The sequence below is a fragment of the Brevibacterium sp. OS20 genome, assembly GCF_056837565.1.
In genome coordinates, this window is record NZ_CM166367.1 from 57,533 (window position 1) to 114,317 (window position 56,785).

The 56,785-nt window shown below is 66.0% G+C and carries 52 protein-coding genes and 1 tRNA gene (2 of these 53 cut by a window edge); 21 read left to right on the forward strand and 32 right to left on the reverse strand.

Translation table 11 applies throughout. The features are described from left to right. The 7 genes from pknB to ACVZTU_RS00295 form a co-directional block, all read right to left on the reverse strand. A protein-coding gene (pknB, locus tag ACVZTU_RS00265) for a Stk1 family PASTA domain-containing Ser/Thr kinase (protein WP_482401076.1) crosses the window boundary here: on the reverse strand, positions 1-1,587 show its 5' portion. Its footprint begins 303 nt before the window's first position; only the first 1,587 of its 1,890 coding nucleotides appear in the window; it begins with the start codon at positions 1,585-1,587; the stop codon falls past the left edge of the window. A 117-nt stretch (positions 1,588-1,704) separates the two neighbouring features. Then, a complete protein-coding gene (locus tag ACVZTU_RS00270) occupies positions 1,705-3,525 on the reverse strand; it encodes a protein kinase domain-containing protein (protein ID WP_259358052.1) in 1,821 nt (606 codons plus the stop codon). Continuing rightward, the gene (locus tag ACVZTU_RS00275) at positions 3,522-4,991 is read right to left on the reverse strand and encodes a peptidoglycan D,D-transpeptidase FtsI family protein (RefSeq protein ID WP_139909578.1); all 1,470 of its coding nucleotides are present in this window, start codon (positions 4,989-4,991) and stop codon (positions 3,522-3,524) included. The genes ACVZTU_RS00270 and ACVZTU_RS00275 overlap by 4 nt, the downstream gene beginning before the upstream one ends. Next, a complete protein-coding gene (locus tag ACVZTU_RS00280; protein WP_482401077.1) occupies positions 4,988-6,583 on the reverse strand; it encodes an FtsW/RodA/SpoVE family cell cycle protein in 1,596 nt (531 codons plus the stop codon). Before ACVZTU_RS00280 ends, ACVZTU_RS00275 begins: the two co-directional genes overlap by 4 nt. Continuing rightward, positions 6,583-8,007 carry a PP2C family protein-serine/threonine phosphatase gene (locus ACVZTU_RS00285; RefSeq protein ID WP_181271197.1) on the reverse strand — a complete coding sequence of 475 codons (1,425 nt, stop codon included), beginning with the start codon at positions 8,005-8,007 and terminating at the stop codon, positions 6,583-6,585. Before ACVZTU_RS00285 ends, ACVZTU_RS00280 begins: the two co-directional genes overlap by 1 nt. After that, the gene (locus ACVZTU_RS00290; protein WP_482401078.1) at positions 8,004-8,513 is read right to left on the reverse strand and encodes an FHA domain-containing protein FhaB/FipA; all 510 of its coding nucleotides are present in this window, start codon (positions 8,511-8,513) and stop codon (positions 8,004-8,006) included. Before ACVZTU_RS00290 ends, ACVZTU_RS00285 begins: the two co-directional genes overlap by 4 nt. Continuing rightward, complete coding sequence (locus tag ACVZTU_RS00295; RefSeq protein WP_376905173.1) at positions 8,510-9,376, reverse strand: DUF3662 and FHA domain-containing protein; 867 nt, start codon at positions 9,374-9,376, stop codon at positions 8,510-8,512. Before ACVZTU_RS00295 ends, ACVZTU_RS00290 begins: the two co-directional genes overlap by 4 nt. A gap of 514 nt (positions 9,377-9,890) precedes the next feature. Between ACVZTU_RS00295 and ACVZTU_RS00300 the strand changes: the two genes are divergently transcribed. Beyond that, a tRNA-Leu gene (locus ACVZTU_RS00300) sits at positions 9,891-9,974 on the forward strand. A 179-nt stretch (positions 9,975-10,153) separates the two neighbouring features. Here the strand turns inward: ACVZTU_RS00300 and ACVZTU_RS00305 are convergent. The 9 genes from ACVZTU_RS00305 to ACVZTU_RS00345 form a co-directional block, all read right to left on the reverse strand. Then, positions 10,154-11,464, reverse strand: coding sequence for a hydroxymethylglutaryl-CoA synthase family protein (locus ACVZTU_RS00305; RefSeq protein ID WP_482401079.1), 1,311 nt, complete (start codon positions 11,462-11,464; stop codon positions 10,154-10,156). Then, positions 11,461-12,564: a hydroxymethylglutaryl-CoA reductase gene (locus ACVZTU_RS00310; protein ID WP_139467652.1), complete on the reverse strand. Its 1,104-nt coding sequence runs from the start codon at positions 12,562-12,564 to the stop codon at positions 11,461-11,463. The genes ACVZTU_RS00305 and ACVZTU_RS00310 overlap by 4 nt, the downstream gene beginning before the upstream one ends. Next, positions 12,561-13,721: a type 2 isopentenyl-diphosphate Delta-isomerase gene (gene fni, locus ACVZTU_RS00315; protein WP_139467653.1), complete on the reverse strand. Its 1,161-nt coding sequence runs from the start codon at positions 13,719-13,721 to the stop codon at positions 12,561-12,563. Before fni ends, ACVZTU_RS00310 begins: the two co-directional genes overlap by 4 nt. After that, positions 13,711-14,841: a phosphomevalonate kinase gene (locus ACVZTU_RS00320; RefSeq protein ID WP_482401080.1), complete on the reverse strand. Its 1,131-nt coding sequence runs from the start codon at positions 14,839-14,841 to the stop codon at positions 13,711-13,713. Before ACVZTU_RS00320 ends, fni begins: the two co-directional genes overlap by 11 nt. Continuing rightward, the gene (mvaD, locus tag ACVZTU_RS00325) at positions 14,838-15,854 is read right to left on the reverse strand and encodes a diphosphomevalonate decarboxylase (RefSeq protein WP_139909586.1); all 1,017 of its coding nucleotides are present in this window, start codon (positions 15,852-15,854) and stop codon (positions 14,838-14,840) included. Before mvaD ends, ACVZTU_RS00320 begins: the two co-directional genes overlap by 4 nt. Beyond that, entirely contained in the window at positions 15,851-16,813 is a 963-nt protein-coding gene (mvk, locus tag ACVZTU_RS00330; protein ID WP_482401081.1) for a mevalonate kinase, read from the reverse strand. Before mvk ends, mvaD begins: the two co-directional genes overlap by 4 nt. Before the next feature lie 84 nt (positions 16,814-16,897). Further along, on the reverse strand, positions 16,898-18,151 hold the full coding sequence (locus ACVZTU_RS00335) for an RNA polymerase sigma factor (protein ID WP_482401082.1): 1,254 nt from the start codon (positions 18,149-18,151) through the stop codon (positions 16,898-16,900). Between the two features lie 10 nt (positions 18,152-18,161). Further along, a complete protein-coding gene (locus ACVZTU_RS00340) occupies positions 18,162-18,596 on the reverse strand; it encodes a YciI family protein (protein ID WP_482401083.1) in 435 nt (144 codons plus the stop codon). Positions 18,597-18,734: 138 nt separating this feature from the next. Then, complete coding sequence (locus ACVZTU_RS00345; protein ID WP_259358063.1) at positions 18,735-20,108, reverse strand: FAD-binding oxidoreductase; 1,374 nt, start codon at positions 20,106-20,108, stop codon at positions 18,735-18,737. A gap of 161 nt (positions 20,109-20,269) precedes the next feature. On the opposite strand from ACVZTU_RS00345, the gene ACVZTU_RS00350 reads away from it, so the two are divergent. The 4 genes from ACVZTU_RS00350 (at position 20,270) to ACVZTU_RS00365 (ending at position 24,465) form a co-directional block, all read left to right on the forward strand. Next, positions 20,270-22,060 (forward strand): bifunctional 3'-5' exonuclease/DNA polymerase, encoded by a 1,791-nt coding sequence (locus tag ACVZTU_RS00350; RefSeq protein ID WP_482401084.1) that lies wholly within the window; start codon positions 20,270-20,272, stop codon positions 22,058-22,060. A gap of 162 nt (positions 22,061-22,222) precedes the next feature. Beyond that, positions 22,223-23,302 carry an NAD(P)-dependent alcohol dehydrogenase gene (locus tag ACVZTU_RS00355; RefSeq protein ID WP_482401085.1) on the forward strand — a complete coding sequence of 360 codons (1,080 nt, stop codon included), beginning with the start codon at positions 22,223-22,225 and terminating at the stop codon, positions 23,300-23,302. A 141-nt stretch (positions 23,303-23,443) separates the two neighbouring features. Further along, positions 23,444-23,911: a VanZ family protein gene (locus ACVZTU_RS00360; RefSeq protein WP_482401086.1), complete on the forward strand. Its 468-nt coding sequence runs from the start codon at positions 23,444-23,446 to the stop codon at positions 23,909-23,911. A gap of 80 nt (positions 23,912-23,991) precedes the next feature. Then, positions 23,992-24,465, forward strand: a complete 474-nt coding sequence (locus ACVZTU_RS00365; protein WP_139467661.1) for a VanZ family protein — start codon at positions 23,992-23,994, stop codon at positions 24,463-24,465. An 81-nt stretch (positions 24,466-24,546) separates the two neighbouring features. Here the strand turns inward: ACVZTU_RS00365 and ACVZTU_RS00370 are convergent, their stop codons facing one another. After that, positions 24,547-25,029: a MarR family winged helix-turn-helix transcriptional regulator gene (locus tag ACVZTU_RS00370; protein WP_139467662.1), complete on the reverse strand. Its 483-nt coding sequence runs from the start codon at positions 25,027-25,029 to the stop codon at positions 24,547-24,549. Between the two features lie 98 nt (positions 25,030-25,127). Here ACVZTU_RS00370 and ACVZTU_RS00375 point away from each other — a divergent pair, with 98 nt between their 5' ends. Next, positions 25,128-25,553: a VOC family protein gene (locus tag ACVZTU_RS00375; RefSeq protein ID WP_482401087.1), complete on the forward strand. Its 426-nt coding sequence runs from the start codon at positions 25,128-25,130 to the stop codon at positions 25,551-25,553. Here ACVZTU_RS00375 and ACVZTU_RS00380 read toward each other — a convergent pair whose 3' ends face one another. The 3 genes from ACVZTU_RS00380 to ACVZTU_RS00390 are packed head-to-tail and all read right to left on the reverse strand — an operon-like array spanning position 25,554 to position 27,895. Beyond that, a complete protein-coding gene (locus ACVZTU_RS00380; RefSeq protein ID WP_482401088.1) occupies positions 25,554-25,985 on the reverse strand; it encodes a YdeI/OmpD-associated family protein in 432 nt (143 codons plus the stop codon). Between the two features lie 45 nt (positions 25,986-26,030). Continuing rightward, the gene (locus ACVZTU_RS00385; protein ID WP_482401089.1) at positions 26,031-27,002 is read right to left on the reverse strand and encodes a methyltransferase family protein; all 972 of its coding nucleotides are present in this window, start codon (positions 27,000-27,002) and stop codon (positions 26,031-26,033) included. Further along, a complete protein-coding gene (locus tag ACVZTU_RS00390) occupies positions 26,999-27,895 on the reverse strand; it encodes a PhzF family phenazine biosynthesis protein (protein WP_482401090.1) in 897 nt (298 codons plus the stop codon). The genes ACVZTU_RS00385 and ACVZTU_RS00390 overlap by 4 nt, the downstream gene beginning before the upstream one ends. A gap of 203 nt (positions 27,896-28,098) precedes the next feature. Between ACVZTU_RS00390 and ACVZTU_RS00395 the strand changes: the two genes are divergently transcribed. From ACVZTU_RS00395 to ACVZTU_RS00415, 5 genes are all read left to right on the forward strand, one after another. Further along, positions 28,099-29,205 carry a Gfo/Idh/MocA family protein gene (locus ACVZTU_RS00395; protein WP_482401091.1) on the forward strand — a complete coding sequence of 369 codons (1,107 nt, stop codon included), beginning with the start codon at positions 28,099-28,101 and terminating at the stop codon, positions 29,203-29,205. A 121-nt stretch (positions 29,206-29,326) separates the two neighbouring features. Next, positions 29,327-30,076, forward strand: coding sequence for a M50 family metallopeptidase (locus ACVZTU_RS00400; RefSeq protein WP_172173048.1), 750 nt, complete (start codon positions 29,327-29,329; stop codon positions 30,074-30,076). Positions 30,077-30,227: 151 nt separating this feature from the next. Then, positions 30,228-30,905 carry an HAD family hydrolase gene (locus tag ACVZTU_RS00405; protein ID WP_139467674.1) on the forward strand — a complete coding sequence of 226 codons (678 nt, stop codon included), beginning with the start codon at positions 30,228-30,230 and terminating at the stop codon, positions 30,903-30,905. A gap of 172 nt (positions 30,906-31,077) precedes the next feature. Next, entirely contained in the window at positions 31,078-32,091 is a 1,014-nt protein-coding gene (locus ACVZTU_RS00410) for a hypothetical protein (RefSeq protein WP_482401092.1), read from the forward strand. An 87-nt stretch (positions 32,092-32,178) separates the two neighbouring features. Then, the gene (locus ACVZTU_RS00415) at positions 32,179-33,291 is read left to right on the forward strand and encodes an HNH endonuclease signature motif containing protein (protein ID WP_482401093.1); all 1,113 of its coding nucleotides are present in this window, start codon (positions 32,179-32,181) and stop codon (positions 33,289-33,291) included. A gap of 165 nt (positions 33,292-33,456) precedes the next feature. Here the strand turns inward: ACVZTU_RS00415 and ACVZTU_RS00420 are convergent, their stop codons facing one another. Further along, positions 33,457-35,067 carry a nucleobase:cation symporter-2 family protein gene (locus tag ACVZTU_RS00420; RefSeq protein ID WP_482401094.1) on the reverse strand — a complete coding sequence of 537 codons (1,611 nt, stop codon included), beginning with the start codon at positions 35,065-35,067 and terminating at the stop codon, positions 33,457-33,459. Between the two features lie 450 nt (positions 35,068-35,517). Here ACVZTU_RS00420 and ACVZTU_RS00425 point away from each other — a divergent pair, with 450 nt between their 5' ends. Beyond that, positions 35,518-37,062 (forward strand): 8-oxoguanine deaminase, encoded by a 1,545-nt coding sequence (locus tag ACVZTU_RS00425; protein WP_482401095.1) that lies wholly within the window; start codon positions 35,518-35,520, stop codon positions 37,060-37,062. A gap of 115 nt (positions 37,063-37,177) precedes the next feature. On the opposite strand, the gene ACVZTU_RS00430 is transcribed toward ACVZTU_RS00425, so the two are convergent. Continuing rightward, positions 37,178-37,663: a hypothetical protein gene (locus tag ACVZTU_RS00430; RefSeq protein ID WP_482401096.1), complete on the reverse strand. Its 486-nt coding sequence runs from the start codon at positions 37,661-37,663 to the stop codon at positions 37,178-37,180. Positions 37,664-37,808: 145 nt separating this feature from the next. Here ACVZTU_RS00430 and ACVZTU_RS00435 point away from each other — a divergent pair, with 145 nt between their 5' ends. Further along, positions 37,809-38,276, forward strand: coding sequence for a DUF2871 domain-containing protein (locus ACVZTU_RS00435; RefSeq protein WP_482401097.1), 468 nt, complete (start codon positions 37,809-37,811; stop codon positions 38,274-38,276). Between the two features lie 70 nt (positions 38,277-38,346). On the opposite strand, the gene ACVZTU_RS00440 is transcribed toward ACVZTU_RS00435, so the two are convergent. After that, a complete protein-coding gene (locus ACVZTU_RS00440) occupies positions 38,347-39,156 on the reverse strand; it encodes a MerR family transcriptional regulator (protein ID WP_482401098.1) in 810 nt (269 codons plus the stop codon). A gap of 72 nt (positions 39,157-39,228) precedes the next feature. Further along, the gene (locus ACVZTU_RS00445) at positions 39,229-39,975 is read right to left on the reverse strand and encodes a FadR/GntR family transcriptional regulator (protein ID WP_219922266.1); all 747 of its coding nucleotides are present in this window, start codon (positions 39,973-39,975) and stop codon (positions 39,229-39,231) included. Positions 39,976-40,163: 188 nt separating this feature from the next. Here ACVZTU_RS00445 and eat point away from each other — a divergent pair, with 188 nt between their 5' ends. Genes eat through ACVZTU_RS00475 form a run of 6 tightly spaced genes read left to right on the forward strand, consistent with a single transcriptional unit; the run spans position 40,164 to position 46,834 of the window. Continuing rightward, positions 40,164-41,600, forward strand: a complete 1,437-nt coding sequence (gene eat, locus ACVZTU_RS00450) for an ethanolamine permease (RefSeq protein ID WP_139467681.1) — start codon at positions 40,164-40,166, stop codon at positions 41,598-41,600. Between the two features lie 47 nt (positions 41,601-41,647). Beyond that, positions 41,648-43,066, forward strand: coding sequence for a glutamine synthetase family protein (locus tag ACVZTU_RS00455; RefSeq protein ID WP_172173034.1), 1,419 nt, complete (start codon positions 41,648-41,650; stop codon positions 43,064-43,066). After that, a complete protein-coding gene (locus ACVZTU_RS00460) occupies positions 43,047-43,817 on the forward strand; it encodes a gamma-glutamyl-gamma-aminobutyrate hydrolase family protein (RefSeq protein ID WP_172173032.1) in 771 nt (256 codons plus the stop codon). Before ACVZTU_RS00455 ends, ACVZTU_RS00460 begins: the two co-directional genes overlap by 20 nt. After that, positions 43,814-45,181, forward strand: a complete 1,368-nt coding sequence (locus tag ACVZTU_RS00465; protein WP_259358081.1) for an aldehyde dehydrogenase family protein — start codon at positions 43,814-43,816, stop codon at positions 45,179-45,181. Before ACVZTU_RS00460 ends, ACVZTU_RS00465 begins: the two co-directional genes overlap by 4 nt. 43 nt (positions 45,182-45,224) lie before the next feature. Continuing rightward, positions 45,225-46,001 (forward strand): 3-oxoacyl-ACP reductase, encoded by a 777-nt coding sequence (locus ACVZTU_RS00470; RefSeq protein WP_139467685.1) that lies wholly within the window; start codon positions 45,225-45,227, stop codon positions 45,999-46,001. A 29-nt stretch (positions 46,002-46,030) separates the two neighbouring features. Next, entirely contained in the window at positions 46,031-46,834 is an 804-nt protein-coding gene (locus ACVZTU_RS00475) for a type 1 glutamine amidotransferase (protein WP_482401099.1), read from the forward strand. A gap of 96 nt (positions 46,835-46,930) precedes the next feature. On the opposite strand, the gene ACVZTU_RS00480 is transcribed toward ACVZTU_RS00475, so the two are convergent. The 8 genes from ACVZTU_RS00480 to ACVZTU_RS00515 form a co-directional block, all read right to left on the reverse strand. Next, positions 46,931-47,773, reverse strand: coding sequence for a hypothetical protein (locus ACVZTU_RS00480; protein ID WP_172173026.1), 843 nt, complete (start codon positions 47,771-47,773; stop codon positions 46,931-46,933). After that, positions 47,770-48,387, reverse strand: coding sequence for a DUF6114 domain-containing protein (locus tag ACVZTU_RS00485; protein ID WP_181271167.1), 618 nt, complete (start codon positions 48,385-48,387; stop codon positions 47,770-47,772). Before ACVZTU_RS00485 ends, ACVZTU_RS00480 begins: the two co-directional genes overlap by 4 nt. Beyond that, the gene (locus tag ACVZTU_RS00490) at positions 48,387-49,001 is read right to left on the reverse strand and encodes a DUF6230 family protein (protein WP_139467688.1); all 615 of its coding nucleotides are present in this window, start codon (positions 48,999-49,001) and stop codon (positions 48,387-48,389) included. Before ACVZTU_RS00490 ends, ACVZTU_RS00485 begins: the two co-directional genes overlap by 1 nt. A gap of 339 nt (positions 49,002-49,340) precedes the next feature. Then, positions 49,341-50,885, reverse strand: coding sequence for an AbgT family transporter (locus ACVZTU_RS00495; protein ID WP_482401100.1), 1,545 nt, complete (start codon positions 50,883-50,885; stop codon positions 49,341-49,343). Positions 50,886-51,012: 127 nt separating this feature from the next. Continuing rightward, complete coding sequence (locus ACVZTU_RS00500; protein ID WP_482401101.1) at positions 51,013-51,825, reverse strand: creatininase family protein; 813 nt, start codon at positions 51,823-51,825, stop codon at positions 51,013-51,015. Further along, the gene (locus tag ACVZTU_RS00505) at positions 51,822-52,535 is read right to left on the reverse strand and encodes a FadR/GntR family transcriptional regulator (RefSeq protein WP_139909616.1); all 714 of its coding nucleotides are present in this window, start codon (positions 52,533-52,535) and stop codon (positions 51,822-51,824) included. Before ACVZTU_RS00505 ends, ACVZTU_RS00500 begins: the two co-directional genes overlap by 4 nt. Positions 52,536-52,593: 58 nt before the next feature. Continuing rightward, positions 52,594-53,619: a CE1 family esterase gene (locus tag ACVZTU_RS00510; RefSeq protein ID WP_139467692.1), complete on the reverse strand. Its 1,026-nt coding sequence runs from the start codon at positions 53,617-53,619 to the stop codon at positions 52,594-52,596. Between the two features lie 143 nt (positions 53,620-53,762). Further along, positions 53,763-54,422 carry a GntR family transcriptional regulator gene (locus ACVZTU_RS00515; RefSeq protein ID WP_139467693.1) on the reverse strand — a complete coding sequence of 220 codons (660 nt, stop codon included), beginning with the start codon at positions 54,420-54,422 and terminating at the stop codon, positions 53,763-53,765. 185 nt (positions 54,423-54,607) lie between these two features. On the opposite strand from ACVZTU_RS00515, the gene ACVZTU_RS00520 reads away from it, so the two are divergent. Both ACVZTU_RS00520 and ACVZTU_RS00525 read left to right on the forward strand, forming a co-directional pair. Continuing rightward, the gene (locus tag ACVZTU_RS00520) at positions 54,608-55,624 is read left to right on the forward strand and encodes a 1-aminocyclopropane-1-carboxylate deaminase (RefSeq protein WP_139467694.1); all 1,017 of its coding nucleotides are present in this window, start codon (positions 54,608-54,610) and stop codon (positions 55,622-55,624) included. Positions 55,625-55,626: 2 nt separating this feature from the next. After that, positions 55,627-56,785, forward strand: partial view of a transketolase-like TK C-terminal-containing protein gene (locus ACVZTU_RS00525; protein ID WP_482401102.1) — the beginning only. The gene runs 1,295 nt beyond the window's last position; 1,159 of the gene's 2,454 nt are visible here — the first part of the coding sequence; the start codon lies at positions 55,627-55,629; its stop codon lies off the right edge, out of view.

Genomic DNA, 56,785 nt, shown 5'->3' on the forward strand with positions numbered 1-56,785 from the left:
GTACTCATCGCCCTCGAGGGTCTTGCAGGCCTCCTCGGCGCTCTGGCCGGTGACATCGGGGACCTCGACCATGCCAGAGGATACGACGAGATCGACATTCGAATCGACGTCGACTTCCTGACCGTCGCCGGGTTTGGTCTCGATGACGACGCCCTTCTCAACGTCCGGGGAATTCTGGGGGATATGGGTGCCGGCCTGCAGCTTCGCGTCGTTGATGATCTTCCGCGCCTCCTCCTCGGTCTTGCCGGTGACATCAGGGACCTTCACGGACTCGGGGCCCGAGGAGATGATCAGCTTGACGACGCTGTCCTTCTCCACGGTCTGACCGCCCGGCGGGTCGGTTTCGATCGCCTTGCCCTCATCGACCTCTGCGCTGTATTTCTCGTCGCGGTCGACTCGCAGGCCCTGTTGGATGAGCGCGGATTCGGCCTCATCGGCGTCCATGTTCGCCACATCCGTGACCTGAACCTCGATGACCTCCGGCGGCTTGTTGATCTCGTACACCCACAGGGCCACGGCGGCCAGGGCGAGGAGGACGAAGATGCTGCCGATCCAGACCCAGGCGCGCGACCGCTTCTGCGGCGGACGTTCCTCCTGATTGGTCATGATCGCCGATACCGGCCCGGTTTCGGGAGTGGGCTCGGCCTCGTTGGCATGAGCCATCGGAGCGGTCATGGGCGGGGCCATCATCGGATACGCCTGCGTGGCCTCGACATCGTCCTCGAAGCTCATGGGACGGCCGTCGCGGGCAGCGAGCACGTCCTCGCGGAAGGTGTAGGCGTCCTGGTAGCGGGCGTCGCGGTCCTTGAGCAGAGCGTGGAGGAGGAGCCGGTCGACGGCCGGTGGGATGTTCGAGTTATAGAAGCTCGGCGGCTGCGGAGTCTCTCCCACGTGCTGGTAGGCCACGGCCAACTGAGAATCGCCGACGAACGGGGGACGACCGACCAGCAGCTCGTAGAGCAGGCAGGCGGTCGAGTACAGGTCGGAACGGGCGTCGACGACTTCGCCGCGGGCCTGCTCGGGGGAGAGGTACTGGGCGGTGCCCACCACCGACTGGGTCTGCGTCAGTCCCGAATTGTCCTTGAGCGCCCGGGCGATGCCGAAGTCCATGACCTTGATGTCACCCTCAGGGGTGAGCATGACGTTCGCGGGTTTGATGTCGCGGTGGACGATGCCGTTGCGGTGGGAGTATTCGAGCGGAGCCAGGACCCCGGCGATGACGTTGAGTGCCTCGTCGACGGTGAGTGTGCCGTGCTCATTGAGGACTTCGCGCAGGGTCTGGCCCTCGACGTATTCCATGACGATGAACGGAACGGACACCGACGAGCCACCGGATTCGACGAATTCCTCTTCGCCCGAATCGTAGACGGAGACGATTCCGGGATGGTTGAGACCGGCCGCGGATTGGGCCTCGCGCTTGAGTCGGGTGTGGAACGACGGATCGCGGGCGAGATCGGAGCGCAGAAGTTTGATGGCCACGCGACGGCCGAGACGGTTGTCGACGCCCTCATGCACTTCTGCCATGCCCCCACGGCCGAGGAGCGCACGAACTTCGTAACGCCCCGACAGCACCTTGGGTTCACTCATGTATGTCCTCCGCTTGTCTCACCCGAGCTTCAGGCTTCATTCTCACCTGAACCGGGTCGAGTTTCAGTATCTCAAACTCTTCGCTTCTCGTAATCGCTGCTCTGTATCGATCACTGTCTAGTCATTGCCGTTGTTTCCGTTCTGGTTGCCGCCGGCCTCCGAGCTGCTCGCCGAGCCGGAATTGCTGCCCGCTCCGTTATTGCCGCTGTTCGGGTTGGAGCCGCCGGAGGTGTCGGCCGAATCGCCGGAGCTCGAGGTATCCGACTCGCCTGACGTGTCCGTCGACGATGAGGAGTCCGATTCGCTCGAGGTCTCGGAGTCCGACGACGAACTCGACGAGCTCGAGGAGTCCTGATCGGAGGACGAGCCGTTGTCACCGGAGTTCGAACCCTGATCCTGCGAATCGGATGAGGAACCGGAATCCGAGCTCGACTCCGAGTCATTGCCCAGACCCGAATCGGATCCGGAGTCCGAGGCCGGCTCTTCGGGCTGCTCGGCGGGGCCGGCGGAGATGTAGAGGGTCACGGTGTCACCCTCTTCGAAGGTGTAACCGTTGTCGCCCTCGCCGACGTCCGCAACGGTTCCGGCTGCCCGGTCCGAGTTGATGTCGGTCGTCTCGACCTCGAGTCCCTTGTTCTCGAGGTTCTGCGTCGCCGAGGATTCCGTGAGTCCGATGTAATCGTTCTTATCGATCTCGATCGTCTTCGCCGCCTCCGAGGTGGGCGCCGAGGTCGATGGCTCCGGTTCGGGTTCGGCATTGCCTCCGCCGAGGAAGAACCACAGTAGGGAACCGACCGCGATGAGGGCGATGATCGCAAGGATCCAGATGAGGACGCGGCCCTTGTTCGACTGCTTGTCCTTCTCCAGATCCTGATTCTGCGGATCGTTGGGATCGATCTGTCCCGTATTCGCCGCAGCTGCTCCGGCACCGGCGGCACCAGCGCCGACGATTCCGGCGGCGGCACCGTTCGGGTACACCTGGGTCGCATCGTTCGAGGAGGTGACGGGCAGGGTCTTCGTCGTGGCTGCCGGCTCCGGGTTGTTGAAGACCTGGGTCAGAGCTTCGGACGCCGCGGCTCCGTGGCGCATCTGCGGCACGAGCTCCTCGGCCCCGGCGATGTCCCCGGCCGAGAGCGCCTCGGCGGCCTTGGCGACCTTGAACGCGTCCGAGGGACGGCGTTCGGGCTTCTTCTCCAGCAGGCAGTCGACGAAGCGGCGCAGCGGTTCGGAGACCGTGTCCGGCAGCGGGGGATGCTGCTGATTGACCTGGGCGATGGCGATGGCCACCTGCGAGTCTCCGGTGAAGGGACGCTGACCGGCCAGGGCCTCATAGGCGATGATGCCCAGTGCATAGAGGTCGGAACCGGGTCCCGAACCCTTTCCGGTGGCCTGTTCGGGGGCGAGGTACTGGGCGGTGCCCATGACCTGCCCGGTCTTCGTCAGCGGTGCCTGATCGGTGACTCGGGCGATGCCGAAGTCCGTGATCTTGACCCGGAAGTCCGGGGTCATGAGGATGTTGCCGGGCTTGATGTCACGGTGGATGACGCCCACCTTGTGTGCGGCACCGAGGGCCTGAGCGGCCTGCGTGACGATGGAGAGCGTATCGGTCTCGGACAGGGGAGCACTGCGCTCGATGATGGCCGACAGAGCCTCACCGGGCACGTATTCCATGACGAGGTAGGGCGAACCCTGCTCGTCACCGTAGTCGTAGACGCCGGCGATTCCCGGGTCGGAGACTCGGCCCATGTTCTGGGCTTCGGCACGGAACCGGGCGAGGAAGGTCGATTCGGAGAGGTACTCGTCCTTGAGGATCTTCGCCGCGACCTCGCGGCCGAGCACGGAGTCCACACCCTTCCAGACCTCGCCCATGCCGCCGACGGCGATGCGGGAGGTGAGTTTGTAACGGTTGCCCAACAGGGTGCCTTCGACGGGTCTCATTTCTCGACCACCGCTTCCATCATGTTCTTCGCGATCGGTCCTGCGACCGTCGCACCATAAGCTTCGTTGCCCGCGTTTCCACCGTTCTCGACTACGACCGCGACCGCGACCTGAGGGTCGTCGGCGGGGGCGAAGGAGATGAACCAGGCATGGGGTGCCGCGCCCTTGGCGTGCTGGGCGGTGCCGGTCTTCGCCGCGACCTTCGTATCGCCCATCTTCGCCACCGAGGCGGTGCCGTTCTCGACCACACCGGTCATCATGTCGGTGAGCTTGTCGGCCGTATCTCCGGACACGGGCCGGGACATCTGGCTCGGGCGGGTCTCGGAGATCGGCTCGAGGGTGTTCGCATTGAGCACCCTGTCGACGAGCTGGGGCTTCATCATCTTGCCGCCGTTGGCGATTCCTGCGGTCATCATCGCCATCTGCAGCGGAGTCGACCTGACTTCGTACTGACCGAGCGAGGACTGAGCCAGCTGCGGCGGATTGAGGTCGGACGGGAACGAGGACGGGGTGACATTGAGAGGGATCTCGAGATCCTCGCCGAAGCCGAACTTCTCGGCCTGCTTCGCGATTGCGTCTTCTCCGAGATCCATTCCCAAGGAGGCGAATGAGGTGTTGCAGGATTCGGCCAGCGAATCGGCCAGCGTCGGCTTGCCCCCGTTGCGGCAGGCACCGGGATGCGAGTTGCCGATCGTCGCCGTCGTCTGCGGCAGATCGAGCGTGGCGGGTCCGTTGAGCTGGGAATCGGGCTCGTAGTCGCCGGATTCCAGGGCGGCCGCGGCGACGAGGACCTTGAACGTCGAGCCGGGCGGGTACAGGTTGCCGCCGATAGCGCGGTTGTAGGCGGGCTTTCCGTCGGCGGCTTCGAGGTTCTTGAAGGCTTGGCTGGCTTCGGTCGAGTCGTGGCTGGCCAGGGCATTGGGGTCCCAGCCCGGGGTCGAGGCCATGGCCAGGATCTTCCCGGTCTTCGGGTCGAGAGCCACGGCGGCGCCGTTCTGGTTGCCCAGACCGTCCCACGCAGCCTGCTGCACCTTCGGGTCGATCGTCAGCTCGACGGCGGCGCCGCGCGGCTGCTCACCGGTGAAGAAGCTGCCGACCTTGTCATAGAACAGGGCGTCGGAATCGCCGGAGAGGTAGTCGCCGGAGGCGCGCTCCATCCCCGAAGCGCCGGACACGACGGAGTAGTAGCCGGTCAGCGAGGCGTAGGCACGCGGATCGAGGTTGTCCGAACCGTATTTGCGTTGGTACTTGTACTTGTCGTCGACGGGCTCCGAATAGGCGATCGGGGTGCCGTCGACGAGGATCGGACCGCGATCACGAGCCAGCTGGTCGAGAATCCGCCGGTTGTTCAGCGGATTGTTGTTCAGCGAATCCGCAGTTACGTACTGCACCCAGCTCGTCGACCCGAACAGGAGCGCGAACATGACGAATCCGACGACGGCGATATGCGTCAATGGCTTCTTCATCGTTCACCTCCGGTGGGTCGTTGGTCGGTGGCATCGGTGTCGTTCGGTGCCTGGCCGCGGGGCCGTGCGCCTGCGGACGGCAGATTCGTGGTCGGGGCTTCGTCATCGAACACGCGGGAATCCGCCGGCGGCAGGTTCGTCGTGGGGGCATCCTCGTCGACCGTGAGCGCCGAGGCGGCCGTGTCGTTGGCGCGAGCACCCGCGGGAACGGGTTCGGGATCCTCTGTGATTCTGAGCACTCCGGTGTGGAATTCCTCCACGGGGCGCCTGGCATTGTCCGAGATCCGCAGCAGCAGGCCGATGATCATCCAGTTCGCGATGAGCGAGGAACCGCCCTGTGCGAGGAACGGCGTGGTCAGACCCGTCAGCGGGATGAGGCGCGTGACGCCGCCGACGACGACGAAGACCTGCAGGGCGATCGTGAACGACAGGCCCGTGGCCAGCAGAGTGCCGAAGCCGTCACGCAGCTGCTGAGCGGTGCGGATTCCGCGCTGGAAGATGAAGAGGTAGCACAGCAGGATGACGAAGAGCCCGGCCAGGCCGATCTCCTCACCGAAGGCTGCGTAGATGAAGTCGGACTCCGCGAAGGGCACCATATTTGGGCGTCCTTCGCCTAAACCGGTGCCGATGAGTCCACCATTGGACATGCCGAACAGACCCTGCACGAGTTGGTACGACCCACCGACTTCTTTGTTATAGACCTCGGGAGTCAGAGCATTGAGCCAGCCATCGATGCGCTGCTGGACGTGCGTGAAGTAGAGGCTGGCGAGGACCGCTCCGGCTGCGAAGAAGCCGAGACCGAGGATGATCCACGAGGCCTTGGAGGTGGCCACATACAGCATCGCGACGAATAGTCCGAAGAAGAGCAGCGAGGTGCCGAGGTCGCGTTCGAAGACGAGCACACCGACACTGGCAACCCAGGCGGTCACAATCGGCCCCAAGTCACGCAGGCGCGGCCATTGGATGCCAAGGAACTTCTTTCCGGCCGCGACTAGCTGATCCTTGTAGCTGACCAGGTAGCCGGCGAAGAATATAGTCAGCAGAATCTTCGAGACCTCGCCGGGCTGGAATGACCCGAAGAGCGGAACCTTGATCCAGATCCTCGCCCCGTAGTGTTCAGAACCGAGGCCGGGCACTAGGGGCAGAAGCAGCAGGACAAGACCAGCCATCCCGGAGATGTACGTGTATCGCCTCAGCAGGCGGTGGTCTTTCAGGAAGATGACGATCAGGCCGGCCAGGACGACGCCCAGAGATGTCCAGATGAGCTGAGTCATGCCTGAACCGAGGTACTCATCGCGGCCGAGGTCGACGCGGTAGATCATAGCCAGGCCGAGGCCGTTGAGCAGCACCGCGATCGGCACGAGCACCGGATCGGCGTATTTCGCCTTGATCCAGACGACGATGTGTATGGCGATGCCGAGCACGGCCAGCCATGCGGCATAACCGTAGACGTTGGCCGGGATCGTGCCTTCGACGCCGAGTCCAACCAGGGCGTAAGAGCTAGTGGCGACGACAATAGCCAGGATCAGGAGACCGAGCTCGGCCAACCGGTAGGTTCTGGGGCGCGCGGTCTGCGAGGGAGCCTGGTTCATCACTGCGACTCCCGGGTGATGGCGTCACTGGGGTCGGCAGACTTCGAATCCGGAGGTGAGGGGGCCGGGTCGCTCGGACTCGTCGAGTCCTCGACATCGCCGGACATGCCGGAGGAGCGATCGGATTCCTTGCGCAGATTGTCGATGATGCGATCGGCCTCATCGCGTGACCCGGCGGGAATCGATCCGCGCAGACGGTCCTGGGAGTAGCTGTTGAGGCTGCCGACCTCGATGTCCGTGGTGTCGACGAGGCGGCTGAGTTCGATGGGCCCGAGCGTCGTGTCGAGACCGCGGTAGAGGGAGACCTTGCCGTCGTCGTCGGCGACATAGTACTGGTGGCTGACGTAGTTAAAGGCGAAGAATCCGCCGACGGCCAGCGCGACGATCACGATGGCGGTGATGATCCATCCGAGGTAGGACCTTTTCTCGTCCTCATCGTCGAGGTCGGCCTCCTCGTCTGCCGCGGTGTTCGTCCGCAGCTGCTGAGTGGTTCCGTCCCGTGCTTCGACGTCCTCGCCGTCCACGGTCTGGATCGGGGCGGTGTCGGCGGACACGTCATCCTCGGCGAAGGTCGCATGGGCTTCGGTGTCAACGGCCGCCTCGGCGTCGGGGTTCGCACCGATCGCGGCGTAGCGGGGGTTGAGGTGGACGGAGCCGACGGACACGCCTTCGGTGGTCTCGACTTCGCCTTCGAGGACATCGCCGACGACGACGGTGACATTGTCGGCTCCGCCGCCGGCCAGGGCCAGGTCGATGAGCTGACGGCAGGCCTCGTCGGGGTCGGCCACCTCTTTGAGCACGCGGGTGATGTCGTCGATATCGGCGAATCCGGTCAGACCGTCCGAGCACAGCATCCAACGATCGCCGACCTGGGCCTCACGCAGGGACAGATCGAGGTCGGGGGAGGCCCCGACGTCGCCGAGGACCTTCATCACGACCGAGCGCTGCGGGTGGGTCTCGGCCTCCTCAGCGGTGATCCGGCCCTCATCCACGAGCATCTGCACGAACGTGTGGTCGTGGGTGATCGGCTGGAGTCTGTCGTCGCGGAGCACATAGCCGCGGGAGTCGCCGATATGGGCGAGAGCGAAGCGATTGCCGGGGGCGCGCAGCACGGCGGTGACGGTGGTGCCCATCCCGGCGAGTTCGGGCTGTTCGCCGACGCCGCGGCAGATGCGGTCATTGGCCTCGAGGATCGAGGTCCGCAGGATTTCGAGGGCGTCCTCGCCTCCGGGCTCGTGATCGAGTTCGGCCAAGCGGGACACGGTGATCGCGGAGGCGACGTCTCCGCCGGCGTGACCGCCCATTCCGTCGGCGATGAGCAGGAAATTGGGTCCCGCGTAGCCGGAGTCCTGGTTGTTCTTACGAACCAGCCCGGTATGAGACCGGGCTGCCGAACGGAGAGTGATGGTACCGCCGGTCGTCACGATTGGGTCTCCAGGGTCGTATGTCCGATGGTGATCCGGGTGCCGATGGCCAACTGGATGGGCCCGGTCATGCGCGTGCCGTCGACGATGGTGCCGTTCGTCGACCCGAGGTCTTCGAGCATCCAGGCTCCGTTCTTCGCCGAGATCCGCGCGTGATGGCTGGAAGCGAAGTCGTCATTGATGATGATCGTGTTGTCGGGGGCTCGGCCGAAGGTCACTGGCGCTCCCGAGAGCATCAGCGCCTGCCCGGCCAAGGGGCCGTCGGTGATGCGGATGGTGCCCGGATGGGCGTGGGCGACCGGGGCGGCCGCCGGACGAGGTGCGGGAGCCGGACGCGACGGTGGCGGCGGGGCGGACTTGGAGCCGCCTCGGCGAGCTTTCTTTCCGGCCCGGGCCTTCCGGGGGCCGAAGATGTCGCGGCGGAGGACTCCGGCGACTCCGAGGACGAAGAGCCAGAGGATGACGAAGAATGCCAACCGGAAGACGGTGACGGTGAATTCGCTCACTGGGCATCCCGCTCGTTGTAGTGGACCTCGGCCTCTCCGGCGAGGAGGACATCGCCGTCGGACAGGGTCGCCGATGTCAGTTTGCGTCCGTGCAGAAGCGTGCCGTTCGTCGAACCGAGGTCATTGGCCACGGCACGGTCGCCCTCGACGACGATCTCGAAGTGACGTCGTGAGACGCCGGGATCGTCGATGACGAAGTCCGAACTCGACGAGGATCGGCCGAAGGTGTTCGTGCCCTGACGCAGCATCTGCGTGCGACCGTCGATGGTGACGCTCGCTTCGATGGAGCGCGCCGGTGCCGGTGCGGGCCGGGCGGCAGGGTTCGGTCGCGAGGTCGCGGCGGGGGTCGGAGCCGAACGGGCAGGTTCGGGGGTGCGGCGCGGGGTCGCGGGCCGGGGGCCGGAGTTCGGGGACTCGCCGACGATCGGATTCGCCCGTGAGATCGGGTCGTAGCCGCCGCGGTTGGCCGGCTGAGCGGCGGGGGATCCGTCGGGGCGCTGAGTCGAGGACACGACGCGGTACATTCCCGTGTCGAGGTCGTCGGCGAGAGCGAATTCGACGGAGACGGGACCGACGAAGCTGTAGGCCTGTTCGACGGCGTGGTCGCCGACGACTTGGCGCAGATCGGAGCGCAGTTCGGACTCGAGGCCGGAGAGTCGGTCGTGGTCGGTCTGCGAGAGCTCGATGACGTAGTGGTTGGCCGTCAGAGTGCGACCGCGGGAGACCACGGCGGCTTTGTTGTCGGCCTCACGGCGCAGGGCTCCGGCGAGCTCGACGGGTTCGACCTGGGATCTGAAAGCCTTGGCGAAGGCGCCGTTGACGACGTTCTCCAGCCCCTTCTCGAAGCGATCGAGTAACCCCATGGCACCTCCTCATCAGGTGTTGCCGTTGCCGGACGAACTCTTCGCCTAGCGTCTTTGAGTGCTCTGACCAGGTGGTCCTGATCACGTGCACTCTGGGCACATCAACACCCAATCCTAACGCGGTGAGGCTCTCAACTCACGTCACGCGTGTTCGCGGGGCGAAGCTGTGCCGGGATTCCCTGCGCGCGTCCAGGGAAGATCGAGGCAGTGCACGCGGTGCAGGTGGGCCCGTGCGGGGGGCGAGCGTGTGTGGCCGTGTGGGGCGAGAGCGGGCGCTGGGAAGGGTGAGGACGTGGGGCTGCGAGGGGCGAGGGCGTATGAACTGCAAAGGGCGAAGATGAGTGGCCGCGTGGAATGCGCGATGAGTGACCGTGCGGAATGGACGTGGTGCGCGCAGACGACATAGGAGGAGTGACCGCGCGGGGCGAAAATGTGAAGGTGGACACGTTTGCCTCGATTCGGCTTCCTCGGTTTTCAGTTTCGCCGTCTCCGATGCTAGAGTTTTACCTTGTTCGCGCGAGTGGCGGAATTGGTAGACGCGCTGGCTTCAGGTGCCAGTGGCCGCAAGGTCGTGGGGGTTCAAGTCCCCCCTCGCGCACAGCGAACGAGAAGCCCCTCACCGGGTCCCGTCAGGGTCAAGGTGAGGGGCTTCTTCGTGCCTGCGGTCGGTTGAAAACTCGCGAAAGGCCCAGTTTGAGTTGAGCAGCCCAGTTTCAAACATGGGCTGTTCGCCCCAAACTGGGCCGAACGCAGTGCGTGAAGTGTCGGGTGAGCCGCCTAGGCGCGCTCGTAGAGGCGGGCGCGGCCCTTGATCCCGGCGAAGCGGAACGGTCCCGCAGTCACCTTCGGGGTCGTGACGTCCTCGGCGCTGGAGAGCTCGGCGGCGTGGAGCGCGCGGTACGCGTCGATGGACAGCGGAACCCGGGCGTCGAGGGCCTCGGTGACGGTTAGTCGGTGCGAATGCTGTTCGTAGCCGGGGACGACGCGGGCGGTGAAGAACTCGCCGACGCTGCCCGACCCATAGCTGAACAGCCCGATGCGCTTGCCGGCAAGATCGTCATCGTGATCGAGCAGTGAGCACAGTCCTGCGTAGAGCGAAGCTGTGTAGGAGTTGCCGAGGCGCCGGTTGTACAGAGTGCTCGTGGCCAGCCCCGTATCGCGCGGGCCAGTGGCAACGGAGTTGTCGGAAGCGCCGGCAGTGGCTGAGTCCGTGGCGGCGGCCGAGTGGGCGGCAGCCGGGCCGGGACTGGCAGCAGCGGCGCCCGCGCCGGAGACACCCGGGACGATCTCCGTGTCGAGATCCTCACCGGTGAGTCCGGCGAGATGGACCTGTGCCTTCTTCGCCATCTTCGTGAACGGCTGGTGGTAGAGCACGCGGTCGATCTCGGCGATGGCCGGTCCGCCCTGTGTGGCCAGATCGGTCCACGCCCCGGTGAGCGCATCGAGGTACGCGGTGACCGACAGGGCCCCGTCGACGATCGCAGTCGTCGAATCGTTCGGGCGCCAGAAGTCATCGACATCGGCCGAGTTCAGGCCCGAGACCGGTTCGATCTCGAGCAGCTTCGGATCCGCCGAGACGAGCATCGCCACGGCACCGGCACCCTGGGTCGGTTCACCCGGAGAATCGAGGGCATAGCGGGCCACATCCGAGGCGATGACGAGCACGCGCTGACCCGGTGACCGGGTGACGATGCCGACGGCGGCCTGCAGGGCTGCCGTCGCCGAATAGCACGCTTCCTTGACCTCGACGACGCGCATCTGCGACGGCAGGTCGAGCAGCGAGTGCACGGCCATGCCGGCGGCCTTCGACTGGTCGATTCCCGATTCGGTGGCAAAGAGCATCGTGCGGATGCCCTCAGTCCCGCTGCGCTGAATGATGGGCGCGGCGGCCGCGGCGGCCATGGTCACGACATCCTCATCGGGTGCCGGGAAGCTGAACTCGTCTTGGCCGAGGCCGAGGCGGAACTTGTTCGGATCGGTGCCGTTCGCCTCGGCGAAGTCATCGAGCCTGACGACATGATGGCTCGTGGCCAGTTCGATGTCGTCGATGCCGATCGGTACAGTGCCCGCAGCAGTGTGTGATGTCATGCGGCCTCGCCGTCCTCTCGCTGAGTCTCGGCAGCGCGCTGCTCATCAGCCTTGCGTTCCATCTGACGGTGAGTGTCCATCAGCTCACCGGGGTTCGTCTGAGCGGCGAGCAGAGAGAGCTCACCGCAGAGCACGGTCGCGGCCATGAGCGCGGCCAGTCGACGCGAATTCGCTCCCGGCTCACGATCCTCCCGGCAGCCGAGACGCTCCAGCGCTTCATCGACATGCGGCAGGTCCTTGCCGTTGCCCACGGTGCCGACGATGAGGTGCGGCAGCGTCGTCGAGAAGTACAGGCCTTCGGGGCGGTTCTCCGCATAGGTGATGCCCTGCGAACCTTCGACGATGTTCGCCGCATCCTGACCGGTGGCCAGGTAGAAGGCGAGCAGCATGTTCGCATAGTGCGCGTTCGCCGAACGCAGGGCTCCGGCGATCGTCGATCCGACGAGGTTCTTGCGCACGACGAGTTCGACCATCTTCTCAGCGCTCGTGCGCAGGCGACGATCGACGACCTCGTGGGGCAGGACGATCTCGGCGACGACATTGCGTCCGCGTCCGAGGATCCCGTTGACCGCGGTGGCCTTCTTGTCCGAGCAGTAGTTGCCGGACACCGAGCCGTAGTCGAGGCCCAGCTGCCAGGACAGGATGGTGTCCATGAGCGAATCCGACGCCTGGGTGACCATATTGTGGCCCGAGGCGTCGTTGGTGCGGAAGGCGAAGCGGACGAAGAGCAGGTTCCCGACGATCTCGGGGTGGATCTCGATGAGCCGGCAGTGGCCGGATCCGGCTTCGACGACGGCTTCGAGTTCGCGGGTGCGGTGACGGATGGCCTGCGCGGCCGCCTCGGCGCCGATCGCTGATTCGGCCACGAACAGCACGGATCGGGTCATCCGCTCATCGACGATGACGGTGCGGATCCCACCCTCGATCTCACGGGAGATCGATGCCCCGCGGCCGACGGAGGGCCACAGCGGTGTCTCGTACGTTGCCAGGGGCACGGCCACCTCGGTGTGGGTGCCACTCGGCGCCAGCGCTTCGCCGCTGACCCGCAGGGGACCGACCCACGTGGTGGGGATCCCGGTGATCGTGGTCTGCTGATTCACAGCTGATTCCTCCTCGAAAGGACGTCGGATCGGTGCGAGAGCGCGGTGACGTCGATTCCGCGCAGGCGGGCGAACTCGCCGAGGCGGCCCCGCGTGAGCAGGTCCGTGGCCGTGAGGTCCGTGGACCGCTGCGCCCCGAGCAGGGCGAACAGAGCCGAGGTCTGAGTCTGCCAGGTGCGCACGAGATCGACGAGCCCGTCCGGACCGTGGTCGAGCACGGTCTGCAGGAACGTGCCGGCGACGCCGACGGCCCGAGCACCGCAGGCCAGTGCTTTCACGACATCATAGGGGTTGCGCACGCCGCCGGAGGCCAGGAGCACGCGGTTCGAGACGCCGTCGTCCATCGTCGTCTCCGTTGTCCACTCGGGTGGGGCGTCGAGCAGGCAGGCCAGGGCGGACTGGCCGAAGCCGGTGAGCATGGAGAAGTCATCGGCCGGTGAGCGATCGTTCTCGATGCGCAGGAAGTCCGTGCCTCCGGCGCCGGAGACATCGGCGTACTGGACCCCGATATCGGCGAGCAGGGTGAGCGTCCGGCGGCTGAGTCCGAATCCGACCTCCTTGACGACGACGGGCACGGGGCAGGCGGCGACGATGTCCTCGAGTCCGGACAGCCAGGTGGAGAAGTCGCGGGTGCCTTCGGGCATCGCGGTCTCCTGCACCGGATTGATGTGCAGCTGGAGGGCATCGGCGTTCAGCAGCTCGACAGCCCGTCGGGCATCATCGGCGCTGCGACCGGCACCGAGGTTGCCCATGACGAAGCCGTCCGGGTTCTCCTCGCGGATGACGGTGAAGCCCTTCGCTGCCTCGGCGTCGTCGAGGGCCACGCTCATCGATCCGCAGGCCATGGGCAGACCGGTCTCGGCGGCGGCGATGGCCAGGTCCCGGTTGATCTTCGCCGTGGTCTCCGTGCCGCCGGTCATGCCGTTGACGTAGAAGGGCGTCGGCCAGGTCCACTCGCCCAGTTCGACGCTGAGGTCGACAAGTTCGGGGTTCGTGCCCGAGAGCGCATGGTGGACGAATTCGAGGTCGTCGAAGTCGGTGCGGCGGGGGCCTTCCGTCTGCTGCGCCGAGGCGAGGCGCACGTGGTCGTCCTTGCGGGAGGCCCGTGAGGCCTTGGTCTCCGGAGTCTCAACTGATGCCGGGGTCTCAGAACTCATCGATCTCGCCTTCCTCTCGGTGGGCACCGAGGTCCAGGGGTCGGATTCCGGCGGCTTCCCAGCCGCTGAGAATGGTCTGTGCTTCGGTGTGGGGGTGAGCGAGGGCGATTCCGCAGTCACCGCCGCCGGCTCCCGAGGGCTTCGCTGCGGCCCCGTGGGTTTCGGCGATCTCGCACAGGTCGTGCAGGGCTTCGGTTTCGATGAGGCTGCCCGTGGAGTCGCTCAGTCGCCGCAGCAGGGCGCGCACGGAGCGGATCGTGGTCAGGCTGGCCTCGGCATCGTCGGCGTCGAAGGCCGCCACGAGATCGTCGACGAGCGTGTGCGACTCGGCGGCGAAGGACACGAGCGGGCGCGGTTTCTGCGCTGCCGGGGACGATTCGGAGGAGGATTCGTCCGTCCGCTCGCGCGGGGTGTGGACGCGTGTGACGAGGTGTTCGGTCGACGCCGGTGATCCGGTCCAGCCGACGAGGAGGTCGAGCGAGCTCGGTGGGGTGACCCGTCTGGCCGAGCAGCCGGCCCATTCCGAGCAGCTCATGGCGGAGACGACCCCGTGGGCCTCGCGGTGAGCGTGCAGGGCGGCACGGTCGGGGGAGGAGTAGCGGATCCAGCCGCCGAAGGTGCTCGCGGCAAGATCGCCGCCGGAGGCCTTTGTGGAGATCGCGATGGTCGCCAGGACGGCGAGTTTGAAGCGTTCGGTCAGGGTCAGCCCGAGGCGATAGAACTCATCGAGCGCGGCGATCGTCGCCACCGTCACCGCCGCTGAGGAGCCGAGACCGAACTTCCGGCCGTCCGAGTCATTGAGTTCGCTGGAGATCTCGAGATCGAAGTAGCGGGGGCTGGCGCCCCGGCCGGAGCGCAGCTCTTCGACGGTGGAGATCGCCGAGAGCACATAGTCGAAGGGGCGCTCGTCGACGATGATGTGCTCACCGTCGTCTTCGCGCCGCCACACGACGGGAGCTTGACCGTATTCGCTCGAATGGATGCGGCCGGCGCCTTCGCTCTCGGTCAGCCGGACGGTGATGCACCGGTCGACGGCGATGAGCACGGCGGGCTGTCCGGGCTCGACGACGGCGTACTCGCCGGCGATGAACAGCTTGCCGGGTGCCCGGGTCTCGATCATGCCCGGCTGCCCTCACCCGCAGCCGGGTTCACTGCGTCTGCGGGCGGGACTGCGTCGGCGGCGGTGAGCAGGTGGGCTCCCGGTCCGGGTCCGACGACGCGGACGTCGCCGAAGCCGGAGAGCTTCTCGGCCAGCGCCTCGGCGTCATGGGGGCGGACGATGACGGCGACGTTCGGGCCGGCATCGGCGGTCGAATAGGCTTCGATCCCCGACTCGCGGGCTTCGGCCACGGCGTCGAAGATCGCGTGGCTGGTCGGATTGAGGAACCGGATCGGCGGCACGGTGGACTGGATGAGTCCGTGCATGCGCAGGGCGTGGGATTCGGTGATCTCGCCGATGCGGGTGAAGTCCCCGGCCGCGCACGCGGCGACCATCTGCTCGAGGTAGTCCTCGGTCGAGGACACCCAGCCGGAGTAGAAGGGAGAGGTGGCGGCTGTCAGGCGCATCGCCTCGCGGGAGGACACGGCCTTCCTGGCCCGGTTGACGGTGACGATGATCATCCGCATATCCGGAGCGGGAACGGTTTCGGCGAAGGAGGAGGCGTCGTCGCCGGCGTGCCAGACGGCGATGCCGTCGGGAATCGAGCGGCAGGCCGACCCCGAACCGCGGCGGGCCAGCCGGCTGAGATCGCGGGGTGCGAGGTCGAGGTCGAAGGCCCCGGCGGCGGCCGTCGCCAGAGCTGCGAAGCCCGACGCCGAGGAGGCCAGACCGGCACCCGTGGGCACGGAATTGCGGGACCGGACGAGGACCCGATCATCGCGTCCGGCCAGGTCACGGACATGGTCGAGGAAGGTGGAGATGCGGTCCGTCTGACCGGCATCGGCGAGTGCGCCGTCGAGTTCGAGGACATCGGTCTCGGCGTCCGGGGCGGGCACCACGGTGGTCGTGGTCTCGAAATGGTCGAGGGTCAGCGACAGACTGCCCGCAGCGGGCAGGATGAGCTCCTCATCGGCCTTGCCCCAGTACTTGACCAGGGCGATGTTCGGGTAGGCCCGCGCCGTCGTCGTTCTCATGTCGGTCTGACCTCCGTCGTCCAGGTGCGGGGTGCTCCCGCCTTGCGCAGGGCCTCGGCGAGCTCTTCGGCCGAATCATCGTCCTCGGCCAGGGCCAGCACGCAGCCGCCGAGTCCGCCGCCGGTGAGTTTGGCGCCCCAGGCTCCGGCCGCGGTGGCGGCGTCGACGAGGGAATCGAGGGTCGGGGTCGACACACCGAGGCTGCCGAGCAGTCCATGGGCTTCGTTCATCAGCGTGCCGATCGCCCGACGATCACCGGAGCGGATGTTGTCGACGGCGGAATCGGTGATCTCGGCGAGACGGTCGATCATCCCTCCGATGCGCACGGGATCGGCGTCACGGCGGGCGCGGACCCCTCCGACCGCCTCGGCGGTGGACCCGTGATGACCGGAGTCCGCGAGGACGAAGACGAGGCGCTGACCGACGTCGATGGTCTGGGCGCACCCGGTCTGGAAGCGGATGGGGGCGGGTTTGGCCACGGCCCAGGCGTCGATTCCGCTGGGTCGGCCATGGGCGACGGTCTCGGCCGCCTGCACGATCTCGTGGAGGGTGTTCTCGTCGAAGACCGTCGCATGCAGATTCGCGACGGCGCGAGCCACGGAGGTGGCCACGGCTGCACTCGAACCCAAGCCCCGGCTGTGGGGGATCGCCGAACGGATGAGCAGCTCCACCTCGGCGTCGGGATTTCCCACGGCCTTCAGCGCGGCGTTGAGACCGGCGACGACGGGGCCCATCGGCTCCGGAGCGGTCTGCGCATTTCCGGAGAACAGCTGGCTCTCGATCCGGGTCTCCTGGTGCGGGGACCGGCGGATATCGGTCTGGACTCCGAGCCCGTGCAATGGCACTGCGACGGCCGGAGAGCCGTAGACAACCGCGTGTTCGCCGAACAGGATCGCCTTTGCGTGGGCGAAGCCCTGGGACGTGCCCTGGGCGGGTTCGGTCTGAGAGGAATTGTGCATGCAGGATGGTTTCGGAGTCTGTGGATTGATTTCACCATCATATGCCGTACCCCCTCCCATCCCGAAGACGAGGTGACGTCCGTCTCAGGTGGGTCCTGCCGAGAGGTAGTCACGTTCGGCCGGATCGGTGGTCAGGTCGAGGGCGCGCCGACGGGCGGTGGTCGCCTCGTCTGTGCGGCCGAGGCGGGTGAGCAGATGAGCCCGCAGCACCCAGGCAGGTTGGAAGGCGGAGACGCGCTTATCGTCTTGGCCGTCCGGGTCGAAGCCCAGCGCGTCGAGTGCGGCCAGTCCCGCCTCGGGGCCGTCGACCTCGGCGAGGACGGCCGCTCGGGAGACCGACCCGCCGAGACTCGGGGCTACCTGCGCGAGATCGTCGTGGAGGCGCAGCAGCATCGGCCAATCCGTGGATCCGGTGCGGATTCCGGCCATATGGAGGAGTTGGATGGCCGCCTCGAGCCCGAATCGGCCGACGTGTCCGCAGCGGTGGACCTCGACGAGGTGGCGCTCGCCCGCCTCGGTGAGAGTTCCGTCCCAGCGGCCCGGGTCTTGGTCGGACAGGGGCACGAATCGTCCGTCGCCGCTGCGACGAGCGGGGAACCGGGCGGCGGAGAGGTGGATGAGGGCGGCCAGTCCGTGGGATTCGCCGTCACCGGGGCAGAGTTCGGCCACGAGGCGGGACAGGTACAGGGCCTCGCCGATCATGCCCTCCCGTGGCTGCGCGGCCGCCTGAGCCCATTCGATGGCGAATGCCCCGTAGATCGCCTCAAACACATCGGGCAGACGGGACTCGAGGTCGAGACGGTCGGGACTGCCGAAGGCGACGCCGAGACCGGCAACGCGCTTCTTCGCCCTGGTCAGACGGGCAGAGACGGTGGCGGCGGGCAGGGCCATGGCCGCCGCGATCTGTTTTGCCGTCATCCCCATCACCGCCGAGAGCATGAGCAGCGGCCGGGCGGGAGGCTCGATGTCCGGGTGGGCGCAGGCGGCGAGGAGTTCGAGCCGGCGGTCGGGCAGAGCGTCAGGGTCGTGATGGGCAGGGTCGGTGCCGGCGTCGATGCGGTCGATCGTCTCCTCATCGAGGGCCGTCGAGGTCCGTGCCGCCGCCGATCTCCACACGTCCCGGCGGGCATTGAGAGCCACCCGGTAGAGCCAGCCCTCGGGATTCCCGGGCGGACCGTGGGCCCGCCACGCGGTCACGGCACGTTCGAGCGCCGTGGACAGCGCATCCTCGGCGCCGGAGATATCACCATCGGCGGCCGCGATGAGTGCGACGATCCTGCCCCAGCCGTCCTGGGACAGGATCATCGCGCGCTCGGCAGGATCGGCGGACTCGATCATCGGCGAGCGATCAGGAGGAGCCGTCCGGGCGGGACGGGCATTCGCCGGGTCCGGCCGGCCCGTCACCCGGTCGGGTCCAGGTGCCGTCGACGAACGAAGTCGCCGCGGGTCGGACCTCGATGGTGCCGTAGCTCGTGCCGGGGAACTTCTCGGCCCAGGCCAGGGCCGCCTCGATGTCAGGAACGTCGATGACGACGACCCCGGCCAGGGCCTCCTTCGCCGCGGCGAAGGGCCCATCCTCGATGACGACTTCTCCGGTCCTGCGGGTCACGGTCTTCGTCTCGGAGTGGGGTGCGAGCATCTCCCAGGCGACGACGACCCCGGCCGAGGTCAGCGCCTGGCCGAAGTCGTCCATGAGGCGCATCATCTCCTGGAAGTCCTCTTCGGTGGGGGCAGGGCCGTCGGCTCCGGGCTCGGGTGCGTGGAAGATCAGTGAATAGCGCATGGTTCGCTCCGTTCTGTGTGCGGCGGCCGGATTTCGGCCGCTCACAGAGAAGACGATCGAATCGACGCCGATTCGACAGCTGTGCAGAATTCTTCCACGAATCCCCTCCGCCGAGGCGGTCCCGACCCGGCCGAACCCTCAGACGAGTCCGGTGTAGACCGATCCCGGGTTGAAGATGTTGTCCGGATCGAGGGCCTGTTTGATCCGGTGGTTGAGCTCCATGACGTCCTCGCCGAGGTAGGGCGCGAGCCACGGCGCCTTGAGTCGGCCGACGCCGTGCTCACCGGTGATCGTCCCGCCCAGCCCCGTGGCCAGATCCATGACCTCGCCGTAGGCGATCTGCGCGCGCTTCTGCTGTTCCTCATCCTTGGGATCGAGGACGAGCAGCGGATGCGTGTTGCCGTCGCCGGCGTGCGCGATGACGGCGATCGTCACCTTGCGTTCGGCCGCGATCTTCTCGATGCCGAGGACCAGGTCGCCGAGCTTCGGCAGCGGAACCCCGACGTCCTCGAGCAGCAGAGCACCCTTCTTCTCCACGGCCGGGATCGCGATCCGGCGGGCCGTGACGAAGGCTTCGCCCTCGTCGGGGTCGGCAGTGAGATAGCACTCTGAGGCAGAGTTGCTGTTGCAGATCTCCTCGATGATCTTCGCCTGCACAGTGCAGTGCTCGCCGGGTTCGTCGGACTGGATGACGAGCATGCCTTCGGCCTCACGGTCGAGCCCCATCTTCAGCTCATCCTCGACGGCGTTGATCGAGGGCTTGTCCATGAACTCGAGCATCGAGGGTCGCATGGCCTTCGCGATCTCGAGCACGGCGTTCGTGGCATCGGCGAGCCTCGGGAACATCGCGACGACAGTCGTCGGGGGCAACTGGGCGGGAATGAGCCGCAGGGTCACCTCGGTGATCACGCCCAAGGTCCCCTCGGAACCGACGAAGAGCTTCGTCAGCGGCAGACCCGCGACGTCCTTGAGCCTCGGGCCGCCGAGTTTGACCGCCCGTCCATCGGCGAGGACGACGGTCATGCCGAGGACATAGTCCGTTGTCACACCGTATTTCACGCAGCACAGGCCGCCGGCGTTCGTGGCGATGTTGCCGCCGATGGAGCAGAACTCGAAGGACGAGGGGTCCGGCGGGTACCACAGGCCGTGTTCGGCCGCGGCGGCCTTGACCTCGGCATTGAAGGCGCCCGGCTGGACCGTGGCCATGCGGGTGACGGGATCGATGCTGATCTCGCGCATCTTGTCCAGGGACAGCACGATTCCGCCGGCGATCGCGGAGCTGCCGCCCGATAGGCCGGATCCGGCGCCGCGGGGCACGATCGGGACCTTCGCCTCGGCGGCGATGCGCACCACCGTCTGCACCTCCTCGGTGGTTCTCACCCGGACCACGGCGGCAGGCACCCCGGCATCGGGGTCGTTCGCACGGTCCCAGCGGTAGGCGTCCATCGAATCGGGATCGGTGATGACGGCTTCGGCCGGCAGAGCGGAGGTGAGGGAGGAGACAACGTCCATGTTGTGTGTCTGACCTTTCGAGCGGAGTTCGGCACCCGGAGTTCGCTCTCGACGTTACCAGGATCACGTTCGCCGCAGGCGGCCAGGGCCAGGGTGCGGACAGGCGAGCGGGAGATCGTCCGAGCGACTGTCCGAGCGGGCCCGCGGCGTAGGCTGGATCCATGACCTCCGCCCCCGCTCAGCGGCCTGCCGCCTGCGTGCTCGGAGCCGTGCCCGGAACCGGGTTCGAGGGGCAGCGGATCGGGATCGTCGACCTCGACAGCGCGGGTGAGGAAATCGGTCGGATCGACCTCGCCGAGGCGGACCTGCCCGATTTCGTCCGTGACCGTGAGGACGGGGCCGGGGGAGATCCGAGCGAGCCGGGCGCGGCCCGCCCTCGCTGGGTCCTCAGCGATACCGCGAAATGGTGCCCGCCGCTGTTGGCCGCCGGGGCGAGTCTTGAGCGCTGCCATGATCTGCGTCTGGCCCACGCGATCCTCGCCCGCTCCGAACTCGTCACCGCACCGGAGGCGGTGCGTACCGCCTCCGAATGGGACGCCGCGCCCGCTGACGCCGCCGCACCCGAACAGGCGGCCGCTCTCTTCGACGTCGATGCCGGGCGCGGATTCATCCCACAGGTTCCGCACGATCTCGAGGCGGCTCTGGCCGAATATGCCCGTCAGACCGCGGCGATCGAGACCGCGAGCGATCCGGGACGCCTGAGGCTGCTGCTCGCAGCCGAATCGGCGGGAGGACTCGTCGCCGCAGAGATGCGCGCGGCAGGCGTGCCCTGGGACGAAGCCGAACATGATCGGATACTGACCGAACTGCTCGGTCCCCGGCCGATCCGCGACGGGAAGCCTCAGAAGATGCTGGCCAAGGCCGAGGAGGTCCGCGCGGCCCTTGAGGATCCGCGGGTCAACCTCGATTCGCCGAACCGGCTGCTCGCGTCGCTGCGCAATGCCGGCATCAACGTCGCCTCGACCTCGAAATGGGAGCTGCAGACGAGCGAACATCCGGCGATCGCGCCCCTGCTCGAGTACAAGAAGATGGCCCGACTGCTGTCGGCCAACGGCTGGCACTGGCTCGACGAATGGGTTGATGACGGACGGTACCGACCCGTGTACGTGCCCGGCGGGGTCGTCACCGGCAGGTGGGCGGCCAGCGGGGGAGGGGCCCTGCAGATCCCGCGGCAGCTGCGTCCGGCCCTGCGTGCCGACGAGGGATGGCGGCTCGTCTCCGCCGATGTCGCCCAGCTCGAACCCCGGGCGCTCGCCGCCATGTCCGGAGACCGGGCGATGGCCGCGGCCGGATTCGGCCGCGATCTCTACTCCGGGCTCGTCGACGCCGGCGTCGTGGCCACCCGGCAGGAGGCGAAGATCGCGGTGCTCGGGGCGATGTACGGATCGACGACTGGGGAGGCCGGAGCCCTGGTGCCGCGTCTGCGGCAGAATTTCCCCGCCGCCATGCACCTCGTCGATTCCGCCGCCGAGGCGGGACGACAGGGAGGAGTCGTATCCACCTGGTTGGGACGGACCTCCCCGCCGCCCGGCGAGGGGTGGCAGAGACTGCAGAGGGCCGCGAACCGCTTCGATGCCACCGGTGCCGATGAACAGCGGGCCCGGCGGGCCGCCGGTGACCAGGGACGGTTCACCCGCAATTTCGTCGTTCAGGGCACAGCGGCCGAATGGGCGCTGGCCTGGCTGGCCGACCTGCGGCTGCGCCTGGCGCGGCTGCCGGAGATCGAGGACACATCTGAGGCGGCCGCCTCGGGGCCGGTGTTCTCCCGCCGTGCTCACCTCGTGTTCTTCCTCCACGATGAGGTCATCGTCCATGCCCCGACCGAGCAGGCCGAGGAGGCGGCGGAGGCGATCAGGGCGGCGGCCGCCTCGGCGGGTCGACTGCTGTTCGGGGATGCCCCCGTCGATTTCCCCCTCGATCTGAGCATCGGTGAGCGCGCGATCAAGGACTGAGCCGTTCGATGGGGCCGAATGAAGGACTGAGGCGTTCGATGGGCCCGAATGAGGGACTGAGCGGATCTACGAAGAATAAGTCCATGTGCATGGAATAGACTGCGAGCCGCAAGCGCTGGACGATGTGGCCCAGCAACGGATACGCAAGTCCAAGGAGATCACATGAGCATCAGCGTCAAGGCACTGCAGAAGACGGGAGCGGATCAGCCGTTCCGCGTGGCCACGATCGAACGCCGGGATCCCCGACCCGATGACGTCGTCATCGACATCAAGGCCGCAGGCATCTGCCACAGCGACATCCACACCATCCGCAACGAATGGGGCGAAGCGCACTTCCCGCTCACCGTCGGCCACGAGATCGCCGGCGTCGTCGAGGCCGTCGGTTCCGATGTCACCGATTGGAAGGTCGGCGACCGCGTGGGCGTGGGCTGCATGGTGAACTCGTGCGGCGAGTGCGAGGAATGCCGGGCCGGTCAGGAGCAGAACTGCCTGAACGGCAACGTCGGCACGTACAACGTCGAAGACGTCGACGGCACGATCACCCAGGGCGGATACGCGCAGAAGGTCGTCGTCAACGAACGCTTCGTCTGCCGGATCCCCGATGCGCTCGACTTCGACGTCGCCGCCCCGCTGCTGTGCGCGGGCATCACCACCTACGCACCGCTCAACCGCTGGGGCGCCGGTGAGAAGAAGAACGGAGCTCCCAAGCAGGTCGCCGTGCTCGGACTCGGCGGACTCGGCCACATGGGCGTGCAGATCGCCGCAGCCATGGGCGCCGAGGTCACCGTTCTGTCCCGCACGCTGAAGAAGGAAGCCGCGGCGCTGGAACTCGGTGCGAAGCGGATGCTCGCCACCACCGACGAGAACTTCTTCTCCGACCATGCCGGCGAGTTTGACCTCATCCTCAACACGATCAGCGCCGATATCCCCGTCAACCGCTACCTGCGACTGCTGGGGCCGCGCGGGGTCATGACCGTCGTCGGTCTGCCGCCGGAGAAGCAGGAGTTCTCCTTCGGTGCCGTCATCGGCGGGGCCAAGGCCATCGCCGGATCGAACATCGGCGGCATCGCCGAGACCCAGGAAATGCTCGACTTCTGCGCCGAACACGGCATCGCCGCGAAGATCGAGACGATCCCCGTCACCGAGGCGGACGCCGCCTACGACCGAGTCGTGGCCGGAGACGTGCAGTTCCGCGTCGTCATCGACACCGCGAGCTTCGATGACGTCGAGGCCGTCGCCTGATCCGCCTCGTCTGATCCGCCTCGTCCGAATCCCGGGCGTGAGACCGCAAGGGTCGAGGGATTCCCGCAATCGATGCGGGAATCCCTCGACCCTCATGCTGCAGGCGGGCACAATGAGACCGGGTCGAGGAACAGGGGAACGATGACGGGCACGAGGCGACAGCTGCGGACGGTGCCCCTGGCGCTGCTCATCCTCTACACGGTCTTCATCGGCCTCGTCACGCTCACACCCAACCAGATGGACACAGGCCCCGGCTCGTTCATCGCAGGACTGCTCGAGTTCCTCGCCTCCCACCGGATGACCGCATGGATCAGCTTTGACATCCTCGAGAAGCTCGCGAACGTCGGAATGTTCATTCCCTTCGGCCTGCTTGTGGCCCTCCAGTGCGGCCGCAGCCGCTGGTGGGTCGGCTGGGTCGCGGGCATCGCCTTCACGTGCCTCATCGAGGGCACTCAGGCGACCCTGCTCTCACCTACGCGCTTCGCCACGATCAGCGATCTCGTCACGAACAGCCTCGGTGCCGGCATCGGGGCTGTGGCCGGACTCCTCGTCATGAGGATCTGGCCGCCGAGGATGGACGTCGTTCCCGTCGACCATGAGGTTCGTTGACAGATCGTGAGGTCCGGTGAGAGCCGGGTCATATCCGCATCTGAGGATGTGCCCAGGATTCGGTCGTAAGTTGGGCGGTGATGACCGATCGTGATCAGCGCACAGTCGGTGCGCCGCTGGCTCTTCTCGTCCTCTACACACTCTTCATCGCCGCCATCACGCTGACCCCGCAGCAGATGGGCACCGGCCCGGACACTCTCATCGGGCACGCACTCGACCTCTTCGCCGCTCACCGGGAGACCGCCTGGCTGACCTATGAACGGGTCGAGAAGCTCGGCAATGTGGCGATGTTCATTCCCTTCGGATTCCTCGCGGCCCTGCACTTCGGGCGCCGACGGTGGTGGCTCGGATTCCTTTTCGGCGCGGGTTTCAGCGCCGCCATCGAGATCTTCCAAGGCACCGTGCTCACTCAGTCCCGCTTCGCCACGCTCAGCGATCTCGTCACGAACACCCTCGGCGCCGGCATCGGCGCAATCCTCGGCCTGTGCTGCCTGGCCGCATGGCCGAAACGGTCGACGAGGCGGAAATCCGAAAAGGAGCTCGCGCCGGTGTAGGTCCGATCACGTCGGTCCAAGGCCCTGGTTGTCCGCCGGTCTTCCAGTCGTCCTATCGGTGACCGCTCGATCTCCCGGCCCTCAGCCGTCCTCGGCTTCTTCGAGGGCCGCGATGCACCGGCCGAGCGCCTCGGTGACCATCGTCCGAGTCTCATCATCGAGCGGCGAGACCATGCGAGCGGAGACCGCCTCGACGCGGGAGACGGCCTGATCGAGCACCTCAAGTCCCGCCGAGGTGAGACGTGTGGGCAGGACTCGACCGGATTCGGCCGTGGCCGGCCTCGTGATCAGTCCCCGTTCCTGGAGGCCGCGCACCAGCGTATTCATCGTCTGCCGGGTGACGAAGGCGCCGCGCGCGAGCTCGGAATTCGACGCCCCCGGCCTCCGGCGCAGCTGCTCGAGGCAGTTGTACTGCGGGGTGGTCAGCTCCAGCGGCCGCAGCGTCTCGTCCATCTTCGACCGCAGCTCCGACTGCAGATGCTTGAGTTGATAGCCGAGCAGCGACTCGAGTTCCACCGGCTCTTCGCAGGTTCCCGCATTGTGATCCTCTGACCCTTGACTCATGTAAGTATTCTGACATACATTTATCGATGTCAGGATACTGACATGTGACAAAGGCGGCTCTCCATGAAAGGGAGGGATGCCGAGAGAAGGGAACGAACATGAATGCATCGACGACCGATACAGTGAAAGCCGGCACCACGAGCACCGAGGAGACCGGCACCGTGAGCGGTCCGGACTTCATCGCCTTGCAGGTCCGAGACGTGGAAGCGGCCGCACAGTTCTACGAATCGCGACTCGGACTCACCCGTGCCCCGGTTGCTCCTCCCGGAGCGGTCGTCTTCACGACTTCGCCGATCCCCTTCGCCGTGCGCGAACCGCTGCCCGGCGTCGACCTCGACTCCGGCGACCGTCCGGGAAACGGGGTGGCACTGTGGCTGAGGTGCGATGATGCTCAGGCGCTGCACGATTCCCTCGCCGAGGCGGGGGTGGAGATCCTCCGGGCGCCCGCTCCCAGCCCCTTCGGGCTGACCTTCGCCTTCGCCGATCCCGACGGCTATGCGGTGACCCTGCACGACGCAGGGTGATTACTCGAACGAGTCGACGATCTTCTTGATCCGTCTGTTCCGCGTCTCCTCGGCCTTCGCCGAGGTCACCTGCCGCACATGCTCCTTGCGCTTCGACGGTGCGAGCGCATCGAACGCCGCGCGGACACCGGCGGCGGCGAGCGCCTCGGCGAGGGAATCGGGAACCGGGGTCTCCCGGTTCGAGGTGTCGTGTGTCAGCGTCACCTCGTGGGTCTCACCGCCGGCGACGCCGATCTTCTTCCGGTGTTCCTTGGCGAGCGGGAGCAGGTACTTCCCACCCATCACCGCGGTCGTCGAGGGATAGGAATAGCCTTCGATCGTGACGATGACCGGGACCCGCTTGCCCACGCCGAAGCCGAGCACGATGTCCTCGGGAACTTCGATGCCGACGTTGTTGCCGAGTTTCAGGAGTTCAGTGGTGAACGTGACCATGCGGCCTCCTCGGTGAGTGGATGGTCTTGACCGAGCGTAGGCCGATCAGTCCTCGTCGACAAGGTCGGGAGCGGTTTCGGCGGTCGAGAAGGTCGGCCACCAGCAGCGCACGTGCTTGGCGTAGTCGCGGTATTCGTCGCCGAAGCGCTCCAGGAGGTCGGTCTCCTCGTGGGGGCGGATGAGCCAGTTCCACAGAAGTGAGCCGATGAGCGCGTACACGACGACGAGCCACGAACCGATGAGCAGACCCATCGCCATGCCCTGGACGACGCCGGCGATGGCCATCGGATTGCGGACGAAGGCGTAGGGGCCGCGGGCGACGAGGTGGTGGGCCATCTGCGAGGGCAGCGGGGTGCCGGAGCCGAAGTTCGCGATCGCGCGGGCCGACCAGACGCCGATGACGCTGGAGATGGCGAGCAGGGCGAAACCGACGACGACCAGGAGGATCGGGAACTTGTAGGCGAGGTTCCAGCGGTCTTCGAAGGCATTGATGATGACCGGGATGATGATGAGGAAGACGCCCCAGAACACGACGATCTGGATGGTGGTCCGCATCAGCAGGCGGGACCGGATGCGGGTATGCGAACTGTGGAACGCGAAGGGCCCGACCAGGAGCTTCTCGGACGGGATGCGGCCGACGATCATGAGCACACCGGCAAGAAGGCTGCCGAGTGCGGCGAGGATCATGAGGACGGCGCCGAGCCCCGCCTCGGTGGTGGCGGTTGCGTAGATGACCATGCCCAGCGCCACGAGCACGGTCCACCCGGTGGCGATCCACACCGCCCAGCGGAAGTTGAGCGCGGCCAGGGCAGAACCGATGACGAACAGCGGAATGTCGACGATCGCGATGAGCAGCGGGTCGATGCTGCCGAGAGTCGCGGTCGCCACCCCGGGAATCATCGCGGTGCCCAGCCACCATGCCGCTCCGGCGAGGGCCTGGAGGGCGAAGTACATGCGGCCGTGGAAGATGCGCAGTCGTTTCTTCGGTTTGTTCACTTCGGTGAGATGTCGATTCATGTGTGCACCGTCCCGCGGATGCAGATGGAAGTGTCTCCGCCGACCCAGATCTCGTCGTCCTCGGCGGTGATGGAGATGACTCCGGAGCGGCCGAGCGCGGTTCCCTGGGTCGCAGTATAGCTGTTCGGGGCCAGGTTCTCACCGATGAGCCATTGGGCGACGGAGGCGTTGAGGCTGCCGGTCACCGGATCCTCGGCGACGCCGACTCCCGGCACGAAGGCGCGGATCTCGTACTCGTGTTCTGCCCCGTCCGGGTGGGCGCCGAGGACGCCGAGCTTCGCATCGGGGATGGCCGAGAAGTCCGGGGTGAGCGCGAGCACCTGGTCGGCGCTGGACAGTCGCACGGCCGCCCAACCGGGGCCGTTGTCGGCCCACTGGTGTCCGATGATCTCGGCACGATCGACGCCGAGGGCGACCGCGATCTGGTCGACGTAGGCATCGTCGAGCCGTCCCGAGCGCAGTCGATCGGGGGCGGCGAAGGCGAGGGTCTCGGAGGATCCGCTGGTCGGGTCGGTGGGGCTGTCCGGGTCGGTCGGGCCGCTTCGGCGAGGGGATCTGCGGATGTCGACGAGGCCGGCACCGCACTCCTGGACGATACGGTCCTCGTGCTTCGGGGCGCCGCCGGCGTCGAGCCAGGCCGCGGCCGAACCGAGCGTGGGGTGGCCGGCGAAGGGCAGTTCTCGATGCGGGGTGAAGATGCGCAGACGGTAGTCGGCGGTGGGGTCGTCGGGCGGGAGGATGAAGGTGGTCTCGGACAGGTTCGTCCAGTTCGCGATGCGGGCCATCTGCTCCTCATCGAGGCCATCGGCGTCGACGATGACCGCGACGGGGTTGCCGTGGAAGGGCACGGCAGAGAAGACATCGACCTGGGCGAAACGACGGTGCTGTGACAATGACACTCCTTCGCGAGTTGCGGACCACGCTGCGAGCGGGGGATTGCGCGGGCGCTTCTCACAGTGTAAAGGCCCAGGCCGGAGCGCCGGTGGATTGGCCCCCGGTGGAGCGGGGGGTGTCAGCTGCGGAGGGCAGCGGTTCGGTCGACTCGGTGCTGATGGATGCGGTCGACTCGGTGTGGACGGTGATTGCATAATGAGGCATGCACTCACGTGACACAGCGCGGGGCCGAGGTCTCCGCATCGGAATGCTCGGCGGCGGGTTCATGGGCCGCGTCCACAGTCGGGCCGTACGGTCGGCCGGAGCCGTGCTCGACTCGGTCGCATCGTCGCAGCCGGAGAGATCGGCGCAGGCGGCGGCCGAGCTCGGCTTCGAGAATTCGACTGCGGCCGACGAACTGCTCAGTCGCACCTTCGATGCCGTCCACATCTGCACTCCCAATGACGTCCACGCGGCACAGTCCCTGCAGGCGCTGGACGCGGGATCGAACATCATCTGCGAGAAGCCCTTGGCCACTGGTTCGGCAGCCGCGCGTGCCGTGTTGACTCGCGCCGACGAGGCGGGGCTGCTTGGGACCGTTCCGTTCGTCTACCGCTACCACCCGATGGTGCGTGAGGCCCGCGCCCGATTCCGCGAGGGTCAGGCCGGGACGGTGCTGACCGTCGACGCCGGATACCTGCAGGACTGGCTGCTCGGCTCCGGCGACGAGAACTGGCGCGTCGATTCCGAACGCGGCGGCCCGTCGCGGGCCTTCGCCGATATCGGCTCCCACCTCGTCGACCTCATCGAGTTCATCGTCGATGACCGGATATCGTCCCTGGTGGCGACCACGAGAACCGTTCATCCACGCCGAGGAGGTGCCGCGGTGACCACGGAGGACACTGTGGCCGTGACCGTCGAGTTCTCCGGCGGCGCCATCGGTTCGCTGCTGGTGTCTCAGCTGGCTCCCGGACGCAAGAACGGGCTGACAGTGGAGATCGCCGGCACCGAGGCGAGCATGCGCTTCGAGCAGGAGCGGCCCGAGCAGCTGTGGTTCGGTCAGCGCGCCGACAGCCGCCTACTCGTCCGCGATCCCGACTTCCTGTCCGCCGATGCCGCGCGCCTGTGTATGGTCCCGGCCGGCCATCCGCAGGGATACCAGGACGCGTTCAACGGCTTCGTCGCCGACTCCTATGCCTACTTCGCCGGCGAGCGACCGGAGGGGCTGCCGACTCTGCGAGACGGGGTGCGAGCCGTGCTCGTGACTGAGGCCGTGCTGCGGTCGGTACACGAACGTTCTTGGGTCGATGTAGAATCGCTGGCCGTCTAGGCACCGCGATCTCCCGAACCATAGGCACCTCGACTGCCTGAGTCATAGGAGTCCCGACCTCCCGAATCGCTGAGGAGGTCCTGAGGGTCCCGCTCAGGAGCGGTTCGTACACTGGGCCGCTATGGACTTCAAGCAGGCAACGGCGACGTGGTGGGATGCCATCACCTCGGGCTTCGGGCGGCAGGACGGGCTCGAGCTCGACGTCCTCGGGCTCGTGCTCGTCATCGGAGTGCCCCTGGTCGTGACCCTGACTCCGGGGATCTGGAGGTTCTTCGGACTGTTCGTGACCTTCATCCACGAACTCGGTCACGCATTCGCCGCGCTCATGACGGGACGAGTGGTCAAGGGGATCTCGCTGAACTTCGATCATTCGGGGCAGATGAACTCCTTCGGCCGAGTCGGCTTCTCCGCCACATGGGCGGGTTTCTGGGGATATCCGGCACCGGGCGTGCTCGGACTCGTCCTCGCCACCTCGGCGGCCTTCGGTTGGGCCCCCTTGGCACTGTCTGTGGGCGCGCTGATCCTGTTGGTCGCGCTCATCTTCATCCGGAACTTCGCGGGCGCGGTCATCGCCGTGATCACGGCGATCGCGGCGCAGCTCGTCGTCGTTTTCCTGCCGCTGGAGTGGATCTCGGTCTTCGTCGCCGCGCTCGGCACGGCGCTGACGATCGGGTCGCTCAAGGACCTCGTCAAGGTCATCCGCGTCCATACGCGCCGGCGCCATGTGCAGCAGTCCGATGCCTATATCCTCGCGCAGGGCTCGGCCTTGCCCGCCGGTGCCTGGCTGACGCTGTTTGCGCTGGTCATCATCGTCTGCGCGCTCGCCACCGCACGGGTGCTGTATACGGCGGTGTCGGTCGGCGCGGTGTGATTGGGGCTCTCTCAGTTTCCTGAGCTGGAGCAGCAGGGACGGTGGCGGTCGGCACGGTGCGACAGCGGCAGTATCGGGTCCGCGAGATTCAGGGACGAGCCGGCGTGGATGCCCGTGATTCCGCGTCAGTGCCGGGTGGCAGAATCGGAGTATGGCCCCACTTCCGAAATTCTCCGCTGTCCTCTTCGACTGTGACGGAGTCCTCGTCGATTCCGAAAGCATCACGAACGGCGTCCTCCACCAGATGCTGCAGGAACTCGGCTGGCAGCTGAGCGCCGAGGAATGCATTGCGCGATTCGTCGGTAAGATGCTCCGCGATGAGGCTGATGTCATCGAGGAGCACACCGGATTCCGCATCGGCGCGGAGTGGATGGAGGAGTTCCGGCGGCGGCGCAATGCCCAGCTCGAGGCCTCCCTCCAAGCGATTCCGGGGGTCGTCGATGCCGTTCACCGCATCGCCGAGAGCTACCCGGGCAGGATCGCCTGCGCTTCGGGAGCGGATCGTCCGAAGATCGAGCTGCAGCTGCGCAAGATCGGCCTGTTCGATGCCTTCGAGGGTCGGATCTTCTCCGGCATGGAGCAGCCGAACTCGAAGCCCGCCCCGGACGTCTATTTGGCAGCAGCCGAATCCTTGCAGATCGACCCCGCCGAGGCGGCCGTGATCGAAGATTCCCCCACCGGTGTGATCGCCGGCGCTGCGGCCGGATCCCGTGTGCTCGGGTTCTGCCCGGATTCTCCGGTTCATCAGAGCGCGGAAACGCTGTTGGCAGCGGGTGCCGCCGAGACCTTCAACGCGATGGACCAGCTGCCCGGCCTGCTGACTGAGTAGGTTCCTGGCTCGCCGAGCCTCGGCTGGGGCAAAACTGCATCATCAAAATACATCAAACAGCACCCAAATTCGCAGAGATTCCTTTCGTAATCGAACTGTGACATTCATTTCTTCTCCTTGGGAGTAAAATAGAGTCAAGGCATTCACATCGACGTGAAAGGCGGCGAGGTCGATGAAGGATCCTCAGGATCCGGGCAACAACGGTCTCGAGCGTGCCTCGAATGAATCAGTCTCCGGTTCACCCGCGACATCGGCAGACCTCTCTTCATCACCTCAGGTTCCTCTGATCGGCCCCGACTCACCCCGTCGTCTCGACGTCGAACCCGATTCGCCGATGGCCGTGGTCGTCAGTCTGGCTCATTTGAGCACGGGAGTTCGCCTCGCCGAATTCCAGGCCATCGCGGGCCTGTTTCTGACCGATGTCATTGAGAAGCTCCGTTACGCCGAGGGCGACAAGATCTACTATCACTCAACGTTCACCGAAACGGCCGGCCGCTTCATCACGGCACGTGACGGACTGCTGCCTGAAAAGGACGACTTCGTGGACCCGTGGACATCCACCGGCTTCGTTCTCGAAGGCCGCGCTCTCGACGGGTCTGATGATGCTGTTTCCTCCACCGGCACTGCCACCGACGACGGCGAAACCGGGGAGAGCATCGTCGAGCAGCCACTGGCTCCGCCGGCAGCCCCGCTTCCGAATTTCCCCAAGTTCGGACTGCACAAATCCTTCAACAGCTGGGTCCACGACCTCGCCACGCGCGAAGAGATCGCCGAGCTGACCACGGTCCTCGGCTCGACGAGCAACGGTGCCTACAACGAGATCACGAACGCCGTGACACTGGCGTTCGGACTGCCGAAGTTCCTGCAGCGCTGCCTCGCCGGTGAATTCACGATCGAACACGTACTTGCAGCGACCCGTGCCATCAAAGACGTCGCCTTCGAATATCTGCCCCGTCTCGATGCCTACCTGGGCGACCGCCGTGCCGATATCACTATGGAGACCTTCAAGAAGTCGCTCAACCTCAAGATCGCGGCACTCGTCCCGGTCGACGACCGGACCGAACTGGCCGAGAAGCGTCGCCGGGTCGACATCATGAATTACCCCGACGGCACCGCCTCGGTGACCTTGTCCGGACCCGCCGTGGAACTCAACGCCTTCTACCTGCGCATCGAAGCATTCGCCTGAGCGATCCGCAACGGCAACATCTCGGCGCTCTCCGAAGAGAGCACCGCCGGCCTCGAGGTCGCCGACCAGGACAGCATCGCCGCCCTCATGTTCGACATCGCCACTCGAGCGACCCCGCAGATGAGCATCGCCGTGACGACGCACGACACCATGACCGGTGAGACCACCACGAACGAGATCGCTCTCGAAGCCGCCGACGGCTCGGACTCCTCGGTCGCCGACGAATCCGACTCCACGGCTCCGATCACGGCAGCCGCGGTCGATCGTGCCGTGCAGGAGGCGCAGAGTGAAGCGGAAGCGACCGCCAACACCGGCGTCGAGGTGACGACCACCATCAAGCTCGTCATGCCCACCCACGGGCAGTGGGTGCGAGAGCAGGCGAAGATGATGGTGACGGTTCCCTACCTCACCGCGGTGGGAAAGTCGGAGCTCCCGGGGACGTTCTCCGACGGCACCCGGGTGCCGCCCGACGCGGCACGTGCGCTCGCAGGCGAGAGCCCCACTTGGCACCGGATCCTCACCGACCCCGCCACCGGGACACCGATCGATGCCCGCTCGCGCAGCTACCACATCCCGGCAGACGTGCGCGCGCCCTTGGTCGGCAGATGGCAGTCCTGCACCGCTCCAGGCTGCACCCGACGAGCGGAGACCTCGGAAGTCGATCACATCATTCCGTTCGACCATGCCGATCCGGCCCGAGGCGGTCAGACGACGTTCGAAAACCTCCACCCGCTGTGCAAACCCGACCACCAGGCCAAGACCGACCGCAGGCTCGCGGTCCGAATGACCGAGGACGGGGCAGTGGAGTACTCCTTCACCCGCGGAGTCGTCGCAACACTGTATCCACCGGACAACCCAATCAACGCCGAGCACGCTCGACAGGTGGAGAACTATGACCAACTGCCGAATCTGCTCGACCGGCAGAATCCCGTCGACGCGGAGCAGCTTCGCGACGTCGGAAATCTGGGCCCAGCCGGACGACTCGACAATACGGATGCATTTCGCCCTCCTGAACCAGAGGGCCACACCGCAACAGGGGGCTCCGAACCAGTAGCCTCCGAGCCAAGGGACTCCGAACCAGGCTCCAGGGAACGAGGGGACAAGTGTGCCCCGACCGCTGGCGCCAAGCCCGTCTTGAGCGTCGGCCGGGAGCCCCCGTGGAACGACTATTGGGACTCCGGAGATCCTCCCCCGTTCTGACGGCGGGTCCGTTCTGACGGCGGACCCTTTCTGACGGCCCGCCCGTTCTGACGACCAGCCCGATCTGACTGCAGCCCGAAATCGCACGAGGCCCCGGACGCGCGCCTTCGCAGACGGCGGCCGGGGCCCGTTCGGTGTATCCGGGTCCAGTTGGCGTATCTGGCCTCAGTTACCGTCCTCGGCGATGAGGCGGCGGACGTCTTCCTGGGTGCGAACCTCACCCTTCTGGGCGGCGTCGACGACCTTCTCGTGCTGCTCCTCGGTGACGACCGGAACCTCTTCTCCGTTGCAATCGACGATCTTGCCGTCCTTGACGGTATCGCCTTCATAGAGGATGGCTTCGTTGTCGATGAGTCGCTGCAGCTCTTCCTTGCGGATGACTCGTCCGGTGCCGGCCACGAAGACCGACCGATCAGAACGGTCCTTCGTCTTCACTCCGATGTGGTTGAAGACGAGGTTGAGCAGCACGGCCATGAGAGTGGCCGAGGAGATGCCCGAATGGAGGATGATGCCGACCCAATCCGGGAAGGCATTGTAGAAGTCGGGCTCGACGACCGGGATGATGCCGAAGGCCAGCGAGACCGCCACGATGATCATATTGAGGTTGCCCTCGTACTCGACCTTCGACAGCGTGCGGATGCCCGACGCGGCGACCGTGCCGAAGAGCACGATGCCCGCGCCGCCGAGAACCGGAGTCGGGACCGCCGCAACGACCCCGCCCATCACGGGCAGCAGACCGAGAACGACGAGGATCGCACCACCGGCCGTGACGACGAAGCGCGACTTCACGCCGGTGATCGCCACCAGGCCGACGTTCTGCGCAAATGCCGACTGGGTGAAGGAGTTGAAGATCGGCGAGACCGCCGACGACAGCATGTCAGCGCGCAGGCCCGATGCGATGCGCTTGGAATCGACCTTCGTATCGACGATCTCTCCGACGGCGATGATGTCCGCCGTAGTCTCGGCGAAGGTGACGATGATGACGATGAACATCGAGATGATCGCCGCGGCCGAGAATGTCGGCATACCGAAGGCGAACGGCTCGGGGAACGCGAAGATCCCGCGATCGAGCACATGGGAGAAATCGGCCCAGCCGAAGATGAGGCAGCCGATGGTGCCGATGACGATGGCCAGCAGAATCGACAGGCGGGAGATCACCGCAACGGGAATCCTGCTGAGGATGAGCACGATGGCCAAGGTGACCACGGCGATGAGGATATTGCGCATGCTGCCGTAGTCGGCGGCCTCGGCATCCCCGCCCATGGCCCAACCTGCGGCCACGGGCATGAGTGACAGACCGATCGTGGTGATGACCGTGCCGGTGACCACCGGAGGGAAGAACTTCACGATGAGTGCGAAGGCCGGGGCGACGATCAGGCCGATCACCGAGGCGACCAGCACCGACCCGAAGACCGCAGGCAGGCCGTCGCCGCCGGCCAGAATGGACGTCATCGTCGCGACGCCGGCGAACGAGACTCCCTGGACCAGCGGCAGCTGCGAGCCGAAGAACGGCACTCCGACCGACTGCAGGATCGTGGCCAGACCGCCCATGAACAGACAGGAGGCGATGAGGAGGCTGATGCCGTTGCCGTCGAGACCGGCGGCATTGCCGATGATGAGGGGAACGGCGATGATTCCGCCGTACATGGTGAGCACGTGCTGCAGACCGTAGGCGAAGGAACTGCCGACAGGAAGCCGTTCGTCCTCCGGACGGGCCGACTTGCTCGCGGCCGCGGACTTGCGGTCGTTGCTGGGTGACTGATGGGATACCGACATCTATCTCTCCATTGAGTGCGTCCTCGGGCGAAGACCTCACTGTGACTGACCGACCTCAGTGGCCGGTGTAGCGTCCGAGCGGGCATCAGATCGACCGAGGGATCGGTTGCATAATTCCGTTATGCGAAAGGAAATTTCCTTATCGCAAAACTCTAAAGGAATACCATTTTCGCCGCAAGCCATTTTAGTGACCCGCGGCACATGCTAGAGTTCACGGCAGTCGTGTACTCATCCCCCGACGATCTACTGAACGTTCGCTCAGTTCGATGGTTTTGGATCATCGTACCGTCTCGCCGATAGGTGGGTACAGTCGGGGATCCCGGATGGGATACCGACCGGCGGAGCAGCAGACGCCGGAAAACCTGAGCTGGTGGCGTCAGCCCCAGTTCTGTCGCCACTGACCAATAGTGCGCGCTCGACGCGCACGGTTCAAGAGGGAAAGGCGACACGATGACCGACAGCAATGGAACCGGCACACCGTCAGCAGGAAGCTTCTCGGCACCAGGAAGCTCATTCAATACGGGAGACCGCGCATCGAGGAACTCCCCGCTGCCGGGGAACTCCCCGGCTTCCGGGAACACATCGACCGCGCGACTGTGGCTGCGCGATCCGCTGGCCGTCCACCTCGGTGTCGGTGTCGATCCGAACCGGGCGGCGCGGGGAATCGTCATCGACCCCGCCACGGGAACTATCGTGGAACTCGTTCCCGCCGGTGGCGAACCCACTTCATCCGGGGCCGGCGGAACCGCCGGTGACACGGCTGCCCTCGAAGTCATCGACGCCTCAGCGCATGTCATCACTCCCGGGCTGATCAATACCCATCATCACTTCTACCAGACGCTGACCCGTGCATGGGCGCCCGTCGCCGACCTGCCGCTGTTCGGATGGCTGCAGAACCTCTATCCGGTCTGGGCCAGGCTGACCCCGCGCGCGCTCGAACTCGCCACGACCGTGGCGATGGCCGAACTCCTCGAATCCGGATGCACGACCGCCGCCGACCACCACTACCTGTTCCCCACCGGCATGGACGAGGCCATCGACATCCAGGTCGACGTCGTCCGGAGACTCGGCATGCGTGCCATGCTGACTCGCGGGTCGATGTCACTGGGCGAGGACGACGGCGGACTGCCCCCTCAGCAGACCGTCCAGGACTCGGAGGTCATCCTCGACGATTCCCGCCGTCTCGTCGAGACCTACCACCAACGTGGGCCCGGCGCTCAGATCCAGATCGGCTTCGCCCCGTGCTCCCCGTTCTCCGTGACCACCGAGCTCATGCGCGAATCCGCCGCACTCGCTGCGGAACTCGATGTCCGCCTCCATACCCACCTGGCCGAGACCATCGACGAAGAGGACTTCTGCCGCGAGACCTTCGGCCTGCGCACCGTCGACTACCTCGAATCCGTCGGCTGGCTGGGGGAGCGGACCTGGTTGGCGCACGGTGTGCACTTCGACGATTCGGAGATCGGCCGCCTCGGCGCCGCCGGGGTCTCCGTCGCCCACTGCCCGACTTCGAACATGCGGCTGGCCTCGGGAATCGCCCGCGCCGTCGAACTCGAGGACGCCGGAGTCAACGTCGGACTCGGTGTCGACGGATCCGCGTCGAATGACGCCTCGAACCTCATCCGCGAGGTCCGGCAGGCGCTCTACATCCAACGTCTGCGCTACGGCGCCGAGGCGGTCACCTGCGGCCGCGTCCTCGACTGGGCGACGAAGGGATCGGCGGCGGCACTCGGACGCGACGATCTCGGCACCATCGAGGTGGGCAAGCAGGCCGACCTCGCAATGTTCCGCCTCGACGGCCTCGCTTTCTCCGGATCGCACGACCCGATCCCCGCACTCGTCCTCTGCGGTGCAGAGAAGGCCGATCGCGTGATGGTCGGCGGTCAGTGGCGGGTCGTCGACGGCCACGCCATCGGCGCGAGCGGACACGCGCTCGACAAAGAAGCGCTCATCGCTGCGCATCAGGAGGAGGCGCGCCGCCTCGTTGCAGGGTGAGTTCCGGCTGAGGTCGGATGACGTGGTGGGCGGGTGCCGCCTCGGTGGTCGTGGTCAGGGGCCTCATCCGATGGGCCTCCGGTACGGGCCCGGGCACGAGGAGGATGCCGCCCGCTCAGTCCTCGGGTTTGCGGAACACCTCGCGCAGGTGGTCGCCGGTGAGGAAGTCGCCGACGCCGATCATGACCAGGCTGAACACGATCTGCTCGGTGATCATCCAGACCGGGTAGAGGCCGGGGATCGCGGCCATGACGAGGGTGATGACGGGGAAGATCTGCGTGAACAGGCGCAGGCGCTGGTATCCCCAGTAGAAGCCCTTCGTTGCGCGCCAGAAGAAGTAGAAGAGGGTCACGGTCATGCCGAGGACGACGATCGTGTGCATCCACACGGCGAACGGCACCGGTTCCCCGGCCCGGGCGATGAGCACTGCGTAGACCACGGCTCCGAAGCCGAGCACGAGTTCGAACACGAGCAGCCAGGTGATCCACGCGAAGGCGCGTTTAGTCTTCGGGTGTGCGAGGCCGTCCGAGGGCACGACGATTCCGGCTTTTCTGCCGCCGGCGAGGCGGTCGATCTTCGCGAGCAAGTTCTCCATGGCCATGCCTCCAGGCTAGCGGGATCACGAGCTCCGGAACCGATTTTCGGGGCCTCAGGACCCTGTGTGATGGAACATCAATCGAAAGTTGGGGATGCAGTTCAATCCTGTGGGTCAGGAAACCGCGCCCGCGTGCTGATGAAGTGGAAGCATGAAGAAGATATTCAATGCAGCTTTCACGTACATGATCATCGGCGTCCTCTCGGGACTGTTCTACCGCGAGTTCACCAAGGCCAACGACTTCCCCTCCGGCGAGTTCACGCAGCTCGGCCTCGTCCACACCCACCTGCTCACACTCGGCTTCATCGTCCTGCTCATCGTCCTCGTCCTCGACAAGGTGTTCGGACTCTCCGGCACGAAGCTGTTCTCGTGGTTCTTCTGGCTCTACAACGTCGGCGTGATCCTCACCGCGTCAATGATGGTCTGGCACGGCTCGCTCACCGTCCTCGGCGAAGAGTCGAACGCCATGATCGCCGGAATCGCCGGCCTCGGCCACATCGCCCTGTCCGTCAGCCTCGTCCTGTTCTTCCTCGCCCTGCGCAAGAAGGTCGTGGTCGGCAAGGCTGTAGCCGATAAGGCTGTGACCGAAGGCGCGGAGGCGACTTCGCCGTCGCGCTGACCAGGACACCGTCGCCGAGGCGGTTCGCCTTGAATGAGGGAATGGAACCCTGCCCCCTCGGGCGTCGCCGTCACGCGATGATCGGCTGCTGGAGCTCGACGATCCACCCAGCTTGGTCGGAGTTGTCTGCGGTGTCGTCATCGGTGTCGAGATAGACCTCGCGGCACGGGCCGGTCAGGGAATACCCCTGACTGATGCACCACTTGGAAAGGTGCTGCCAGCTGGCGCCGATGCGGCTCATCGACCCCTCGTGGATGAGAGTTGCCGCAGTGCACGCCTCCAGCTCTGTGACCTGCAGATCCGCAAGATCCTGAGCTGTTTCCGTGCGATACCCGCAGGTGACCTCGGTCCCGTGTCCGGCGTAGGAGTAGATGCCGACGCCGGCTGCGTGTCGGATCCCCGCTTCCGCGAGACGGTCGGCAACACTGCCGAACAGCGGTCCGATCTCAGAAGTGTCGAACGGCGGCTCGCCGAGAACGACCGTCTGTCCGAGTACCCTCTCTGCAGGCAGTTCTTTGATGATGCAGTCCGGATGGTTCATAGCAGTCCCTTCGATGAGTGCCAGCCGAAATTCGACTTCGGCCAGCTTCGCGGCTGCAGCCGACTGCTCGGCTCGCAGTTGATGACGACGCAGATTGAGCATGCCGGTCAGCTCGGTTGTGCTGAGGTCGGCGTCAATCAGTTCGGCGATCTTCCGCAGCGAGATCCCCAGGGCGTTGAGCGCCATGATTCTGTTGAGGCGCGGCAGCTGCGCCACCGTGTAGCTGCGGTGTCCGGAGAACGGTTCGACCGAATCCGGAGCCAACAGACCCATCGACTCATAGTGGCGGAGCATGCGCACCGATACCTGCCCCAGCTGCGCGAATTCACCGATCCTCATGTGCTCTCCTCGTCGTCATCGACAGTCCACCACCTGACACGGTGTCAGGTTCAAGAGCATTCGCCGCTGGTCTCACCTCTGTTCGAGGAATCCGCGCAGCAGCTTCTCGGTGCCTTCCGCATGCTGTGCGGCGAGATCGGCGGCACGATCAGGGTCAGAGGCGAGTATGGCGTCGACGATCTCTCGGTGCTGATCGCAGGAGTGCTCGACGTTCGTATGGATGAAGGGGATCCGGTCGAGCAGGGCGTTGACCCGATCGCGAGTGCTCGCTGAGGCGTAGATGAGTGACGGCATGTGCGTGAGTTCGGCGATCATGAGGTGGAATCTGGCATCGAGCACGCGGAACTGTTCGGCGGAGGCGAACACCGTACGACAATCCGTCTCCGCTGCGGTCAGGGCAGCGACCTCGTTCGGAGAGAGGTCTTGCTCGGCGACGATGCGGGCCGCGGCTGTCTCGAGAACCAAGCGAAACCGGACGGCATCATCGAGCTCGCCGGGGTCGATGCGCTCATCGGTGTCGGCGGACGGCAGTCGTGTCACAAAGGTGCCGCCATAGCGACCGCGACGGGAAGTGACGATGCCCGCAGTCTGAAGCTCGATGAGCGCCTGCCGCAGGGTCGCCCGCGAGACCCGGATCTGGGCGGCGAGTTCGCGCTCGGCCGGCAGTTTGTCGCCGACGAGGTACTTGCCGAGACGGATCGCCCGCAGCAGCTCCGCAATCGTATGTTCGAACACATTTCCGCCGCGCGCATGCTTGCCTCCCGGGCGGGGTTGGCTGCCCGCGGTCCCTGGGCCGCCCGGCTCTTCTGCTCTGTCCAAGTCTGCCTCCTCTCCTGGTCTCGCAACTCAACTCGTCTTCGTTGATTCTTCCACTCTCGCGGAAAATCCTTGACAGTCGTCTGTGAGTCAGATTACATTCGTCTCAGTCTAATGGTCTGGTAACGATCCATTGGGCGACTGTTCGACCACGACGAGATCGAGACTCACCAGAACCCCGAGGGGCAGCCATGAGCAAGAACATCGAATACGGCAATGTCGATGAGCACTACCTCGAGAAGCGACAGTTGAAGAAGGGCGCGGCCGGCTGGATCCTCCTCGCAGGTCTCGGCGTCGCCTACGTCATCTCCGGAGACTTCTCCGGCTGGAACCTCGGGTTGGCCGAAGGCGGCTGGGGCGGCCTGCTCATCGCCTTTCTCCTCATGGGACTCATGTACGTATGCATGGTCTTCGGCCTCGCCGAACTCTCCTCCACTCTGCCGACTGCCGGTGCAGGCTACGGCTTCGCCCGCCGAGCGCTCGGCCCGCTGGGCGGATTCGCCACCGGCATGGCGATCCTCATCGAGTACACGATGGCTCCGGCCGCGATCTCGACCTTCATCGCCGGCTACGTCCAGGCGCTCGGCATTCTGCCCGAATCGGTGCCTACCTGGACGATCTATCTCGTCGCCTACGCGGTCTTCATCGGAATCCACCTATGGGGAGTCGGTGAGGCCCTGCGGCTGATGTTCGTCATCACCGCCGTCGCGGTCATCGCCCTCATCGTCTTCGTGGTCGCCGCGGTCGGCCACTTCGATGCCAGCAATCTCTTCGACATCGAACCCACCGGCGCCCTCGGGTCGTCGGCATTCATGCCGATGGGCATCTCCGGCCTGCTCGCCTCGCTCGTCTTCGGTATCTGGTTCTTCCTCGCCGTCGAAGGCGTCCCGCTGGCCGCCGAGGAATCGGCGAACCCGAAGAAGGACATGCCGCGCGGCATCATCACGGCAATGGCCGTGCTCGTCGTCTTCGGCGCCCTCATGCTCCTCCTCGTCCCCGGACTCGCAGGCGCCTCGGCGATGGGGGAATCGGACAATCCGCTGCCCGAAGCCCTGCGCACGATCTACGGCGAGAACTCCGTCCTTGCGACCTTCGTCAACTGGGCCGGCCTGGCGGGACTCATCGCGAGCTTCTTCTCGATCATCTTCGCCTACTCTCGTCAGCTCTTCGCCCTCTCGCGCGCCGGCTACCTGCCCAAGTGGCTGTCCCTGACGGGAAAGCGCAAGACCCCGGTCCTCGCCCTCATCGTCCCCGGCACCATCGGCTTCATCCTCGCGATCGCCGTCGACGGCAACGGCGGAGTCCTCCTCAACGTCGCGGTCTTCGGTGCCACGGTCTCCTACGTCCTGCTCAACCTCTCCCACATCCGCCTGCGCGTCAAGGAACCCGATCTGCCCCGCGGCTACCGCACTCCCGGCGGCATCGTCACCACCTCCATCGCCCTCGTACTCGCATCGGTGGCCGTCATCGCCACCTTCTTCGTCGACATCCTCGCCGCCGGCATCGCCGCCGGAGTCTTCCTCATCGCGCTCGCCTACTTCTGGTTCTACTCCCGCCACCACCTCGTCGCGAGCGCACCGGAAGAGGAGTTCGCACAGATCGAGGCCGCCGAGAAGGGCCTCAAGTAGCCCGCACGACCCACCTTCAACCACCCCGCACAGCAAAGGAACGCCGCATGACCGAGATTCCGGTACCCACCTCGCCCACCTCGGAGCAGAGGACCTCCAGAGGGTCGATCCAGGCCGAACCGCTCACCGTCGACGAACTCCGCCGACTCGCCGCCGAGGGCACGATCGACACCGTGGTCGTTGCCATCACCGATCACATGGGTCGCCTGCAGGGCAAGAGGCTCGGCGTCCAGTTCTTCCTCGAAGACGTCATGGACCACGGCTCCGAATGCTGCAACTACCTGCTCGCCGTCGACGTCGACATGGATACCGTCGACGGCTACGAGGTCTCCTCCTGGGAGACCGGATACGGCGACATGGTGATGAAGCCCGACCTTGCGACCCTGCGCCTCCTGCCCTGGCAGCCGGGCAGTGCGATGGTCAACTGCGACCTCCTGACGACCACCGGCGCCGAGGTGGCGCCCTCCCCACGTCAGATCCTCAAGCGCCAGCTCGCCCGCCTTGCCGACCATGGGCTGAGCGCGCATGTCGGCACCGAACTCGAGTTCATCACCTTCGACTCGAGCTACGAAGAAGCCTTCGCCTCGAAGTACACCGAAGTTACGCCCTCGAACCAGTACAACGTCGACTACTCCCTCCTCGGCACCGCCCGAGTCGAACCTCTGCTGCGCGACATCCGCAATTCGATGGCTGGGGCCGGGCTCTTCGTCGAAGGGGCCAAGGGCGAATGCAACTTCGGCCAACACGAGATCACGTTCCGCTACCAGCCCGCCCTCAAGGCGTGCGACGACCACGCGGTGTACAAGAACGGGGCGAAGGAGATCGCCGCCCAGCACGGGAAATCGATCACTTTCATGGCCAAATACGACCAGAAGGAGGGTTCCTCGTGCCATATCCACCTGAGCTTCCGCTCGGCTGAGGGCGATATGGTCATGGCCGGAGACCGCGAGCATGGGTTCTCGACCCTCATGGAACAGTTCATCGCCGGTCAGCTCGCCTGCATCGAGGACTTCACGTACTTCTTCGCCCCGAACATCAACTCGTACAAACGCTTCGTCGAAGGTTCGTTCGCACCGACCGCGGTCGCCTGGGGCTTCGACAACCGCACCTGCGCCTTCCGCGTCGTCGGCTCGGGGCCCTCCCTGCGCGTGGAATGCCGAGTCGGCGGGGCCGATCTCAACCCGTACCTCGCCACTGCGGCTCTCATCGCGGCGGGTCTCCACGGGATCGAGAAAGGCCTCGAACTGCCCGCGATCACGGAAGGCAACGCCTACACCGCCGGTGCCTCCCGACTGCCCACCACCCTCCAGGGTGCCCGCGACCGGTTGGACGGATCGCAGATCGCCGAGGACGCGTTCGGCGACTACGTCGTCCGCCACTACGTCCACGCGGCCGACATCGAACTGGAGGCCTACAACGCGACTGTCACCGACTGGGAGAGGCTCCGTGGGTTCGAACGACTCTGACCCCGTCATCGGCATCAGCTGCTACATGCAGCAGGCCCAGTGGGGAGTCTGGGACACCGAGGCGGCTCTCATCCCGGGCGACTATGTGCGCATGGTCGCCGCTTCCGGGGCGATCCCCGTGCTGCTGCCGCCCCACGGACAGGCTCCTGCGGTCCTCGACCGTGTCGACGGCCTGCTGTTGGCCGGAGGAGCCGACGTCGGATCGTCCGAATACGGTCAGGATCCGCACGAAACGACCGTGTCCCACCCGTTCCGCGACTCGAGCGAGATGATGCTCCTGGCGGCCGCGCGGCGACGCCGCCTGCCTGTGCTCGGCATCTGCCGCGGGATGCAGGTCATCAACGTCGCCGCCGGAGGCACCTTGATCCAGCATCTGCCGGAGTCGCTCGGACATTCCGACTATCAGCCGGCCCCCGGCGTCTACGGCGAGGTCACGGTGACCACGGAAGCAGGGTCACGGGCCAGGGAGATCCTCGGCGAGGCGACCACTGCACCCTGCTATCACCATCAGGGGATCGACCGCCTCGGCGCCGGTCTGCGTGCGACCGGCCGCAGTCCAGAGGGACTCGTCGAGACCATCGAACCGGACCCGGCCGTGGATCAGACAGGAGACCCGGCTGACGGGGGATGGCTCTTCGCCGTCCAATGGCATCCCGAACACGACCCCGATGACGACCGAGTCGTCCGTGCCCTCGTTCAAGCGGCACGACGACACGCGACAGACAGAGGAACAAGGAGAGCACCGAAGTGAGCACCTACACGGTCATCAACCCGGCGACGGAAGAACCGATCGCCGACGTCGAACTCGCCGATCTCGAACAGACGGACCGGGCGATCGAGAAGGCGGCGCGGGCCTTCGAATCCTGGCGCGCCGTCGCCCCCGCCGATCGCGCCCGGCTCCTGCGGCGCTTCGCCGACAAGGTCGACGCGGCCAACGAAGAGCTCGCCCGGCTCGAGGTCGCCAACGCCGGACATACGATCGGGAACGCCCGATGGGAAGCCGGCAACGTCCGCGACGTCCTCGAATACTACGCGGCGGTGCCGGAGAGGCTCTTCGGTCGGCAGATCCCCGTCGACGGGGGAGTGAACATCACCTTCGCCGAACCGCTCGGCGTTGTCGGTGTCATCGTCCCCTGGAACTTCCCGATGCCGATCGCCGGATGGGGCTTCGCCCCTGCCCTGGCAGCCGGGAACACCGTGGTCCTCAAACCCGCCGAGATCACGCCGCTGACCGCGATCCGCATCGGCGAGCTCGCCCTCGAAGCGGGCTTGCCCGAGGGTGTTCTGCAGATCATCCCCGGCAAGGGATCCGTCGTCGGGGAGCGCTTCGTCACCCACCCGGCCGTACGCAAGGTCGTCTTCACCGGATCCACCGAGGTGGGCAAGCGGATCATGGCCGGCTGTGCAGCGCAGGTGAAGAACCTCACTCTCGAACTCGGCGGGAAGAACGCGAACATCGTCTTCGACGACGCCGATGTCGTGGCCGCCGCGGCCGCCGCCCCCGGAGGCGTCTTCGACAACTCCGGCCAGGACTGCTGCTCCCGGTCCCGGCTGCTCGTCCAGCGCGGGATCTACGACGACTTCATGGCCGCACTCGAATCCTCCGTCGGGTCCTTCGCCTGTGCGGATCCGAGCCGCGAGGACACGGACATGGGTCCGCTGGTCACTGCAGCTCACCGGGAGAAGGTCGCCGGCTATGTGGCTGCCGCCGAGGTGGCCTTCACCGGCTCTGCCCCCGAAGGCCCGGGCTTCTGGTTTCCGCCGACAGTGCTCACCCCGCCCGACACAGCGACGGCCGACTTCCGCGAGGAGATCTTCGGCCCCGTTCTCTCCGTCGTCCCCTTCGATACCGAAGCGGATGCCCTGCGCATCGCCAACGACACCGAATACGGACTCTCCGGCTCAATCTGGACGAACGATCTCGACCGGGCAATGCGGGTCTCCCGCGGAGTCGAGGCCGGCAACCTGTCGGTGAACTCGCACTCCTCGGTCCGCTACTCAACCCCGTTCGGCGGATTCAAGCAGTCCGGACTCGGCCGCGAACTCGGCCCCGACGCCGTGTCCGCATTCACCGAGGTCAAGAACGTCTTCTTCGCGACCCGGCCAGCGCGCTGACCCATCCACCTGCCACCTCATCACCACGATCATCAGGAGAATCATGACCACTGCGGCAAACCGACTCAAGGACAAGATCTGCGTCATCACCGGCGGTGCCTCGGGCATCGGACTCGCCAGTGCCCGCCGTCTGACCGAAGAAGGCGCGAAGGTCGTCATCGGCGACCTCGACGAAGTGCGTGGACCCGAGGTCGCCGACGAGCTCGGCGGACTCTTCGTGCGAGTCAACGTAGCCGATGAGGAGGAGGTGAAGAACCTGTTCGCCCGCTCTGTCGAGCACTTCGGACGCGTCGACGTCGCCTTCAACAACGCAGGCATCAACCCGACCGACGACAATTCGATCCTCACCACCGACATCGAGGCTTGGGCGAGGGTGCAGACGGTCAACCTCACCTCCGTCTATCTCTGCAGCAAGTACGCCCTCGAGCACATGGTCAAGCAGGGATCGGGGTCGGTCATCAATACGGCGTCGTTCGTCGCGCTCATGGGAGCGGCGACTTCGCAGATCTCCTACTCGGCGTCGAAAGGCGGAGTCCTGTCGATGAGCCGTGAGCTCGGCGTCCAGTTCGCGAAGGATGGCATCCGCGTCAACGCACTGTGCCCGGGACCGGTGAACACCCCGTTGCTGCGTGAGCTCTTCGCCTCGGACCCCGTGCAGGCGCAGCGGCGACTCGTCCACTGCCCCGGTGGGCGCTTCGCCGAACCTGAGGAGATCGCTGCCGCCGTGGCCTTCCTCGCCAGCGACGACTCCTCCTTCGTCAACGCCTCGACCTTCACTGTCGACGGCGGCATCTCCTCGGCTTACGTCACCGCCGAATAGAGGCGCACGGAGGGTGAGAAGATGGGGCCATGACTTCCGTGAGAATCCTTGCCATCGAACACGAACGTGGCACTGGACCGCAGAGGTTCGGTGAATGGCTGATCGAAGCCGGCGCCGAGGTGGTCGTGGCCCGTCCGTACCTCGGCGAGGTGATCCCGGAGCTCCGTTCGTTCGACGCCCTCATCGTCCTCGGCGGATCCGCAGGGCCCACCGAGGACGATGAGAATCCCTGGTTCCCCGAGGTCAGGGATCTGCTTCGCCGGTCGATCGCGGGAGAGTTCCCTAGCCTCAACATCTGCCTCGGCGGGGAGATGCTTGCCGTCGCAGGTGATGCTCCGATCAGGCGGCGGGCGCACCCGCAGATCGGGATCTACAAACTGGGTGTCACCTCGGCGGGGGCATCCGACCCGGTGTTCGGGGCGCTGGCCGGTGGTGGGTCAACCAGTGCTGGGGAGACTGAAGGGGAGTCGCTGCCCTCCGTGCTCTTCCATCAGGAGGAGATGGCGCTGCCGCCCGGAGCTGAACTCCTGATCACCGGTTCCGACGCCCCGGTCCAGGCCTTCCGCCTCGGCGAATTCGCGTGGGGCACCCAGTTCCACCCGGAAACCGATGCCGCGCAGATCGCGCGCTGGCTGGACGGCAACGACCTGGCCCTGCCGGCCGGCAAGACCGAGGACTCGATCATCGCCGAGGTCGAGGTGGACGATTCCGCTCTCGTCGACAATGGGAGGCGATTGGCTCGTGCCTTCGTGGAATTCCTGCAGGGCCGGCGTCGGGCAGGCCGGGAAAGCAAGCCGGAATGCAGACAGCAAAGCACGAAGGCCGCGGACTGAGTCCGCGGCCTTCGTACCTGGCCTTTCTGGTCTGAGCCTGGCCCGTCGGGTGGTTCCTCCTCACGGTGAAGGAGGAACCACCTCGGCGATGGTGGGTCAGTCTTCGGCCTTCTTGAGCTTCTGATCGGTGTTGGTGTAGTAGATCCCATCGGCGGTCGAGCCGACGAGCCCCATCGTCACTCGCAGCAATCCGGGTTCGACGTCGTCCATGGGCGGCGGCGTCTCCGGTCCCAGGGTGAGCGACTTTCCGTCCTTCGTCGTGGCGGTGATCGAGCCGATGTACACGGTGACATCGCCCTTCAGCGTCATCGTGTCGGCCGTCGTCACCAGTCCATACTCCTCGTCCGGCGGCTTCACCGTCAGCGAGAAGCCTTCGATCGAGATCTCTTCGGCCTGCAGCTTCAGAGTCACGATGGACCCGCCGTCAGCGGTGGGCACCGAGACGAACGAAATGCCCTTCAGACCCTTGAACGAGAGTCCTTCCGAACCCATTGCGGCCGGAGTCTTCGTGAAGACCGGTGCGTTCTCATCCATCTGTGCATCGGACGGGAACTCACCGTTGCCCTCTTTCTCCGAGTCTTCATCCTCGTCCTCGGTCGGGTCGTCGCTGGGCTCATCGAGTCCCAGACCACCCGGATCCGTAGGTTCGTCGGACGGTTCCTCCGTCGGTTCCTCGCTCGGTTCATCCGTGGGGCCCGGTGCGGGCAGCGAGGGGTCTGACGTCGGTGGATCACTGGGCTTCACCGGCATTCCGGGTGACAGGCTCCCCGCAGGTGCGGAGTCCTTGGCCTTTGCGGAATCCTCGTCATCGCAGGTGCCCACGAGCGAGCACAGCGGTGACGAGTGGGCGGCTGCAACCGAACCCGCCCCGAGAGTCGTCGGGAGGATCAGGACAGCTGCCGCGAGGATTGAGGCCGTGCGGCGGCTGGGTGCCCTCATGCAGTCTCCCCCTCAGCGGCTTCGGACTCCTTCGGCCCACGCGGTCCCATCCATGCGACGATGAGGATCGCGCCGATGGTGGACAGCAGCATGCCGATGATGAACCCGCCGAGGTTCACTCCGATGAGTGAATAGACTGCGAGGACGAGAGCGATGATCCCGTAGAACACATGATGCGTGGGACGGAAGATCGACAGCAGAGCGAGGACGACGATGGCGATCGGAACCACCGTCGCCTGCAGACCCTCGATGCCGAACTGGATCTGCATATTGCCGAGGTCCAGCTGACCGGAGAAGAAGAGCTCGATTCCGCCGAGGACGGCAAGCACGCCTCCGATGAAGGGCCGCTGCCGACGCCAGTGCTTGAACCCCTGGCGCTTCTTCTCGGCGCCTTCGGTCATCTCGGCTCCCTCGCTGTTGTCAGCATCCCCCGTCTCCGGCGCCGGGACGGCGAATTCTGCCGTCTCGACGCCGGATTCGGTGTGGTCGCTCTGTTCGTTGGCGCGTCGACTCCGCCGGGACAGCGCAAGCAGGCTCGTCTTCTGCACGGTGTCCTCCTGTTCGGCGGCCCCCCGTTCATCGGTCGGCTGCCCGTTGGCTGCTGAGTCCCTCATCAGTCGCACTGCTCAGATCCGTCGGTGAGCTTCAGCGACATGTCCTTGAGGGTGAAGACCGAGGCCGTGGTCGACCAGGAATCCTGCTTGAGGTCCTTGATCGAGATGGTGTCGGAATCCTGGGCGAAGTCGCCCTTGCTTCCCTTGGCCTTCGTATTGACGTCGGAGGCATCGACGCCGATGCGGATGTTCTTGAATTCCGCGTCGCCCTTGAGGCCGGTCATGCCGATCTGCAGATCCTTCGCCGAGGCGGGGGTGCCCTTTCCGCCGGCCTTGATGAGGATGCCCACCTTGCCCAGAGGAGTCTCCTGGACGGCAGACTGGCAGAGGTTCTCCAGGGTCGCATCCTTGATGTTCGCGGTGACGACGGCGTGCTTGCCGCCCTCGGCGTCCTTGGCGACTCCGCTGTACTGGGAGAATCCGGTTCCCTCGAGCTGCGACGAGGCGATCTTGAACTGAGTGCCGGAGATGGCGAACGAGACCGGCACCGCGCCCTGGGCCACCCCGCCCATGAGCATGGCTGAGACGACACCCGTGGGAATTGCGACCATGGCGATGCGACCGGCATGGGATGAGACGAGCCTGCGGATGAGGCTGGGATTGCGGAACTTCATTGATCCTCCTTGACCACCGAAGGCTTGGTGGGCATCAGCGTGTGACGTAAGTTACTACGGGGTGTTACCCGACAGTATCGCGGGTGAAGTTTGAGCGTCAACATCTTTTGTCGACGAGGCTCGCAAGGGCGCGGGTGCGAGCGATCGTGCGGCCAGGTTCCAAGCAGTTTTGTCGGATCATCACGTTCATCATCGGCCCAGGTCAGACGATGCGTCAATGGCAGCCGTGGGAGAGATCTGAACCACGAGCGACGCCCCGTCGGCCCCGCCCGAGACGACGGAATCCGAAGGGAAGTCGTTCGTGAACAAAACTTTCAAAACTCAGCTGGATCGACGCACTCAGCGCACCGGCGCATCGGGACCGAGCGGAATGCCCAGGCCCCACCACAGGAAGAACAGCAGGCTCCAGCTGATCGTCATGCACACGGCCAAGGGCAGGGTGTGCGAGGCGAGCGTGCCGATGCCGGCGCTCTTCTGATACTTCTGCATGAAGCCGAGTGCGAGGATGAAGTACGGGCTCATCGGGGTGATCGCCGTCGACCCCGAGTCGGCGATGCGGAAGATCGCCTGTGAGGTCTCCGGCGGCACCTCGAGCAGCATGAGCAGCGGCACGATGACCGGGGCCATGATCGCCCACATCGCCGAACCGGATGTGATGAGCACGTTGACGACGGAGAGCACGAGCAGGACGAGGATGAACACCACCCACGTCGGCAGACCGAGACCGGTGAAGAGTTCGGACACGGAGACCGAGACGAGCATGCCGATGTTCGTCCACTCGAAGTACTCGAGGAACTGGGCGATGGCGAAGAAGAGGACGAGGACCCCGGAGATCGAGGCGAGCCCCTGACCCATGAGCTTCGGAACGTCCGACCAGGTCTCGATCGTGCCCTCGCGGAAGCCGTAGACGATGCCGCCGATGCCGAAGAGCATGGCGATGAGGAAGGCGATTCCGGTGAGGAACGGGGACTCGCCGAAGGGCCCGTCGCCGCGCAGGGGCGCGCCGTCCGGGACGACGAGGACGACGATGGCGATGACCGCAGCGATGACGGCGAACATGGCCAGGCGCAGGGCCTTGCGCTCCTTGTCGGTGATGACGAGGTCTTCGTGCTCGGCATCCTCGTCGGCTTCGAGGTTGTCGCGCTTCATGAGCACGAGCTCGGTGACGATCGTGATGACGATGGCCAGCAGGATGGAGCTGGCGATGTTGAAGTACCAGTTGCCGATCGGGGTGACGATGTAGTCGGGGTCGATGATGTTCGCTGCGGCCGTCGTGATGCCCGCGAAGATGGCATCGTTCGGCGTCGGGATCGGGCTGGCATCGTAGCCGGAGGCGATCGAGGTGTACGCGACGATGACGCCGAGGACGGGGGAGCGGCCCACGGCCTTGAACACCATTCCGCCGAGCGGCACGAGGATGACATAGGCCGCTGCCGAGGCGACGTGGGAGACCGTGCCCATGAACGCGACCGTAAAGACTATGAGTCCGGCCGGGACGCGGGCGATCGAGACCTTCATCGCCGTCGACAGCAGGCCGGTGCGTTCGGCCAGGGCCACGCCCATGATGACGACCATGATCGTGATGAGTGGTGGGAAGGTCTCGTAGGCGTCGAGCGCGGTGTTCACGGCCATGGCGATGCCGTCGCCGCTGAGGAGGTTGTTCACCGGGGTCCAGTCCCCGGTGCCGGGATCCTCGACTCCCGCGCCGGCGAGGGAGAGGACGAGGCTGAATACGGCGAGGATCGCCGCGAGGATCCAGAACAGCCAGAAGGGGTTCGGCAGCTTGTTGCCGACGACTTCAATGACGTTGAGGGCGCGGATGACCAGCGGCAGCTTCTCCTGCTCGTCGGTCTGCACGGTATCGGTGGTCTGGGTCGGTTTCATTGTGAGCTCCTGAGAGTCCAGGCGGGATTTTCGGGCAGGGTCCACCAGGGCACGGTGATTACGGCGCTGGAATCGGGTGTTCTGTGGTGGGGTGCGGGCCGAGCGGCCGGTCAGTGAGAAGCGGGTGTCACAGTCTCTGCAGCTCCTGACAGTAGGCGACGAGTCGGTCGACGACCTGGCCGAGGATGTCCTCCCCGGCCGCGGCCGTGGCGGTCCGCGGATCGCCGAGGACGCCGTTGTCGGCGTAGCGGTCGAATGTCACCGCTGTTGACGGTGTTTTCGTTCGTGAGAGTCGGGCACGTGGGTCGAGATCGTCGAGCCGGGTGGCGCCGGGGTTGAGGTGGCCCGAGTCGACGAGGGATTCGTCGATGGCGAGCATCTGCGAGGTTTCGGACTCTCCGCAGTGGCCGCTGACCTCGGTGCGCGGCAGCTGGGCGGTCGCCTCGGTGGCCAATGCTGAGACCGGAGCATAGGCGAAGACGAAGTCCGGATGGGTGGCGAGCAGGGACTGCTGGACCACGCCGAGCGCGGCGAGGTTGCCGCCGTGGCCGGTGATGACGAGGAGTCTGTCGAATCCGGCATCGGCGAGCTGACGCACGATCGAGGAGACGAGGTCGATGAACAGCTGCGGACCGATGTTGATCGTTCCGGGCAGGAAGCGGTGATGCGGGGAGACCCCGTAGTCGATGCTCGGCAGGACGAAGGCGCTGCCCGCCCGAACCTGATCGCCGTCGATGAGCGCGTCGACGACTGCGCGTGCGACGTGAGCGGCTCGGATGTTGTCGGTGCCCAGAGGAAGTCCGTCACCGTGCTGTTCGCAGGCGCCGACGGGAAGGACGAGCAGGCTGCTTCGATCCTTCGCGAGCTCGACCTCCAAAGAGGTGAGTTCGGCGTAGTCGCGGATATGCGGGCGGATCTCGGAGATCGTCGGGCGGCTCATTGCTGGGATCCTCCGATGGTGTCGGCGTCACCGGTCTGGTCTGTATCGTCCGCCCAGTCGGCGAGGACGGCGGTCTTGATCGCCTCGAGGTGCTTGCGGGTGCGGTGGGAGGCTTCGAAGCCGTCGCCGCGGCGGATCGCATCGAGGATGTCCGCATGTTCGTCGTGGTCGCGCAGGCGGTCATAGCTCGTGCGCGCCGCCTGCTGGGTTCGCGAATGGATGGCCAACAGGGACACGAGCATCTCGTGCAGAGCGCGGTTGCCCGAAGCGCGAGCGAGTTCGACGTGGAAGTGGCCGGCCGGGACCGCGGTCTCGACCTGGAGGGCATTGTCGAGCGCGGACTCCATGGAGGCCACGGCATCCGCAGCCTGGACCGCCGCGGCGAGCTCGGCGATGCCGGGCTCGATGGCGATGCGGGCGTCGAGGAGTTCGATGGCCGCCGCGAGGTCGACGGGCACATAGTGCGGGTTGTCGAGGATGCGGCGGTTGATCGCTTCGCGGACGTAGGTGCCCGAACCGTGCTTGAGCTCGACCGACCCCGTGGCCTCGAGCCGGCGCAGAGCCTCCCGGACGGTGGGCACGGTGACCTCGAAGCGTGCGGCGAGGACCTTCGCGGAGGGCAGGGTCTGCCCGGGCTGGAGGTTCTCGGTGCGGATGGTGTCGACGATTTCGCGAGTGAGGCGTTCGACGAGTCCGACGGTGGACGTCATGGTGCTCTCCTTCAAGTGTTTAAGTCATCTAATCACTTTGAGTGATGTGTGTCAACGGTCACTTCTGGGTGGGCCCCTGCGTTGTTCCCGGGTGGCTGCGGAAGAAGTCCCAGACCGTGTTCGTGGCTGAGAAGTTCTTCGTGACGTATCCGCCGCCGCTGTAGACGACCTCACCGGGCCAGACGTGGCCGCCGTCGGCGACGGAGTAGAGCTCGACGGAGGCGTCGCATCTCGTCCACTGGGTGCGCGCAACGTCTTCGCCCTTGCGTCCGACCTGGCGTTCCTTCGTTCTCGCGCAGCCGGAGGCCTCCGCCCATGGCTGGATCCACTCGCGGACTCCCGGGTAGTCCTCGCCCTGGCGGTGGCCGCCTTCGTAGTGCATCGTCGCGTCCCCGGTGCCGTGGATCGCGAGCATCGGTGTGGGCGTCGAGTAATCGCAGCCCTCTGTCGACTGCGGATAGTAGGCGCCGGCGACGGGAGCGAACGCGGAGAAGCGATCGCGCAGGTGACAGGCGAGGACTGAGACCATGCCGCCGCCGTTCGACTTGCCGGTGGCATAGACCCGATTGAGGTCGATGCAGTGCTCGGATTCGATCGCATCGAGCAGCTCGGCGACGAACGCGACGTCATCGGCGCCGCTGGCGTACGGGGCGCCCTGCCAGGAGCGTTTGCCGTCATTGAGGTCGCCGTCGGGGAAGACGGTGATCGCGGGCAGGGTCGGCAGCCCCGTGTAGTTCTGGAATTCGGCGCCGTCGGAACCGTTGCCGTGGAACCCGAGGACGAGCGGCAGGGGAGTCTCAAGCTCGTAGTCGCGCGGGATGTTGATCCGGTAGCTGCGCTCGCCGTCTTCCGTCGAGATCGTCTTCTCGTCGTTGCCGGGCTTCTGCTCGGTGCCGCAGCCGGCCGACGGGGCGGCAGATATCGTCGATGCCTTCTTGCTGGTTGTGTGAGCGGCGGCAGAATGCGCGGGTGCGGTCTGTGCGGTGGCGGCCATTCCTGGGGTCGCAACTGTGCCCGTCAGCAGAGCAGCGCTCGCGGCGGTCGCGAGCAGAGCGGTCATGATGCGTTTCGTCGTCGATGACATCGTCAGTCCTTTGATCGTCGGTGATCGTGGTGAGGACTCTAGCACAGGTCATCAGATGACTAGAAGAGTTGGCGATGACGGTGGCGTCGTCGAGGTGACAGCGGTGTTGCCGATCCGGAACCCGCAGCTGGAAGGTGTTCGACTCAGGCCGTCTGGGGCGAATCCCCTTCGATGGTCGACCAGTTCGCCTTCGTCAGTGCGACGGCATGCGCATGCTCACCGGAACGGACGGCGGCGATGATCTCGGTGTGCTGCTCCGGTGAGGCTGATCCCTTCACCGATTCGAAATGCAGGAACTCCGCGCGGCGCAGAGTGGCGGTGACGACCTCGAGGTGATCGGGAATGAGGGGATTGCCGGATCGGGTGAGGGCCACCTCGTGGAAGTCGTCATCGGCGGCGATCGCCGCCTCGGCGTCGCCGACTGCGAGGGCCGCGCTCAATCGCCCGTTCGCCTGCTCCATCTCAGTCAGCGCCTCCTCGTCGAGGGCGGGGAAGGCGAGGTCGATCGCCAGGCCGTGGAGTTCGGCGGCGATCTGCCGGGCCGCGAGGATGAGTTCCGGATCCTCTGGGGCCACGCGCGTCATCCGGCCCGGCTCCGCCACGACGAGTCCGGCCTGTGCCAAGCGTTGGAGTGCCTCGCGCACGGGCGTTCTGGATACCTGGAGCCAGGCGCCGAGCTCCTGATCGCGCAGCTGTTCTCCGGGGGCGAGCTGGCCGCGGACGATGGCGTCGCGGATCGACCGATAGACGTCATCGCGCAGCAGGCTGCGCTGCGGGGCGGGGGAATCCGTGGGGATCGGCACGCTCGGTCACCTTGTCTCTGAGTGGGTGGGTCTCGTCCCGCGGGATGGGACTCGAACTCTGACCCATTGTAACCGTCAGCAGAATGCAATATATTGCATATTGCGATCCAGGGCACATCGCACAGGACACATCGCACGAGAGAGCGATCGCCCCGAAGCGAACGCTTCAGAGAACAGAGGACATCATGGCCATCACCGACTTCGAACGCTACCCACTCACCTTCGGGCCGAGCCCCGTGCACGAGCTCCCGCGACTGAGCGACCACCTCGGCGGGGCCCGCGTCTGGGCCAAACGGGAAGACGTCAACTCAGGACTCGCCTTCGGCGGCAACAAGACCCGCAAGCTCGAGTACATCGTTCCCGACGTTCTCGCCTCGGGTGCGGACACCCTCGTGTCCATCGGCGGCTACCAGTCCAACCACACCCGCCAGGTAGCCGCTGTCGCCGCTCACCTGGGGCTGAAGGCGCGCCTGGTGCAGGAACGCTGGGTCGACTGGGAGGACCCGGTCAACGACAAGGTCGGCAACATCGAGCTCTCGCGCATCATGGGAGCCGACGTCCGCCTCGACTCGGCCGGATTCGACATCGGCATCCGCTCGAGCTGGGAGAACGCTCTGGCCGAGGTCGAAGAATCAGGCGGCAAGCCCTACCCGATCCCGGCCGGCGCCTCCGAGCACAAGTTCGGCGGACTCGGCTTTGCGAACTGGGCATATGAGGTCGCCGACCAGGAGAAGGAGCTCGGCGTCTTCTTCGACACCATCGTCGTGTGCACCGTGACCGGCTCGACGCACGCCGGAATGATCGCCGGATTCGCCGCCCTCGAAGCCGCCGGCGGACCGAAGCGCAAGGTCATCGGCATCGATGCCTCGGCCACGATCGAGAAGACCCGCGACCAGGTGAAGAGGATCGCGAACACCACTGCCGAACTCATCGGCCTCGGGCGTGAGATCACCGCCGACGACGTCGATATCCGCACCGGTTGGGAAGGCCCGGCCTACGGCATCCCCGACGAGACGACCGTGAACGCGATCCGCACCACCGCCCAGCTCGAAGGCGTCATTCTCGACCCCGTCTACGAGGGCAAGTCGATGGCCGGACTCCTCGACCTCGTCGGAGACGGTACGATCGGCAGGGATTCCACCGTCCTCTACGCCCACCTCGGCGGACAGCTCGCACTCAACGCCTACTCCTCGATCTTCTGACGATGAGCACCGCACAGGAGTCGACAGCACAAGAATCGGCGGCTCAGGCGCCAACACCACAGGACACGGACCGCCACCAATTCGAGACCTCCCTGCAGGTCAGCCCGCCGGGGACGAACGACCGTCCGCTGCGCGCCTCGACCTCGGGAGATGATGAGATCCTCGACGAGATCGCCCAGCGCGTACTGTGGCTGGCGACCTCGATCATCGACCGTGCCAACCGCGGCCGGGTCAACCCGGACGGGGTCAAGGTCGGCGGCCATCAGTCCTCGTCGGCCTCGATGACCGGGATCATGACGGCGCTGTGGTTCACCCGACTGCGCGCCATCGACCGCGTCTCGGTCAAACCGCATGCCTCGCCCGTCCTCCACGCGATCAACTATCTGCTCGGCGACCTCGGCGAGGAATTCCTCGACACCCTGCGCAGCCGCGGGGGACTCCAGCCCTACCCGTCGCGGACGAAGGACCCGGACACGGTGGACTTCTCCACCGGATCCGTGGGCATCGGCGCGACCGCTCCCATCTGGGCAGCCCTGTCCCACCGCTACGTCTCCGACCGGTTCCCCGAGACCCCGGAAGTCGGCCGGTTCTACTCCCTGCTCGGCGACGCGGAGATGGACGAAGGGGCGGTGTGGGAGGCGATCATCGATCCGGAGGTGCGCAGCCTCGGCGAGATCGTGTGGATCGTCGACCTCAACCGGCAGTCGCTCGACCGGGTCATCCCCGACGTCCAGATCCGCCGTTTGCAGGGCATGTTCGATGCCGCCGGGTGGCAGGTGCTCACCTGCCCGTGGGGGCGCCGACTCGAAGCCGTGTTCGCGGCCCCCGGCGGCGAGGCGCTCAAGAAGCGGCTCGTGCAGATGCCCAATCCCGAATACCAGCGGCTGCTGCGCGCCCACCCGTCCGAGATCCACGACCGGCTGCTCACGGGACTCACCGACACCGAGGCGACCGCCCTGTCCGCGGTCATCGACGGCTTCGACGCGGACGGTCTCGCCTCCCTCATCCGTGACCTGGGTGGACATGACCTCGGCCAGCTCGTGTCGACGTTCGACGCGATCGACGACGACCGGCCGACGGTGGTCTTCGCCTACACGATCAAAGGCAAGGGGCTGGCCACGGAGGGCCATCCCGGCAACCATGCCGCGCAGCTGACCGAAG

Bases quoted from the DNA above. Each gene is read 5' to 3' on its own strand.
- ACVZTU_RS00395 (WP_482401091.1), top strand. From the start codon at position 28,099: ATGCACTCACGTGACACAGCGCGGGGCCGAGGTCTCCGCATCGGAATG.
- ACVZTU_RS00440 (WP_482401098.1), bottom strand. From the start codon at position 39,156: ATGAGGATCGGTGAATTCGCGCAGCTGGGGCAGGTATCGGTGCGCATG.
- mvaD (WP_139909586.1), bottom strand. From the start codon at position 15,854: ATGAGAACGACGACGGCGCGGGCCTACCCGAACATCGCCCTGGTCAAG.
- ACVZTU_RS00335 (WP_482401082.1), bottom strand. From the start codon at position 18,151: ATGATCGAGTCCGCCGATCCTGCCGAGCGCGCGATGATCCTGTCCCAG.
- ACVZTU_RS00280 (WP_482401077.1), bottom strand. From the start codon at position 6,583: ATGAACCAGGCTCCCTCGCAGACCGCGCGCCCCAGAACCTACCGGTTG.
- ACVZTU_RS00430 (WP_482401096.1), bottom strand. From the start codon at position 37,663: ATGGCCATGGAGAACTTGCTCGCGAAGATCGACCGCCTCGCCGGCGGC.
- ACVZTU_RS00275 (WP_139909578.1), bottom strand. From the start codon at position 4,991: ATGAAGAAGCCATTGACGCATATCGCCGTCGTCGGATTCGTCATGTTC.
- mvk (WP_482401081.1), bottom strand. From the start codon at position 16,813: ATGCACAATTCCTCTCAGACCGAACCCGCCCAGGGCACGTCCCAGGGC.
- fni (WP_139467653.1), bottom strand. From the start codon at position 13,721: ATGAGTTCTGAGACCCCGGCATCAGTTGAGACTCCGGAGACCAAGGCC.
- ACVZTU_RS00320 (WP_482401080.1), bottom strand. From the start codon at position 14,841: ATGATCGAGACCCGGGCACCCGGCAAGCTGTTCATCGCCGGCGAGTAC.
- ACVZTU_RS00305 (WP_482401079.1), bottom strand. From the start codon at position 11,464: ATGACATCACACACTGCTGCGGGCACTGTACCGATCGGCATCGACGAC.
- ACVZTU_RS00455 (WP_172173034.1), top strand. From the start codon at position 41,648: ATGACCGAGATTCCGGTACCCACCTCGCCCACCTCGGAGCAGAGGACC.
- ACVZTU_RS00355 (WP_482401085.1), top strand. From the start codon at position 22,223: ATGAGCATCAGCGTCAAGGCACTGCAGAAGACGGGAGCGGATCAGCCG.
- ACVZTU_RS00520 (WP_139467694.1), top strand. From the start codon at position 54,608: ATGGCCATCACCGACTTCGAACGCTACCCACTCACCTTCGGGCCGAGC.
- ACVZTU_RS00510 (WP_139467692.1), bottom strand. From the start codon at position 53,619: ATGTCATCGACGACGAAACGCATCATGACCGCTCTGCTCGCGACCGCC.
- ACVZTU_RS00435 (WP_482401097.1), top strand. From the start codon at position 37,809: ATGAAGAAGATATTCAATGCAGCTTTCACGTACATGATCATCGGCGTC.
- ACVZTU_RS00480 (WP_172173026.1), bottom strand. From the start codon at position 47,773: ATGAGGGCACCCAGCCGCCGCACGGCCTCAATCCTCGCGGCAGCTGTC.
- ACVZTU_RS00485 (WP_181271167.1), bottom strand. From the start codon at position 48,387: ATGAGGGACTCAGCAGCCAACGGGCAGCCGACCGATGAACGGGGGGCC.
- ACVZTU_RS00490 (WP_139467688.1), bottom strand. From the start codon at position 49,001: ATGAAGTTCCGCAATCCCAGCCTCATCCGCAGGCTCGTCTCATCCCAT.
- ACVZTU_RS00295 (WP_376905173.1), bottom strand. From the start codon at position 9,376: ATGGGGTTACTCGATCGCTTCGAGAAGGGGCTGGAGAACGTCGTCAAC.
- ACVZTU_RS00340 (WP_482401083.1), bottom strand. From the start codon at position 18,596: ATGCGCTATTCACTGATCTTCCACGCACCCGAGCCCGGAGCCGACGGC.
- ACVZTU_RS00375 (WP_482401087.1), top strand. From the start codon at position 25,128: ATGAATGCATCGACGACCGATACAGTGAAAGCCGGCACCACGAGCACC.
- ACVZTU_RS00385 (WP_482401089.1), bottom strand. From the start codon at position 27,002: ATGAATCGACATCTCACCGAAGTGAACAAACCGAAGAAACGACTGCGC.
- ACVZTU_RS00350 (WP_482401084.1), top strand. From the start codon at position 20,270: ATGACCTCCGCCCCCGCTCAGCGGCCTGCCGCCTGCGTGCTCGGAGCC.
- ACVZTU_RS00270 (WP_259358052.1), bottom strand. From the start codon at position 3,525: ATGAGACCCGTCGAAGGCACCCTGTTGGGCAACCGTTACAAACTCACC.
- eat (WP_139467681.1), top strand. From the start codon at position 40,164: ATGAGCAAGAACATCGAATACGGCAATGTCGATGAGCACTACCTCGAG.
- ACVZTU_RS00475 (WP_482401099.1), top strand. From the start codon at position 46,031: ATGACTTCCGTGAGAATCCTTGCCATCGAACACGAACGTGGCACTGGA.
- ACVZTU_RS00420 (WP_482401094.1), bottom strand. From the start codon at position 35,067: ATGTCGGTATCCCATCAGTCACCCAGCAACGACCGCAAGTCCGCGGCC.
- ACVZTU_RS00400 (WP_172173048.1), top strand. From the start codon at position 29,327: ATGGACTTCAAGCAGGCAACGGCGACGTGGTGGGATGCCATCACCTCG.
- ACVZTU_RS00415 (WP_482401093.1), top strand. From the start codon at position 32,179: ATGTTCGACATCGCCACTCGAGCGACCCCGCAGATGAGCATCGCCGTG.
- ACVZTU_RS00495 (WP_482401100.1), bottom strand. From the start codon at position 50,885: ATGAAACCGACCCAGACCACCGATACCGTGCAGACCGACGAGCAGGAG.
- ACVZTU_RS00365 (WP_139467661.1), top strand. From the start codon at position 23,992: ATGACCGATCGTGATCAGCGCACAGTCGGTGCGCCGCTGGCTCTTCTC.
- ACVZTU_RS00470 (WP_139467685.1), top strand. From the start codon at position 45,225: ATGACCACTGCGGCAAACCGACTCAAGGACAAGATCTGCGTCATCACC.
- ACVZTU_RS00500 (WP_482401101.1), bottom strand. From the start codon at position 51,825: ATGAGCCGCCCGACGATCTCCGAGATCCGCCCGCATATCCGCGACTAC.
- ACVZTU_RS00370 (WP_139467662.1), bottom strand. From the start codon at position 25,029: ATGAGTCAAGGGTCAGAGGATCACAATGCGGGAACCTGCGAAGAGCCG.
- ACVZTU_RS00425 (WP_482401095.1), top strand. From the start codon at position 35,518: ATGACCGACAGCAATGGAACCGGCACACCGTCAGCAGGAAGCTTCTCG.
- ACVZTU_RS00345 (WP_259358063.1), bottom strand. From the start codon at position 20,108: ATGGACGTTGTCTCCTCCCTCACCTCCGCTCTGCCGGCCGAAGCCGTC.
- ACVZTU_RS00505 (WP_139909616.1), bottom strand. From the start codon at position 52,535: ATGACGTCCACCGTCGGACTCGTCGAACGCCTCACTCGCGAAATCGTC.
- ACVZTU_RS00405 (WP_139467674.1), top strand. From the start codon at position 30,228: ATGGCCCCACTTCCGAAATTCTCCGCTGTCCTCTTCGACTGTGACGGA.
- ACVZTU_RS00410 (WP_482401092.1), top strand. From the start codon at position 31,078: ATGAAGGATCCTCAGGATCCGGGCAACAACGGTCTCGAGCGTGCCTCG.
- ACVZTU_RS00380 (WP_482401088.1), bottom strand. From the start codon at position 25,985: ATGGTCACGTTCACCACTGAACTCCTGAAACTCGGCAACAACGTCGGC.
- ACVZTU_RS00360 (WP_482401086.1), top strand. From the start codon at position 23,444: ATGACGGGCACGAGGCGACAGCTGCGGACGGTGCCCCTGGCGCTGCTC.